At 62.4% G+C, this 54,232-nt stretch carries 61 protein-coding genes and 2 pseudogenes; 36 read left to right on the top strand and 27 right to left on the bottom strand.

Annotated elements, in window-relative coordinates; genetic code table 11:
- Nucleotides 1-56 precede the first annotated feature (56 nt).
- Nucleotides 57-269, top strand: a pseudogene (locus GV818_RS19525) (IS3 family transposase); the annotation flags it as partial.
- Nucleotides 270-481: 212 nt separating this feature from the next.
- Here GV818_RS19525 and GV818_RS19520 read toward each other — a convergent pair.
- Together GV818_RS19520 and GV818_RS19515 are read right to left on the bottom strand one after the other, a co-directional pair.
- On the bottom strand, nt 482-910 hold the full coding sequence (locus GV818_RS19520; RefSeq protein ID WP_161777271.1) for a DUF2628 domain-containing protein: 429 nt from the start codon (nt 908-910) through the stop codon (nt 482-484).
- Nucleotides 911-1,163: 253 nt separating this feature from the next.
- Nucleotides 1,164-1,511 carry an ATP-binding protein gene (locus GV818_RS19515; RefSeq protein WP_161759120.1) on the bottom strand — a complete coding sequence of 116 codons (348 nt, stop codon included), beginning with the start codon at nt 1,509-1,511 and terminating at the stop codon, nt 1,164-1,166.
- Between the two features lie 178 nt (nt 1,512-1,689).
- On the opposite strand from GV818_RS19515, the gene GV818_RS19510 reads away from it, so the two are divergent.
- The gene (locus GV818_RS19510; protein ID WP_161759119.1) at nt 1,690-2,631 is read left to right on the top strand and encodes a class I SAM-dependent methyltransferase; all 942 of its coding nucleotides are present in this window, start codon (nt 1,690-1,692) and stop codon (nt 2,629-2,631) included.
- Between the two features lie 139 nt (nt 2,632-2,770).
- Here the strand turns inward: GV818_RS19510 and GV818_RS19505 are convergent, their stop codons facing one another.
- Both GV818_RS19505 and GV818_RS19500 read right to left on the bottom strand, forming a co-directional pair.
- Nucleotides 2,771-3,229, bottom strand: a complete 459-nt coding sequence (locus tag GV818_RS19505) for a GNAT family N-acetyltransferase (RefSeq protein ID WP_161759118.1) — start codon at nt 3,227-3,229, stop codon at nt 2,771-2,773.
- A 296-nt stretch (nt 3,230-3,525) separates the two neighbouring features.
- Nucleotides 3,526-5,373: a patatin gene (locus GV818_RS19500; protein WP_161777270.1), complete on the bottom strand. Its 1,848-nt coding sequence runs from the start codon at nt 5,371-5,373 to the stop codon at nt 3,526-3,528.
- 275 nt (nt 5,374-5,648) lie between these two features.
- Here GV818_RS19500 and GV818_RS19495 point away from each other — a divergent pair, with 275 nt between their 5' ends.
- Nucleotides 5,649-6,380, top strand: coding sequence for a pYEATS domain-containing protein (locus GV818_RS19495; RefSeq protein ID WP_161759116.1), 732 nt, complete (start codon nt 5,649-5,651; stop codon nt 6,378-6,380).
- A gap of 24 nt (nt 6,381-6,404) precedes the next feature.
- On the opposite strand, the gene GV818_RS19490 is transcribed toward GV818_RS19495, so the two are convergent.
- The 4 genes from GV818_RS19490 to GV818_RS19475 form a co-directional block, all read right to left on the bottom strand.
- Nucleotides 6,405-7,529, bottom strand: coding sequence for an agmatine deiminase family protein (locus GV818_RS19490; protein ID WP_161777269.1), 1,125 nt, complete (start codon nt 7,527-7,529; stop codon nt 6,405-6,407).
- A gap of 97 nt (nt 7,530-7,626) precedes the next feature.
- A complete protein-coding gene (locus GV818_RS19485; RefSeq protein WP_161759114.1) occupies nt 7,627-8,730 on the bottom strand; it encodes an extracellular solute-binding protein in 1,104 nt (367 codons plus the stop codon).
- A 1-nt stretch (nt 8,731) separates the two neighbouring features.
- Nucleotides 8,732-9,640 (bottom strand): N-carbamoylputrescine amidase, encoded by a 909-nt coding sequence (gene aguB / locus GV818_RS19480; RefSeq protein ID WP_161777268.1) that lies wholly within the window; start codon nt 9,638-9,640, stop codon nt 8,732-8,734.
- A 3-nt stretch (nt 9,641-9,643) separates the two neighbouring features.
- On the bottom strand, nt 9,644-10,696 hold the full coding sequence (locus GV818_RS19475; protein WP_161777267.1) for an agmatine deiminase family protein: 1,053 nt from the start codon (nt 10,694-10,696) through the stop codon (nt 9,644-9,646).
- A gap of 137 nt (nt 10,697-10,833) precedes the next feature.
- Here GV818_RS19475 and GV818_RS19470 point away from each other — a divergent pair, with 137 nt between their 5' ends.
- Nucleotides 10,834-11,703: a LysR family transcriptional regulator gene (locus tag GV818_RS19470; RefSeq protein ID WP_161777266.1), complete on the top strand. Its 870-nt coding sequence runs from the start codon at nt 10,834-10,836 to the stop codon at nt 11,701-11,703.
- 126 nt (nt 11,704-11,829) lie between these two features.
- Nucleotides 11,830-12,450 (top strand): LysE family translocator, encoded by a 621-nt coding sequence (locus GV818_RS19465; RefSeq protein ID WP_161777265.1) that lies wholly within the window; start codon nt 11,830-11,832, stop codon nt 12,448-12,450.
- Between the two features lie 17 nt (nt 12,451-12,467).
- Here GV818_RS19465 and GV818_RS19460 read toward each other — a convergent pair whose 3' ends face one another.
- Entirely contained in the window at nt 12,468-13,349 is an 882-nt protein-coding gene (locus tag GV818_RS19460) for a LysR family transcriptional regulator (protein WP_161759109.1), read from the bottom strand.
- Between the two features lie 122 nt (nt 13,350-13,471).
- On the opposite strand from GV818_RS19460, the gene GV818_RS19455 reads away from it, so the two are divergent.
- The 6 genes from GV818_RS19455 to GV818_RS19430 all read left to right on the top strand — a co-directional run bounded on the left by GV818_RS19455 (nt 13,472) and on the right by GV818_RS19430 (nt 18,681).
- Nucleotides 13,472-13,999 carry a GNAT family N-acetyltransferase gene (locus tag GV818_RS19455; protein WP_161777264.1) on the top strand — a complete coding sequence of 176 codons (528 nt, stop codon included), beginning with the start codon at nt 13,472-13,474 and terminating at the stop codon, nt 13,997-13,999.
- A 106-nt stretch (nt 14,000-14,105) separates the two neighbouring features.
- Nucleotides 14,106-14,816: a FadR/GntR family transcriptional regulator gene (locus GV818_RS19450; protein ID WP_161759107.1), complete on the top strand. Its 711-nt coding sequence runs from the start codon at nt 14,106-14,108 to the stop codon at nt 14,814-14,816.
- Nucleotides 14,817-14,948: 132 nt separating this feature from the next.
- Complete coding sequence (gene lhgO, locus GV818_RS19445; RefSeq protein WP_161759106.1) at nt 14,949-16,142, top strand: L-2-hydroxyglutarate oxidase; 1,194 nt, start codon at nt 14,949-14,951, stop codon at nt 16,140-16,142.
- 155 nt (nt 16,143-16,297) lie between these two features.
- Nucleotides 16,298-17,626, top strand: a complete 1,329-nt coding sequence (locus tag GV818_RS19440) for an MFS transporter (RefSeq protein WP_161777263.1) — start codon at nt 16,298-16,300, stop codon at nt 17,624-17,626.
- Nucleotides 17,627-17,712: 86 nt separating this feature from the next.
- Entirely contained in the window at nt 17,713-18,510 is a 798-nt protein-coding gene (locus tag GV818_RS19435) for a nucleotidyltransferase domain-containing protein (protein WP_161777262.1), read from the top strand.
- A gap of 3 nt (nt 18,511-18,513) precedes the next feature.
- Nucleotides 18,514-18,681: a hypothetical protein gene (locus GV818_RS19430; RefSeq protein ID WP_161777261.1), complete on the top strand. Its 168-nt coding sequence runs from the start codon at nt 18,514-18,516 to the stop codon at nt 18,679-18,681.
- Nucleotides 18,682-18,691: 10 nt separating this feature from the next.
- Here GV818_RS19430 and GV818_RS19425 read toward each other — a convergent pair whose 3' ends face one another.
- From GV818_RS19425 to mqo, 3 genes are all read right to left on the bottom strand, one after another.
- A complete protein-coding gene (locus GV818_RS19425) occupies nt 18,692-19,474 on the bottom strand; it encodes a DeoR/GlpR family DNA-binding transcription regulator (RefSeq protein WP_161777260.1) in 783 nt (260 codons plus the stop codon).
- Between the two features lie 68 nt (nt 19,475-19,542).
- A complete protein-coding gene (locus GV818_RS19420) occupies nt 19,543-20,265 on the bottom strand; it encodes a GNAT family N-acetyltransferase (RefSeq protein WP_161777259.1) in 723 nt (240 codons plus the stop codon).
- 265 nt (nt 20,266-20,530) lie between these two features.
- Entirely contained in the window at nt 20,531-22,171 is a 1,641-nt protein-coding gene (gene mqo, locus GV818_RS19415) for a malate dehydrogenase (quinone) (protein ID WP_161759100.1), read from the bottom strand.
- Between the two features lie 773 nt (nt 22,172-22,944).
- Between mqo and GV818_RS19410 the strand changes: the two genes are divergently transcribed.
- Genes GV818_RS19410 through GV818_RS19400 form a run of 3 tightly spaced genes read left to right on the top strand, consistent with a single transcriptional unit; the run spans nt 22,945 to nt 24,888 of the window.
- Entirely contained in the window at nt 22,945-23,706 is a 762-nt protein-coding gene (locus GV818_RS19410) for a hypothetical protein (RefSeq protein WP_161777258.1), read from the top strand.
- Nucleotides 23,703-24,341, top strand: a complete 639-nt coding sequence (locus GV818_RS19405) for a hypothetical protein (RefSeq protein WP_161777257.1) — start codon at nt 23,703-23,705, stop codon at nt 24,339-24,341. The genes GV818_RS19410 and GV818_RS19405 overlap by 4 nt, the downstream gene beginning before the upstream one ends.
- A 52-nt stretch (nt 24,342-24,393) precedes the next feature.
- Nucleotides 24,394-24,888, top strand: a complete 495-nt coding sequence (locus tag GV818_RS19400) for a PaaI family thioesterase (RefSeq protein WP_161777256.1) — start codon at nt 24,394-24,396, stop codon at nt 24,886-24,888.
- A gap of 21 nt (nt 24,889-24,909) precedes the next feature.
- Here the strand turns inward: GV818_RS19400 and GV818_RS19395 are convergent, their stop codons facing one another.
- Nucleotides 24,910-25,365, bottom strand: a complete 456-nt coding sequence (locus GV818_RS19395; RefSeq protein WP_178125003.1) for a tautomerase family protein — start codon at nt 25,363-25,365, stop codon at nt 24,910-24,912.
- 98 nt (nt 25,366-25,463) lie between these two features.
- Here GV818_RS19395 and GV818_RS19390 point away from each other — a divergent pair, with 98 nt between their 5' ends.
- The 3 genes from GV818_RS19390 (at nt 25,464) to GV818_RS19380 (ending at nt 28,145) form a co-directional block, all read left to right on the top strand.
- Nucleotides 25,464-26,423 carry a GlxA family transcriptional regulator gene (locus GV818_RS19390; RefSeq protein ID WP_161759097.1) on the top strand — a complete coding sequence of 320 codons (960 nt, stop codon included), beginning with the start codon at nt 25,464-25,466 and terminating at the stop codon, nt 26,421-26,423.
- 81 nt (nt 26,424-26,504) lie between these two features.
- Nucleotides 26,505-27,200: a DUF1963 domain-containing protein gene (locus GV818_RS19385; protein WP_161759096.1), complete on the top strand. Its 696-nt coding sequence runs from the start codon at nt 26,505-26,507 to the stop codon at nt 27,198-27,200.
- Between the two features lie 93 nt (nt 27,201-27,293).
- Entirely contained in the window at nt 27,294-28,145 is an 852-nt protein-coding gene (locus GV818_RS19380) for a CAP domain-containing protein (protein WP_161777254.1), read from the top strand.
- Nucleotides 28,146-28,397: 252 nt separating this feature from the next.
- Here the strand turns inward: GV818_RS19380 and GV818_RS19375 are convergent, their stop codons facing one another.
- On the bottom strand, nt 28,398-29,072 hold the full coding sequence (locus tag GV818_RS19375) for an ATPase (protein WP_161759094.1): 675 nt from the start codon (nt 29,070-29,072) through the stop codon (nt 28,398-28,400).
- A 256-nt stretch (nt 29,073-29,328) separates the two neighbouring features.
- On the opposite strand from GV818_RS19375, the gene GV818_RS19370 reads away from it, so the two are divergent.
- Nucleotides 29,329-29,970 carry a LysE family translocator gene (locus GV818_RS19370; RefSeq protein WP_161759093.1) on the top strand — a complete coding sequence of 214 codons (642 nt, stop codon included), beginning with the start codon at nt 29,329-29,331 and terminating at the stop codon, nt 29,968-29,970.
- Between the two features lie 13 nt (nt 29,971-29,983).
- On the top strand, nt 29,984-30,469 hold the full coding sequence (locus GV818_RS19365; protein ID WP_161777253.1) for a hypothetical protein: 486 nt from the start codon (nt 29,984-29,986) through the stop codon (nt 30,467-30,469).
- Nucleotides 30,470-30,498: 29 nt separating this feature from the next.
- Here GV818_RS19365 and GV818_RS19360 read toward each other — a convergent pair whose 3' ends face one another.
- Nucleotides 30,499-30,678: a DUF1289 domain-containing protein gene (locus GV818_RS19360; RefSeq protein ID WP_161759091.1), complete on the bottom strand. Its 180-nt coding sequence runs from the start codon at nt 30,676-30,678 to the stop codon at nt 30,499-30,501.
- Between the two features lie 3 nt (nt 30,679-30,681).
- Nucleotides 30,682-31,053 carry a hypothetical protein gene (locus tag GV818_RS19355; RefSeq protein ID WP_161777252.1) on the bottom strand — a complete coding sequence of 124 codons (372 nt, stop codon included), beginning with the start codon at nt 31,051-31,053 and terminating at the stop codon, nt 30,682-30,684.
- Between the two features lie 118 nt (nt 31,054-31,171).
- On the opposite strand from GV818_RS19355, the gene GV818_RS19350 reads away from it, so the two are divergent.
- Nucleotides 31,172-33,055, top strand: coding sequence for an amidohydrolase (locus GV818_RS19350; RefSeq protein WP_161777251.1), 1,884 nt, complete (start codon nt 31,172-31,174; stop codon nt 33,053-33,055).
- Nucleotides 33,056-33,117: 62 nt separating this feature from the next.
- On the opposite strand, the gene GV818_RS19345 is transcribed toward GV818_RS19350, so the two are convergent.
- A complete protein-coding gene (locus tag GV818_RS19345) occupies nt 33,118-34,683 on the bottom strand; it encodes a L,D-transpeptidase family protein (protein WP_161777250.1) in 1,566 nt (521 codons plus the stop codon).
- Nucleotides 34,684-34,836: 153 nt separating this feature from the next.
- Here GV818_RS19345 and GV818_RS19340 point away from each other — a divergent pair, with 153 nt between their 5' ends.
- From GV818_RS19340 to GV818_RS35055, 5 genes and pseudogenes are all read left to right on the top strand, one after another.
- Nucleotides 34,837-35,562, top strand: coding sequence for a murein L,D-transpeptidase catalytic domain family protein (locus tag GV818_RS19340; protein ID WP_161759087.1), 726 nt, complete (start codon nt 34,837-34,839; stop codon nt 35,560-35,562).
- 114 nt (nt 35,563-35,676) lie between these two features.
- Entirely contained in the window at nt 35,677-36,198 is a 522-nt protein-coding gene (locus GV818_RS19335; protein WP_161759086.1) for an alpha-ketoglutarate-dependent dioxygenase AlkB family protein, read from the top strand.
- Between the two features lie 87 nt (nt 36,199-36,285).
- Entirely contained in the window at nt 36,286-37,167 is an 882-nt protein-coding gene (locus GV818_RS19330; protein ID WP_161777249.1) for an alpha/beta fold hydrolase, read from the top strand.
- A gap of 246 nt (nt 37,168-37,413) precedes the next feature.
- A pseudogene (locus tag GV818_RS35060) lies at nt 37,414-38,187 on the top strand (MCP four helix bundle domain-containing protein); the annotation flags it as partial.
- Complete coding sequence (locus GV818_RS35055; RefSeq protein WP_372242106.1) at nt 38,179-39,042, top strand: methyl-accepting chemotaxis protein; 864 nt, start codon at nt 38,179-38,181, stop codon at nt 39,040-39,042. The pseudogene GV818_RS35060 and the gene GV818_RS35055, both read left to right, overlap by 9 nt.
- Nucleotides 39,043-39,079: 37 nt before the next feature.
- Here GV818_RS35055 and GV818_RS19320 read toward each other — a convergent pair whose 3' ends face one another.
- Nucleotides 39,080-40,414 (bottom strand): PLP-dependent aminotransferase family protein, encoded by a 1,335-nt coding sequence (locus GV818_RS19320; RefSeq protein ID WP_161777319.1) that lies wholly within the window; start codon nt 40,412-40,414, stop codon nt 39,080-39,082.
- Nucleotides 40,415-40,535: 121 nt separating this feature from the next.
- Here GV818_RS19320 and GV818_RS19315 point away from each other — a divergent pair, with 121 nt between their 5' ends.
- Nucleotides 40,536-41,432, top strand: a complete 897-nt coding sequence (locus tag GV818_RS19315) for a DMT family transporter (RefSeq protein WP_161777248.1) — start codon at nt 40,536-40,538, stop codon at nt 41,430-41,432.
- Between the two features lie 295 nt (nt 41,433-41,727).
- Here GV818_RS19315 and GV818_RS19310 read toward each other — a convergent pair whose 3' ends face one another.
- The 3 genes from GV818_RS19310 to GV818_RS19300 all read right to left on the bottom strand — a co-directional run bounded on the left by GV818_RS19310 (nt 41,728) and on the right by GV818_RS19300 (nt 42,847).
- Nucleotides 41,728-41,895 carry a hypothetical protein gene (locus GV818_RS19310; protein WP_161777247.1) on the bottom strand — a complete coding sequence of 56 codons (168 nt, stop codon included), beginning with the start codon at nt 41,893-41,895 and terminating at the stop codon, nt 41,728-41,730.
- 13 nt (nt 41,896-41,908) lie between these two features.
- Complete coding sequence (locus tag GV818_RS19305) at nt 41,909-42,238, bottom strand: hypothetical protein (RefSeq protein ID WP_161759080.1); 330 nt, start codon at nt 42,236-42,238, stop codon at nt 41,909-41,911.
- Nucleotides 42,239-42,313: 75 nt separating this feature from the next.
- Nucleotides 42,314-42,847: a GNAT family N-acetyltransferase gene (locus GV818_RS19300; protein ID WP_161777246.1), complete on the bottom strand. Its 534-nt coding sequence runs from the start codon at nt 42,845-42,847 to the stop codon at nt 42,314-42,316.
- A gap of 246 nt (nt 42,848-43,093) precedes the next feature.
- Between GV818_RS19300 and yfcF the strand changes: the two genes are divergently transcribed.
- Nucleotides 43,094-43,726: a glutathione transferase gene (gene yfcF, locus GV818_RS19295; RefSeq protein ID WP_161777245.1), complete on the top strand. Its 633-nt coding sequence runs from the start codon at nt 43,094-43,096 to the stop codon at nt 43,724-43,726.
- A 5-nt stretch (nt 43,727-43,731) separates the two neighbouring features.
- Here the strand turns inward: yfcF and GV818_RS19290 are convergent, their stop codons facing one another.
- Entirely contained in the window at nt 43,732-44,259 is a 528-nt protein-coding gene (locus tag GV818_RS19290) for a DUF1993 domain-containing protein (RefSeq protein WP_161777244.1), read from the bottom strand.
- Between the two features lie 196 nt (nt 44,260-44,455).
- On the opposite strand from GV818_RS19290, the gene GV818_RS19285 reads away from it, so the two are divergent.
- From GV818_RS19285 to GV818_RS19275, 3 genes are all read left to right on the top strand, one after another.
- Complete coding sequence (locus GV818_RS19285) at nt 44,456-44,893, top strand: hypothetical protein (RefSeq protein ID WP_161759174.1); 438 nt, start codon at nt 44,456-44,458, stop codon at nt 44,891-44,893.
- 64 nt (nt 44,894-44,957) lie between these two features.
- The gene (locus GV818_RS19280; protein WP_161759173.1) at nt 44,958-45,359 is read left to right on the top strand and encodes a GFA family protein; all 402 of its coding nucleotides are present in this window, start codon (nt 44,958-44,960) and stop codon (nt 45,357-45,359) included.
- Between the two features lie 75 nt (nt 45,360-45,434).
- Nucleotides 45,435-45,773: a hypothetical protein gene (locus GV818_RS19275; protein ID WP_161777243.1), complete on the top strand. Its 339-nt coding sequence runs from the start codon at nt 45,435-45,437 to the stop codon at nt 45,771-45,773.
- 73 nt (nt 45,774-45,846) lie between these two features.
- Here GV818_RS19275 and GV818_RS19270 read toward each other — a convergent pair whose 3' ends face one another.
- Both GV818_RS19270 and GV818_RS19265 read right to left on the bottom strand, forming a co-directional pair.
- The gene (locus GV818_RS19270; RefSeq protein WP_256667608.1) at nt 45,847-46,293 is read right to left on the bottom strand and encodes an NUDIX hydrolase; all 447 of its coding nucleotides are present in this window, start codon (nt 46,291-46,293) and stop codon (nt 45,847-45,849) included.
- Between the two features lie 283 nt (nt 46,294-46,576).
- Nucleotides 46,577-47,377, bottom strand: a complete 801-nt coding sequence (locus tag GV818_RS19265; protein ID WP_161777241.1) for a hypothetical protein — start codon at nt 47,375-47,377, stop codon at nt 46,577-46,579.
- A 122-nt stretch (nt 47,378-47,499) separates the two neighbouring features.
- On the opposite strand from GV818_RS19265, the gene GV818_RS19260 reads away from it, so the two are divergent.
- From GV818_RS19260 to GV818_RS19250, 3 genes are read left to right on the top strand one after another with little or no spacing between them, the layout of a single operon-like run.
- A complete protein-coding gene (locus tag GV818_RS19260; protein ID WP_161777240.1) occupies nt 47,500-48,090 on the top strand; it encodes a hypothetical protein in 591 nt (196 codons plus the stop codon).
- Between the two features lie 40 nt (nt 48,091-48,130).
- Nucleotides 48,131-48,451 (top strand): cyclic-phosphate processing receiver domain-containing protein, encoded by a 321-nt coding sequence (locus tag GV818_RS19255; protein ID WP_161777239.1) that lies wholly within the window; start codon nt 48,131-48,133, stop codon nt 48,449-48,451.
- A 14-nt stretch (nt 48,452-48,465) separates the two neighbouring features.
- The gene (locus tag GV818_RS19250) at nt 48,466-48,903 is read left to right on the top strand and encodes a hypothetical protein (RefSeq protein WP_161777238.1); all 438 of its coding nucleotides are present in this window, start codon (nt 48,466-48,468) and stop codon (nt 48,901-48,903) included.
- Between the two features lie 114 nt (nt 48,904-49,017).
- Here the strand turns inward: GV818_RS19250 and GV818_RS19245 are convergent, their stop codons facing one another.
- Nucleotides 49,018-49,569, bottom strand: a complete 552-nt coding sequence (locus tag GV818_RS19245) for a GNAT family N-acetyltransferase (protein ID WP_161777237.1) — start codon at nt 49,567-49,569, stop codon at nt 49,018-49,020.
- Between the two features lie 18 nt (nt 49,570-49,587).
- The gene (locus GV818_RS19240; RefSeq protein WP_161759069.1) at nt 49,588-50,427 is read right to left on the bottom strand and encodes an EcsC family protein; all 840 of its coding nucleotides are present in this window, start codon (nt 50,425-50,427) and stop codon (nt 49,588-49,590) included.
- A 272-nt stretch (nt 50,428-50,699) separates the two neighbouring features.
- Between GV818_RS19240 and GV818_RS19235 the strand changes: the two genes are divergently transcribed.
- Nucleotides 50,700-50,903, top strand: coding sequence for a co-regulatory protein PtrA N-terminal domain-containing protein (locus tag GV818_RS19235; RefSeq protein WP_161759068.1), 204 nt, complete (start codon nt 50,700-50,702; stop codon nt 50,901-50,903).
- A 254-nt stretch (nt 50,904-51,157) separates the two neighbouring features.
- On the opposite strand, the gene GV818_RS19230 is transcribed toward GV818_RS19235, so the two are convergent.
- Nucleotides 51,158-51,865 carry a response regulator transcription factor gene (locus GV818_RS19230; protein WP_161759067.1) on the bottom strand — a complete coding sequence of 236 codons (708 nt, stop codon included), beginning with the start codon at nt 51,863-51,865 and terminating at the stop codon, nt 51,158-51,160.
- 145 nt (nt 51,866-52,010) lie between these two features.
- Here GV818_RS19230 and GV818_RS19225 point away from each other — a divergent pair, with 145 nt between their 5' ends.
- Entirely contained in the window at nt 52,011-52,703 is a 693-nt protein-coding gene (locus GV818_RS19225; protein ID WP_161777236.1) for a response regulator transcription factor, read from the top strand.
- Nucleotides 52,681-54,048 (top strand): sensor histidine kinase, encoded by a 1,368-nt coding sequence (locus GV818_RS19220; RefSeq protein ID WP_178125000.1) that lies wholly within the window; start codon nt 52,681-52,683, stop codon nt 54,046-54,048. The genes GV818_RS19225 and GV818_RS19220 overlap by 23 nt, the downstream gene beginning before the upstream one ends.
- Nucleotides 54,049-54,232: the final 184 nt, after the last annotated feature.

Here is a 54,232-nt window from a genome sequence, read left to right as displayed (position 1 = left end):
CATCAGTTGTGTTCGAGCCAGCCAAAGGTTCGGCAGAGCAAATAGAATGCTCAGTTGAGCATCGGCATAGTCGGATCCGCTTTGTCACGCCAGCTGAGCGTCATGGAAAGCTGGATGATCAAATCCTGGCGCGATGACATGAGCTGTACGAACCTGCTCGAGAGAAGAGCCCGGAACGCTGGCCAGGCCAGACGCGAAACTGGCAGCCAATAGGAATGGTGCTGCTGAACCCGGACCGGGAACAGCAGATCGAGAAGAAAGCCGTATAGTAGAACGGTTGACGCGACCTTGAAAAACGTCGATTTATCAACGACGCATGCAAATCGAAGAAGGCTTCCTTGGGGTAGATTTGTGGGGTATGCCCGGGCATCGTTTTCACCGAAATCAGATTTTTTCGCCGTTTTTTTGTATTCGCCATTCAGAAACAACGAGCCCGCATCCTCATGATGAGGCGCGGGCTCTTGACTGGCCAAGTCTGTAATCAGAAACGCATGCCTTGGAACGGATTCCAGCTTTGTTCACCTTTCACTTCTTTCAGGTAGTACGAGTAGTTGGTCATGAGCGCATAAGTCATGGAGACAGCGATGTTCAGACCTGCGTTCAACGGTTTGGGAAAGTCCATGCCAATGATCGCAAAAATCACACTCAACACGACATTGATCGCAAGTATGATACCCAGTATGGCAAGGTTTTTCTTCCAGAGGCCCAGAACGAACAGGTAAATCGGGCCGAAGAAAAATGCAATCACGTTGGCGTTAATGCGCATTTTATTCTTGAAGCCAGGCAGCGTCTTAATTGCCGCTTTGTATCGTGGATCGCTCGGCGAACCATAAGTATCAAAGAAGTAAAAGCGCTCCTGCCACTTGGCGCTGTATTTACCGGTGCTTTGCACTTGTTCATTTGCGTTCACTCTTGCGACTCCTGATATTCCATAATGTAGTTCCTATTCTTCCGTTACTTCCTGTGCTTCTGTTTTTTCTTATTTTTAAACAAGCTGATTATACTGATTTGTTGAGGAGGGGGGGGGGGATTAAAGTTGATTTTCTGAAACGTTTGATCTGCCCGCTTTATTGCGGATCCCACGGCGCTTGGATACCCAGCCCACGATCATTTGGACATTCGTTCCACGTCCACTTGGAGCGCAGCGACGCAGGTTCACATCGTTAGTCTGAAGCACCCGCCATCGTCAATTTCGTCGAGCGCCTGCGCACCGATTCACCCTTGAGTTCGATGCGGTAAGTGTTGTGCACCAGCCGATCAAGGATCGCATCGCCCAAGGTCGGGTCGCCGATCAGCGCATGCCATTTAGCCACGGGCATCTGGCTGGTCACCAGCGTCGAGCGCTGTCCGTAGCGGTCGTCCAGAAGTTCAAGCATGTCTCGTCGTTGCGCAGTGGTAAACGGTGCCCAGCCCCAGGCGTCCTCGCGGTCGACCATCAGACCCAGACGTTCATCGACGCTGAGATCGTTGATATCGGGCATCGTGTGCTGCTCGCCAAGGGTCTTGATCATGCCCAAGATGCCGGCTGCCCGTTCATGTTTTCCCAGCAGACGACGGAAATTTCGGCACAACGCACGCCCATCAATCGACTCACGATTCGGGCCGCTGCCCCGATCCCGAGAGTCATGGCGGATCACTGCGCAATCAATTGTGTTTAAAATGCCGCCCCGAATATTGCCGGTCCCGCTGATGACGCCTCTAGCCCTCGCCACCCTCAACCAACATTTACTCGACGCCCTGGACGCCGCGCCCACTGAAACCCGGCGTCTGTTCCATGGCCGCGGTCGTTGCTGGCCGGGGCTGGAGCAACTGACCGCGGACTGGCTGCAGGGCGTGCTGCTGGTATCGCTGTTCAAGGAGCCCGAACCCGAGCAGCTCGCGGCCCTCAAGCAATTGCTGCTGGAGCTGGGAGACACCGCGCAGTGGACCGCCAGCGGCGCCAGCTGCCTGATGCTGCAGCACCGCTACCTGCCCGACAGTCACGGCGAGTGGCTGCTGGGAACGCCGGTGGAGTCTTGCACCATCACCGAGGAGGGCCTGCTCTACCAGGTAGACCTGGGCAGCAAGCAGAACAACGGGTTGTTTCTCGACATGCGCTATGGGCGCAACTGGGTGCGGGACAATGCCCAGGGCAAGAACGTGCTGAACCTGTTTGCCTACACCTGCGGTTTCTCGGTAGCGGCGCTTGCCGGCGGCGCCGAGCGGGTGGTCAACCTCGACATGTCCCGGGCGGCCTTGAGCCGTGGCCGCGACAACCACCGGCTCAACGGCCACGACACCGGTCGGGTGAGTTTCCTCGGTCACGACCTGTTCAAGTCCTGGAGCAAGGTCAAGCAAGGCGGTCCCTACGACTTGGTGATCATCGATCCGCCGTCGTTCCAGAAAGGCAGCTTTGTGCTGAGCAAGGACTATGCGCGGGTGCTGCGGCGCCTGCCGGAGTTGCTGACGCCCAATGGTTGCGTCCTGGCCTGTATGAACGATCCGGCGTTTGCGCTGGAGTTTCTGGTGGAAGGAGTGGCCGAGGTGGCGCCGGGTTTGCGCTTTGAGCAGCGGCTGGAGAATCCGCCGGAGTTTCCTGATGCAGATGTGCAGTGTGGCTTGAAGGCTTTGGTGTTTCGGCAGGGGGAGTAGATTGCTCGAGGGTGCATATCCGTTGCTGCAGCCATGACCACAGCAACGTATATGCACCCGGAACAAAACCATCAGGGGCCATCACCTCAGCAACGAATATCCCCCCTCCAAAAAAACACCGCCGCCAAGACCCTCTCCCCTACACCCCCATCCGATACTCAATAAACCCCGACTTCTGCGCCACCCAATCATAGAGTTTCTGCGCCCGCTCATTAGTCTCATGAGTATGCCAATACAACCGCCCACACCCCTGTTGCCGAGCAAACCCCTGCACCCACTCGATCAACAACTTACCCGCCCCACTGCCCCGGATCGCCGGGGCGACGTACAAATCCTCGAGGTAACAGAAGTCGCTGGAAGCCCAGGTCGAACGGTGCAATACCGCATTGACGAAGCCGATCAACTGATCGCCCTGCACCGCCACCGCCGAATACACCGGCTCCTGCGGATCGAAAAAGCGCTGGAAGGTCGAGAGACTGACCTGCTCATCCAGACTCACTTGATAGAAGTCCTGGTAAGCCAGCCACAGCTGCAACCACTGCTCATGGTCGCTGGGTTGAATCCTGCGGACCGTTACCGGTTGTTGACGATCATTCATTGCGCGCTCCTCCTGAAAGCCCGGGACAAGTGCTGTCCCCCTAGGCATTGAAGAGCGCCAGCTTAGGGCCTTGGCGGACTGCCTTATCAGTCCAATCCTCTCAATATGGGCAGACCACTTACACTGCGCAAAGTCAGCGATTGCTTGCTTCACCCCAGGCAGCCTGAGCCTAAACACAAGGCCTGTGATCGATCACACAGCGGGTGCCAGCCCCCTGCCCATCCTTGACCGAGCGCGGCGTACAGCTCAGCCGCTGAAGCTGCAACCCGCCGGGCTCCATCACCATCAGGCAAGCGCTAGCCAAACCAATTGCGCTGTTTACCTTGGTCGGTGGCGTCAGGCCGCTTGGGCATCAAGCCGCCATTGGCCAGCCCATCCAGCAAGGCGTTGGTGACTTTTTTATAAATCTTGCCTTTGAACACAACGACAGCGGTTTTGCTCAATAGCCTGTAAGACCAGCTCAATTCCGAGTGGGCGATGCTGTAGCTGAAAATCCTGTTCATCCGCGCTTTCATTGCACTTTCAATGCTGGACATGCGGAACATGTCATAGGGCCAATCACCCAGCGCTTCGGTCCGCCCATCGGTCAAACCGCCACTGAGGTCCTTCGGCAAAAGACTGTCTACCAATGGAATGATCGGCAACTCCAGACCTCGGGCACCCTTGCGTATCCACTTCGCGCCAGCCACCTTCTGCGTCTCGTCCAAGGGGTCGAACATGCTATTGGCAACCGGCAGGGTAAAGACATCCGAGAGAAATTTCTGCGCATTGCGCCGGCCCAGCAAGTAGTCATGCTGGCGAAAATCCTGAGTCAAGAACCCCGAGAAACCTCCCAGGGCACCGCAGGCCAGAGAAGGCTTGGTCGGATCGATATCACCACGGGACGGTGCAATCAGAAAACGGCTGAAGACATTCTCGTCTGCGGCCAGGGCCAGGTCCTCGGGCTTGAAGCGTGCCTGGTACTTCCATGCCTGCAGCAAGTCCCCGATCACCGAGGTCAACACCGGAGACTGTCCGGCAATCTTGTCAGTGCCTTGCTCCTCAGTGTCCGGAAACGGATCGATCATCAGCAACGCCCTGCGTGCTAGCACCCCATCACGGGTGTTACGCCCGATCAGCCCCGCCAGTTCCTGATGCGCCAGATCAACCGGCTCATTGTTCATGGTGCCGCCGTCGACAATGAAGCTGTTGAACAGCGGCTCAGGCATGCGCTTGGTGTTGGGCTGAAGTCGCACCGCCCTGATCGGATCAGTATGGGTGGCTGGCAGGATGACAAAACGATAGTTGTAATCCGACGAGGGCCGGGTCATGGGCCGTGGGGCAAGGCCCACCGGGAAGGCTCCGCTGGACACCGCGGTCAGCCCCAGGAGACTCCACTGCGCAGCCGATTGAGGGCTCCAGTCCAGGGCCAGGTCATCCGCACGAAGGGTCTGCGCACCGGCCCCGAGGCTGTAGCTGACGGTGAAGCTGCGGTAGTCACGGTGCATGGACATGCCCAGCCCCGTACCCGGCTGGGAGCTGAATGGCAGGAAATAAGGCACCCCGCGCAAGTTGGCCAGAGCAAAGATGAACCGGGTCGGATTGCTCAGGTATTGCCGATGCACCACGCCATCGCCCTTGAACGCCAGGCAATCGTTGGTGATTTCCATCAGCGAAGTACTGTCCAGCAAAGACTGCAACACGCTGTCGGGCGCGTCCAGATCACGGGTGGTGAGCAATTTGTCCATGGAGATGTCTTGCACCCAGGCCCTGAAGAACGGATTTTCCCGACCGCTGTTGTAAGCCTGGGTGCGTTGCGCCAGATTCTGCTGCGAATGGCACTGGGTACCCAGTTCGGCGCTGCCCACATGCTTGAAGTCATAGCGCCCTGCCACCGCCATGATCGCCGCACTCATGCTGCCGGCCGAAGCGGCAGCCACTACCTTGATGATCACTTTGTGCTGGGGGATGTGCTGCTCCTCGGCCGTGCCTCGGGCCTTGAGCTTGGCCGCCTCCCAGGCGTCCAGGGCCTCGAATAGGTAATCCAGCACACCGGCTTCGTAGGCTCCGGCGGAAATTGCCCCGGCCATGACCAGGCCGATCTCGAAGGTATCGCCATCCGGCAGTTCGGTTTCCTCAACGTACTTCCCCTCCAACGTGGCCATGAGACCCTCCCTGAGTGGTGTCGCCCCTTGCGCTGCCAGGATGGCTCGCGTCACAGGGCCAGGCGACCGGCCTGGACTGCACGATGCCGGCCCTAGGGGCCGGCCTGGCGATGACCTGGCTGAGTGAATCCGCACGTGTGAATCAACCTGGCCAGCCCCTGGATCAGGGTAGCCAGCCGGCGTGCGTTTGCTCGATTTTTTGTTCGTGGCGAGCGCGCCGAGGTCATGCCCCCTGTGCTTAACTTGGACAAATTCGCTTGCATCGGAAGCTCGCCATGAAGCACTCCCTGGATCCCTTGCCCGGCAGCGGATTGCTGCATACCGCCGCCGGCATGCACAAGAACCCACTCGGGCTGATTGCCTTGTTCATCGTCATGGTCTACGCCATTGGCGGGATCGTGCTGTGGACAGCCAAGGACCCGTTCTACAACAACCCAAGCCACCCGGTGGTGCTGTTCCTGGCGCTGTTTCCGGTTGCGGTATTGCTGGTGTTCTTCGTCCTGGTCGCCAAATACCACACTCACCTCTATGGCCCCGGCGACTACAGCAACCAGGAGCACTTCGTCCTGACTGGCGCGCCCAAGGAATGGAAAGGCTCAACCACCGGTATCGCGGTCAACGGCAAGCCCGTGGCCCTGGACGATATGCCGCTGCTGGACCGCTTGAACGCCAGCTACGCGCAGATGCTCGAATGCGGCTTTGTCTTGCTGCACCAGAGCGAAGTCCTGCATCCCAGGACGGCGCCAGGCAACGGTCTGTATAAAGTCCGGGTGTGGATCGAGGCACTGGACAGCACCAGCCCTCTGGAGGAAATCGAATCAGTGACCTACCGCCTGTGGAACGACTTTCCACAGACGGTGATCGCCACCTCGAATCAACCGTCCTCCTTTGACCTGTGGCTGAAGATCTATGGCGAATTCCCGATCATGGCGCTGATCAAGAAGCGCAACGGCGACACCTTCGAGCTGACCCGCCACCTCGACTTGCCGGGGCGGCCAACGGATTGAAAGGCGCGCCCAACCCTTGATCGCTCACACCTGCGGCTGGTGATGGGTAACGCAGTGAATGCCTCCACCACCGGCGGCGATGGCGTCGATGTCCAACTGGATCACCTTGCGCTCGGGATACAGCTCACTGAGCAAGGCCAGGGCCTTGGTATCAGCGCTTGAATCGCCGAACTGCGGGGAAATCACCGCGCCATTGATCACGAAGTAGTTGATGTAGCCGGCAGCAAAATCGTCGTTGCCGCGGCTGAAACGGCTCTTGCGCGGGTTCAGCGGCGGCGACACCGTATGCACCTGCAATTTGCGGCCGTCGGCATCGGTGGCATTGCGCAATATCTCCAGGTGCTTGAGGGTCACCGCGTGGTCATAGGAGTCCGGGTCGTTGTCGAGGTTGGCCAACACCACCCCGGGCTTGACGAAGCGTGCATAGAAGTCGACGTGGGCATCGGTGATGTCCTTGCCCTTGATCCCCGGCAACCAGATGATCTTGCGCAGGCCCAGGCGGGCCTTGAGCTCCTCTTCGACCTCGGCCTTGCTCCAGTCGGGGTTGCGGTTGCGGTTGATCCAGGAGCTTTCGGTCATGATCCCGGTGCCGTGGCCATCCACCTCGATGCCGCCCCCCTCGCCCACCAGTTCGCTGCGCTGATACACCGCATCGGCGGCATCGGCGACTTGCCGCGCCAGCTGTGCGTCCTTGGCGTGACGCTGCTTGTTGCCCCAGCCGTTGAAGTTGAAATCCACCGCGCCCAGGCCACCTTGCTCATTGATGACGAAGTTGGCGCCGATGTCGCGCATCCAGATGTCGTCCAGCTCGGTGATCACGTAGGTGATATTGCGGCGGCCACAGAGCTCTTGCGCGAGGTCGTGCTCGTGTTCGCGGCAGAACACTATCAACGGTTCATAGGTGGCAATGGCTCGGGCAATGCGGCCAAGGGCCTCTTGCACATCGCCGGTGAAATCTTCCCAGATGGCTTCCTGGGCGCCAAAGGACATGTAGGCCTGGCGGTGGCGATCGCCTTCATCGGGCATGTACCAGCCCTCCTGTTCCTCGGCTTGGGCCTGGCGGGCGTTGAAACCCAGGCCCAGGGACGCCATGGCGCCGAAACCGGCCACCAGTGAGGCCTGCTTGATAAATTCACGTCGGGTCGACATCGATCGTTCTCTCATGGGGGCTGTACAGACGGTAGTACAGATTGATCACGCTCAACCCGCCAGCAGCATACGGTGGCTGAAGGGTTGGTGCGCACGGCTATTTGACCGGCGCGGTCTTGAATTTGGTCCAGGTGCGCATGCGTGCACGCATGTCGGCCTGGGGGATGTCCTTGCCGGGAATCAGCCGCTCGTAGGTCGCCGCGTCCAGGTAGATATCCGGGTTGTTGCGCATCTGCGGGTCGACACTCGGCCGCGCCTTGGCGTTGGCCGTGGGGTAACCGGTGAAGTTGCTGATGGCCGCCATGTTCTCCGGGCGCAGGACGAAATTGATGAAGGCATAGGCGTATTCCGGGTGCCGGGCATCCTTGGGGATCGCCATGTTGTCCATCCACACCGTGGTGCCCTCGCGAGGGATGCGGTATTGGAAATCGACCTTTTTCCCCGCGGCATCGGCGGCCCGCTGAGCCTGGGTCATGTCACCGCTGTAGCCCAGGGACAGGCACAGGTTGCCATTCACCAGGTCGGTCACCGGCTGCGACTGGAACTTGCGAATGTAGGGCCGCAGCTTGAGCAGCAATTCACTGGCCGCCGCCAGGTCCTCGGGCTTGGCGCTGCGCGGTTCGCGCCCGAGGTAGTTGAGCACCACCGCCAATACCTCGTCGGGGGAGTCGATGATCGAAATACCGCAGTCGGCGAACTTGGCCGCCAGCTCCGGCTTGAACAGCAGGTCCAGGCTATTGACCGGGGCGTTGGGCAGGCGCTGGGCGATCTGCTCGGCGTTGTAGGTCAGGCCGATGGTGCCCCAGGTGTAAGGCACGGTGGCCTTGCTGGCGTAGGGATAGTGGCTGCGCAGCTGTTGCAGGCCAGGCTCGATATCCGCCAGGGCGGCGATCTTCGTCGGGTCCAGGGCTTGCAGGCTGCCGGCGCGCATCAACCGCTCGGCCACGGTGTCACCGGGGAAGATCAGGTCATAACCACTGCCGCCGGTCATCAGCTTGGCTTCCAGCACCTCACTGCCGTCCATGACGTCGTAGATCACCTTGATCCCGGTTTGCGCGGTGAACCTGGCCAGGGTGTCCTCGGCGAAATAGTCCGCCCAGTTGTACAGGCGCAGGGTCTGCTCTTCGGCCTGGGCCGACGGCAGTGCGCCGCCGAGCAGCAGACCAAGGGAGGCGAGCAACAGCTTGTGGGTGGTGTGCATGTCAAACCCCTTGAGTGGTCCAGCGTGGGTCCAGGTGACGACCGTCCAGGCTCAGCAACGCGCCGTACATGTCCGGGCGCCGGTCGCGGTAGATGCCCCAGGTCAGGCGCTCTTCACGCATGCTCGGCAGATCCAGGGCCTGCAACAGCACGCCTGGGGTCTCGCGGTCGGCCTCGGCCAGCAAGCGGCCCTTGTGGTTGCAGATGAAGGACGAACCGTAAAAGCTCATCTGCAATGCCGGGTCGGTGGTTGCCACTTCGCGGCCGATACGGTTGGCGGCCACCACCGGCAGCAGGTTGGCCGCGGCGTGGCCGCGCATGGTCATCTGCCAGTGATCGCGGGAATCCAGGTCGGCAGCACCGGGCTCGGAACCGATGGCGGTGGGGAACAACAGCACCTCGGCGCCCTGCAGCGCCAGGCAACGGGCGGTCTCGGGAAACCACTGGTCCCAGCAGATACCGATGCCGAGGCGGCCAAAGGCCGTGTCCCAGACGCGGAAACCGGTGTCGCCTGGGCTGAAATACTCCTTCTCCTGGTAGCCAATCGCATTGGGAATATGGGTCTTGCGGTACACCCCCAGCAGGCGGCCATCGGCGTCGGCCACGCTCAAAGAGTTGAAGTAGGCATTGCCGGCCCGCTCGTACCAGCTCAGCGGCAATACCACTCCCAGCTCCCCGGCCAGGGCGGCAAAGCGCTTGAGTACCCGGCTGTGGGCGTACTCCTCGGCCAGGGCCAAGTGTTTGTGGTGCTGCTCGATGCAGAAATACGGCGTGGCGAACAGCTCCTGCAAGAGGATCACCTGGGCACCCTGGGCCGCAGCCTCGCGCACCAGTTGCTCGGCTTGATCAAGGTTGTGTTCAAGGTTCCAGGTGCAAGACATCTGGGTGGTGGCGACCGTCAGCATGCTCATGGTTCAGCCCCTCACCGGCCAGGCCGGCTGCTGCTGGGTGATGCAATGCACCCCGCCACCGCCATGCGCCAGGTGATTGATCTGCACCGGCACCACTTCGCGCCCCGGGAAGGCCAGGGCCAACACTTCGGCCGCTTGCTGGTCGGCGGCAATGCCATAGGCCGGCATGATGATCGCGCCATTGGCGATGTAGAAGTTGGTGTAGGAGGCGCAGAACACCTCGGCCTCGGTGTCCACCGCCTCGCTGGCCTCGAACAGTTCGAGCATCTCGAAACTGCGGCCCTGGGCATCCCGCGCCAGCTCCAGGGCGCGGCGGTTGTCGCGCACCACTTCGGCATACACCGAGCTCTGGTCGCGGGTCGCGTCCACCAGCAGCACGCCAGGACGGGCGAAGGCGCAGACGCCATCCACATGGCCGTCGGTCATGTCGCCGGTGACGTAGTCCGGGTCGCCGGGCAGCCAGATGGTCTTTTTCACCCCCAGCAGGCGGCTGAAGATCTCTTCGATCTCGGCCTTGCCCAGGCCCGGGTTGCGGTTGGGATTGAGCAGCACCGACTCGGTGGTGATCAGGGTGCCCTCGCCGTCCACATGGATCGCTCCGCCCTCGTTGGCCAGGGAGGTGCCGAAGCATTCCAGGCCGAGCTGGTTGAGCAGGCGCCGGGCCAGGCTTTCATCCTGCTCATGGGCCGACTTGCCGCCCCAGGCATTGAAGCGCCAACTGACACCCGCCAGCCCTTGCTGCGGGTGGCAGACAAAACTCGGGCCGGAGTCGCGACACCAACTGTCGTTGACCGGCTGCACAACCAACTCGATGTTGGCTCCGCACAGGGCCCGGGCACCTTCCAGGGCAACAGGGTCGACCACCATTTTCACCGGTTCGAAGCGCGCAATGGCATTGGCGACCCGGGCGAAATCCTCTTGCACCTGGGCCAGGGTCACGCCCCAACCGGACTCCCACAGCGCCTGGTTGTGCGGCCAGACCATCCAGGTCGCCGCATGCACCGCCCATTCCGCAGGCATGTGCCAGCCGTTGTTTTGCTTGTCATTGCACAGCATGGAAATCGCACCTCTCAGTTAAGGTTTTGTTATCAGCCAACAAACACCAATGAAGAACAGTGCCCATGCTATGGCTTTGAAAAAGACTCAACAAACGATAGATTTAGCGCAATTCTGATTAGCCGAGCTTATCAATCATGTTAAAACACTGGCCTCCCCTGAACGCCCTGCGAGGCTTTGAAGCGGCCGCGCGCCTGGGCAGTTTCCACAAGGCGGCCGAAGAGCTGCACCTGACCCAATCGGCCATCAGCCAGCAGATCCGCAGCCTGGAAACCTTCCTCGAACAGCCGCTGTTCTACCGCAGCGGCCGCAGCGTCAGCCTGACCGATGCCGGGCATGACCTGCGCAGCACCACCCAGTCGTTGCTGCAGCAACTGGCGGTGGGCATCCGTCGCCTGGAGCAGTACCGCAAGCCCAACCAACTGGTGGTCAACACCACCCCGGCGTTCGCCCGGCACTGGTTGCTACCGCGGCTGGGGGAGTTCCACCGCCTGCACCCGGAAGTCGACCTGTGGCTGTTCACCTCCTTCGACCCGCCGGACATGAGCACCCAGACCATCGACCTGACCCTGCGCGACGACCTCAGCGCCCAGGCCGAATGCAGTTACCTGGAGCTCTACAGCGACCGCCTGTACCCGGCCTGCCACCCCTCGCTGCTGGACCAGCCCCGGGAGCTGCGGACCACCTTGCATGGCGAGCGGGAAATGGACTGGAGCCACTGGGTGGTGGAAGGCGGCGCGGACATCGGCCAGCACAGCAATGGCCTGAATTTCTCCGACCCCGGGCTGCTGCTGGACGCCGCCTGCGCTGGCCATGGGATAGCCCTGGTGAGCCAGTTGCTGGCGCAACAAGCCCGAACTCAAGGTTTGCTGGAACCCTTGTGCGAACAGCAGGTGCGCGGCCCGACCTGGGCCTGGCTGATTCACCGCGACAGCGAAAACAGCCCACTGACCCGCAGTTTCAGCCAGTGGTTGCAGCGGGTACTGCACGACTCGCAAGCGCATTGAGACACGCCCCCGGCCTGCGGCCTGCCCAGTGCAAAACCGCTTTCCATTCCTGGCGGTAACCCCGGCCACGGCGGCGCCTTAAGCTGGCGCCGGTGCAATTCGCACCGCCTTCAAGGAGCCCCGCCTGTGCTACCGGTCCACGACATCAACTGGCCCCTGTGGCTGTCCACCATGCTGCCCATGGCCCTCAGCGCTGGGCCCGGCAACCTGATGGTGGCCAGCTCCGGCGCCCAGAGCGGCGTGCGTCGTTCTCTGCGCTTTATCCTCGGGCTCGACCTGACCTATTTCCTGCTGGCCTTGCTGGTGGGGCTGGGGCTGTATCACAGCCTGGCGAACCAGCCGCAACTGCTGTGGGGGCTGCGAGTCGCCGGCAGCCTGTACATTTTCTGGCTGGGCCTGCGCCTGTTGCTGCGGCCCCTGCGCAAGCCTGGCGAGCGGGCCGTGACCCTGCAGTTTCGTGACGGCGTGGTGCTGCAACTGGGCAATGTGCAGGGCCTGGTCATGTTGCTGGTGATGTTCTCCACCTTCAGCCCGGGGACGGACGTGGGCAGCACCGCAGTGCTGACGCTCAGCGCCGCACTGATCGCGGTGAATCTGTTCGGTCATCTGCTCTGGGCCTGCCTGGGCTCCAGCCTGCAGGTCCTGCTGCGGGCCCGCCCCAGGCTGCTGGTGGCGCAGAATGCCCTGTTCGGGCTGATGCTGATGGCGGTGGCAATCTGGATCTTCCTGCGCAACGGCAGCGCCTAGCCGCTGACGCCCTACCCTCACGCTTGGTGCAGCGCCTGGCGCTGCAGCAAGTCACAGAGAAATTCCACCACCCGATCGACCCGCTCCTGGCCCTGGGTCGCCAGGTTGCGCAGCAGCCAGATGTCGGCACGGTGCGCCGGGGTCTCTGGCAACACTCGGCACAGCCCCAGGGGCTCAGCGATATAGGCCGGCAACGCGGCAATCCCCAGGTCCGCCTGCACCGCCTTGAGTTGCGCCTCCAGGTTGCTGGTACGCATCCACAACGGCTGGCCAGCGCTGAGCCGATCCAGCCAGCGCGCCAGGGGCAGATGGGCCAGGGCCTCGTTCCAGCCGATCAGCGCATGCTCGCGCAACTGCGCAGGCTCGCTGGGGCAGCCATGGATGGCGGCATACCCTGGGGAACAGAACAGTGCCTGGGTCAGCTCGCCGACCCGGCGCAGGGTGAAGTTGCCGGCCTCGGGCCGGTGCAGGCGTAGCAGCAGGTCACTGTGGCTCTGGGTGAGCTTGACCGAACGCGCGCTATTGACGAAATCGAAGCTGATCTGCGGGTGCCGCGAACGAAACTGCGCCAGGGCCGGAATGATCAAGTGGCTGCCCATCAGCTCCGGGCAGTCGATGCGCACCACCCCCGCCATGCGTGCGCCGGGCTGGGACATTTGGCGCGCCATCAGGGTGAAGCGCTCCTCGGCTTCCAGGGCCATGGGCAGCAAGGCGTGGCCCGCCTCGGTGAGGAAATACCCCTGGGTGGTCTTCAAGAACAGCAAGGTGTTCAAGGCCTCTTCCAGCACCAGGATCTTGCGCGAGACCGTCGACGCGGAAACCTTCAGCGCCTGTCCTGCATCGGTGATGTTGTTGGCGTTGGCAACCGCAATGAAAAACCGCAGATCATCCCAGTTCACGTTTACCTGCCCTATCCCTGAAAACCCAAGCCTGGAATCTTATGCGAAATCCGTACTGCGGCGGTCAGGGTTTTCTCTTGTAAAGTGAGCGCACTGAACCCAGCCAGGACAAGGAACGCCTCATGCTGCACCTGCACACCGATCGCTTGCACATGCAACCGTTGACCCGCAACGACTGGCAGCTGTTTCTAACGCTGCACAACGAACCCGAAGCCCTGCGCTACGTCTGTGACCCGTTGTCCCGGGCGCAGATCGAGGAGCGCTTCGCCTCGCGCCTGCCGCACTGGCACACCGGCGCCGAACACTGGCTGTGCCTGGTCATCCGTGATCGGCACAGTGGCGAAGAACTGGGTTTCACCGGCCTGCGGATGATCGCGCCGCACGCCGCGCAAGCCGAGGTCGGCTACCTGTTGCGCTCCCGGCACCAGGGCAAGGGCGTCGCCACTGAGTCGCTCAAGGCATTGATCGAGCATGCACGGGAAGGCCTCGGCCTGAAGTCACTCCAGGCCACCGTGACCGACGGCAACCACGGGTCCCAGCATGTGCTGGAGAAGTGCGGTTTTGTCCTGGAGCGCCGCGTTGAGCAGGCTTTCCGGCTCAACGGCGAGGACTTCGACGACCTGATTTTCCACCGCGACCTGACGGCTTGAAGCCTTGACCGTGGAGACCTCCAGCCGCCCTTCCCTTGTTGGTTTTTCTTGACAGCGGAAAATCCCAACGACTATTGTCTGACAACCTGATTACCTGAGTTTCCCCATGCTTGAGCTCCAACGTCCCGACTCTCTCGTGGTGCGCGTGGTCAATGCCATCCGCACCGAGATCGACTCTGGCCGCCTGGCTCCCGAGTCACGCCTGCCCACTGAACAGCAGCTCGCCGAGCAGTTGAACGTCAGCCGCTCGGTGATTCGTGAAGCCATTGCCCAGCTCAAGGCCGACGGCGTGCTGATCGCCCGCCGTGGCCTGGGGTCGTACATTTCCAAGACCCCGGCCGGCACCGTCTTCCGCTTTCCGCAAACCCAAGGGCGTCTGGCGGACCTGGCGCAGATGTTCGAAATGCGCCTGTGGATCGAGACCCAGGCCGCGTCGATCGCCGCCCAGCGCCGCGACGCTGCTGACCTGCAGCGCATGCAACGAGCCCTGCAGGAAATGCACGACAAACGCAGCGACCTGGAAACCGCCGCCCTGGCCGATGTGGAGTTCCACCGGGCCATCGCCGAAGCCAGCAAGAATGACTATTTCGTGGCTTTCCATGATTTCCTCGGCAGCCAGCTGGCCAGTGCCCGCAAGACCGCCTGGGAAAACTCGGCGCTGCCCCAGGTAGGCGGTTCGGCGGATGCCATCCAGGAACACCAGGCGCTGTACCAGGCCATCGCCGATGGCAACCGGCAAGCGGCCGCAGCCTGCGCCGATGCTCACTTGCGCGCATCGGCCAAGCGCCTGGGCCTGGAACTGCCGACGACCGATTAACCACTGCTAGAAAATTCACGCCCCACGCTGCACGTTTGAGAGCCGGCGCAAGCCTGCAGAGTTTTGTCGGATTAGTTAGTCTGACAACCTGATAACCAGACCTGAAACATGTGATCCAAGGTACCCAGAACAATGATCTATGACTTTTGCATCATCGGCGGCGGCATCGTCGGACTGGCCACCGCGATGGAGATCCTCAAGCGCCAGCCCGGCGCGTCGCTGGTCATCCTGGAAAAGGAAACCGTGCTGGCCAAACACCAGACCGGGCACAACAGCGGGGTGATCCATGCCGGGATCTACTACGCGCCAGGCAGCCTCAAGGCCGACTTGTGCAAGCGCGGCGCCGAGGCCACCAAGCAGTTCTGCAGTGAGCACGGGATCAAGTTCGAGGTCTGCGGCAAGGTCCTGGTGGCCTCCAACGCCCTGGAAATCCAACGCATGGAGGCCCTGTACCAGCGCTCGCAACAGAACGGCCTGAAGGTCGAGCGCCTGGACGCCGAGCAACTGCGCCAGCGCGAACCGAACATCGTCGGCCTTGGCGGGCTGTTCCTCGACGCCACCGGCATCGTCGACTACCGCGAAGTCTGCGACACCATGGCTCGGGTGATCCGCCGCGACGGTGGCGAAATCTGCCTCAGCCAGACCGTGACCGCGATCCAGGAAAGCGCCGACAGCGTCACCGTCAGCACCCACGGCGGTAGCTGGCGGGCGAAGAAGCTGGTGGCCTGCGCCGGCCTGCAATCGGACCGCCTGGCGACCCTGGCCGGGATCAGCATCGACCACCAGATCATCCCCTTCCGTGGCGAGTACTTCCGTCTGCCAGCGTCGAAGAACGACATCGTCAATCACCTGATCTACCCGATTCCCGACCCCGAGCTGCCGTTTCTCGGGGTACACCTGACCCGCATGATCGACGGCAGCGTCACCGTCGGCCCGAACGCGGTGCTGGGCCTGGGCCGCGAGAACTACCAGAAGTTCTCGATCAACTGGCGCGACGTGGCGCAGTACGCCAGCTTCCCCGGGTTCTGGAAAACCATCTGGCAGAACCTCGGCTCCGGCACCACCGAGATGAAGAACTCGCTGTTCAAGTCCGGCTACCTGGAGCAGTGCCGCAAGTACTGCCCGTCCCTGGAAGTCGACGACCTGCTGCCCTACGAAGCGGGGATCCGCGCCCAGGCGGTGATGCGCGACGGTAGCCTGGTGCACGACTTCCTGTTCGCCGAAACCCCACGCATGTTGCACGTTTGCAACGCGCCCTCACCCGCCGCCACCTCGGCCATTCCAATTGGTTCGATGATTGCCGACCGGATCTTCCAGGCGGATTGAAACACCCCGCGCCATGCCGCTCTTGCCCTGTGCCCAAGCACAGCCAGCAGGGCTGCGTGCCGCCGCAACACCCCCGGCAACGCCTTTTTTCGGCGCGCTGGACATGGCTCGCGTCAACTCGACAATAAATACAATGATCCAAGAGGATGTACAGAATGACCGCAGTTGAAACCGGCAGTACTGCAGCGGAAACCCCACAACAAACCAAGAAGCGCCTGCGCAAGGTCGCGGCGGCGACCATCTTCGGCTCGATGCTGGAGTGGTACGACTTCTACCTCTACGCCACCATGGCGGCCATCGTCTTCTCGAAGATCTTCTTCGATAACAGCGACCCGAAAACCGCCACCCTGATGGCCTTCTCCACCTTCGCCATCGGTTTTATCGCGCGCCCCTTCGGCGGCATCCTGTTCGGTTACCTGGGGGACAAGTTCGGCCGCAAGCAGGTCCTGGTGCTGACCTTCTGCCTGATGGGCGTGTGCACTGCGCTGATCGGCCTGATTCCCAGCTACGCCTCGATCGGCATCTGGGCGCCGATCCTGCTGGTGGTGATCCGCATCATCCAGGGCCTGGGGGCCGGCGCGGAACTGTCCGGCGCCGCAGTCACCTCCTACGAACACGCCAGCGAAGGCAAGCGCGGTAGCCAGGGTGCCTGGCCGGCACTGGGGTTGAACCTGGGCCTGCTGCTGTCGTCGCTGACCATCTACCTGCTGACCATCAACGGCAACGAGTTCCTGCTGGCCGGCGGCTGGCGCATTCCGTTCGTGTGCAGCATCGTCCTGGTGGCCGTCGGCCTGTGGGTGCGCAACAGCATTCCGGAAACCCCGGAGTTCAATGAGCTGAAAAAAGACGCGCCGAAAGCCCAGGTCTCACCGCTCAAGGCACTGCTGAAGAATGACCTCAAGGGCCTCGGCGTAGTGTTCTTCGTGGCCATCGGCTACAACGCCTTGAGCTACATCTTCAAGACCTTCTCCCTGGCGTACCTGACCCAGTACAAGGGCGTCGACGTGCATGTGACATCGCTGTCAGTGACCATCGCCAGCCTGATCGCCATTGTCGCCGTGCCGTTCTTCGGCTGGCTCTGCGACAAGTGGAGCAGCAAGACCGTGCTGGTGCTCGGCGGGGTGTTCTCGCTGCTGTTCGCCTACCCGTTCCTGGCCCTGCTCAACACCGGCGAAAGCTTGATGATCTACATCGCCATCGGCGTCGGCACCGGCATCCTGGCGCCAATGATGTTCGCCCCTCAGGGTTCGTTCCTCAGCCGCCAGTTCCCCACCGCGACCCGCTCCTCGGGCTTCGGCACCGGGCGCGAGATCGGCACCGCCATCGCCGGCGGCCTGGCGCCGCTGGGCGCCCTGTCCCTGGTGACCGCCTCGGCCACCCACTCCACCGATGGCGTGGTGATCATCCTCGCCGTCGCCGCGGTGCTGGTGGTGGTGTTTGCCCTGTGCGACCAGGGACGCAAGCACTCGGCGTTCAAGAACTGAGGTTGGCTGCTCCCTTCCCAGGCCGCTGCAGCGGCCTGGGGAGACTCTGCTAAGGTGGCCGCTGAACTCGTATTACGGGCCACCCCATGCCATCCAACAACCCATTCGGCGTCGATGCCGACGGCTTGATCACCCTTCCCGCTGAACCACCCTTGCAGCCCGAATACCGCGCCCTGCTCGACGAGCTGCGTGCCGCCCTCACCGCTCCCGCCAGCCCACCGCTGCACAGCCTCTACCTGTACGGCAGCGTCGCCCGTGGCACGGCCACACTCGGGGCCTCCGACCTCGACCTGTGCCTGGTCCTGCAAGATCCCGCCGATACCGCCCAGCTCCTGCATTTGGAAAATCTGCGCCAGACGCTGCAAGCGCGGCACCCTTTAGTGTCGAAGATCGATTTCGATATCGGCCACCTTGAACAGGTGCTGGCAGCCCAGAATCTCGACAGCTGGGGCTACTGGCTCAAGCACCATTGCCGCTGCCTGTGGGGCGAAGACCTGCGCCTGCGCTTTGCGCCCTTCAGGCCCAGCCGGAGGATTGCCCTGGCAGTGAACGGCGATTTTTTCGCGGTGCTGAACGACTATGCCGCCGACATCGAGCGCGAACGGCAGCCCGCGCAAATCCTCCGTCTGCAACGGCAGGCCTCGCGCAAACTCATTCGCGCCAGCAACCTGCTGCGCGCAGAACATGAGCCGAGCTGGCCCCACAGCCTGGATGAGCATGTGCGGCTGTTGCTGCAGCGCAACCCCGAAATGACAGGTCCCATCGACGAGCTGCGCCAGACCGCTGAAGCGACGACTCCCGCCGATGCCGGTTTCAGCGACCGCTTGCGGCAGATGGCGCAATGGATGAACCAGGAACTGACCCCGCCGTCACCCAGGAATTGACCCATGCAATTGCACCGTCCCCGGCAACTGCGGCACCAGGGTTTGGACCCCGATCAGCCCCGCGAGGCGCTGCCCCATGATCTGCAGGCCGCCCTGGAACTGGTGTCGCTGCCGGACAACGATTTCTGCTGGTGCCGCTGGGCCGACCAGGCCCAGACACTGCTCTGGTAAGGCCGCCGGATCAGACCTGCAGCACCTCGATTCCCAACTGTCGATAACCTTCGATATCTGCACCCGGCACCTCCTGCTCGGTCACCAGCCGGTGCAGGCGGTTGCACGGCATCACGACAAAGGGCTCCATGGCCCCCAGCTTGTCGGCAGTGGTCACGGCGATGACCTCGCTGGCGCTGTCGAACATCGCCTGCTTGATCGGCACCTCGTCGAAATGCAGGGAGCTGATGCCGATCTCCGGGTGGATCGCGCAGACCCCGGTGAACAGCAGGTCGGCCTTGATGCCCTGAATCATCCGCAGCGCTTCATGGCCGCTGGCGGACAGGGTTGCCGGGTTGAGCTGGCCACCGGCAAGTATCACCTTGACCTTGGGGTATTCGGCCAGGGCCACGGCAATCATCGGCGAGGCGGTGACCGCGGTCAGGCTGATGCCCGCCGGCAGGGACTGGGCGATATGCAGGGTGGTGGAGCCGGAATCGAACAACACCGTCTGACCCTCCCGCACCCACTGCACGGCGAACTGCGCCATGCGCACTTTCGCCTCGCTGGTTTCACCGACCCGGGTGAAGTAGTCCTTGCCGCTGTCCTTGGGCCGCGGCAGCGCGCCGCCATGGACCCGCTGCACCAGGCCAGCGGCGTCCAGCTCCGCCAGGTCGCGGCGGATGGTGTCTTCGGAGACCGCGAAATGCCGGCTCAGCTCGGTGGCCATGACCTTGCCGTCGCGTTCCAGCAGCAGCAGGATTTTCTGTCGGCGCAGGGATGGCAGCTCAGCTGCCGAGTGCAGGTCTTGCATGTTATTGCCCGCTTTTGCGTGTTTTCGCGAGATTAGCCAAGCCGCCAAGCAAAAACAACCGCTCCTGGCTAGGCGATCAGATGGGGCGCTGGCGAGCTGTACAGCGCGGCCTCACCCAAGCGTTCACGGACTAACGCCTGGGCCTGGCGGGTCATCTGGTCCAAGTGCCGGTCACGCTTTTTCTCTGCTTCGAGCATCGCCTTGCGACCATGCTGGGCCAGCAGGTAGGTATGGATTTGCCGCACTTCCACCGAGGCGTAGATCGGTGCCACATCCAGCACCGCCAACAGGCCATCGCTGCCATGGTCGCGGGTGTTCATCAGCACTTGCGGGCCACGCGCGCCCAGCAGCTGGAAACCCAGCGCTTCGAAGCAGCCGACCTTGGCCACGCTGCACGCCAGCTCGGCATGGGGATAACGCGCCAGCACCGCGTCCAGCATCTGCCGGGCAAGCCCCTGCCGGCGCTGGTTCTGCAGCACCGCCATATAGGCCACGGCGCACGCCTGGGGGTCGTCCTTGAGTGGCAGGTACAGCACAAAACCCAGCACCTGCTCCGGGTCCTGACTGTCGCTGGCGACCACCAGCTCCACCGGAATCCCCCGGGAACCGTCCATGGCCTGCAGGTACAGGAGCACCTCAAAACCAACGCCGTACTGGTACAGGTTGTACAGCGGATTGCTCGGGGCAATGGCCACCGCGCTGACGTCGGTGATGTAATCCACCACCATCTGCTGGATCTGGCTCTGGATGGCTTCGGGCGGCGGGGCTTGGAACAGGGTGATGCTGGACATCGAGGCGGTGACTCCGAGGGTTGAGGCGTGCCCGAAGGCTGCGGGCGCCGCCATGATAACCCGTCACGGGAGGCGCAGGCGCATGACAAGCGCGCCGAGCTGAACGCGGGCACTGTCGAAAAACGGGGGATGCATCTTCAGGGAGGCGCTGGCAAGGCCAGCCAGTAGCGACCGCAGCAAAGCTGCCGCCGCTACCCAAGCGAGGGGCGGATGCGCGAGGGCATCCGCGGCTGCCCCACCCGACGAACGCGGGTGGGGCCGAGGCTTACAGCGCCATGTCGGCCGCTGGATTGCTCTCTGACTTGGCCTTGCTGGCGGCCGGAGCCTGAGGCGCGTTGCCATTGACCGCCGGAGGCGTGGTCAGTTGCAGCACTTCGGCGGTGTACGCCCACTCTTTGGCTACGCGCTCAGGGCTGCCATTGAGCTGGGTGCCGTAGCTCGGCACGATTTGGTGCAGTTTTGCCTGCCAGGCCGGGGTTGCTACCTGGTCCTTGAAGACCTTCTCCAGCACGCTGAGCATGATCGGTGCAGCCGTCGAGGCACCTGGGGAGGCGCCCAGCAGGCCGGCGATGCTGCCGTCCTGGGAAGCGACGATCTCGGTGCCCAGTTTCAGCACGCCGCCCTTCTCTTCGTCACGCTTGATGATCTGCACGCGCTGACCGGCCTGCCACAGGCGCCAGTCTTCTTGCTTGGCGTTGGGGAAGTATTCCTTCAGGGCGTTGAAGCGGTCGTCATCCGACAGCATCAGTTGGCCAGCCAGGTATTCCACCAGCGGGTACTGCTCGATGCCGACTTTGGTCATCGGCCAGATGTTGTGGGTGGTGGTGCTGGTCAGCAGGTCCAGGTACGAACCTTCCTTGAGGAACTTGGTGGAGAAGGTGGCGAATGGGCCAAACAGGATGACCCGCTTGCCGTCCAGCACACGGGTGTCCAGGTGCGGTACGGACATCGGTGGCGCGCCTACCGAAGCCTTGCCATAGGCCTTGGCCAGGTGCTGCTCGGCAACGCTGGCGTTGTCGGTGACCAGGAACGAACCACCCACCGGGAAGCCGGCGTATTCGTTGGCTTCAGGAATGCCCGACTTCTGCAGCAGGTGCAGGGCACCGCCGCCAGCGCCGATGAACACGAACTTGGCGTCGGTCTCGGTTTTCGAACCGTCTTTGAGGTTCTTGTAGGTCACGTGCCACGAACCGTCTTTATTGCGCTCGATGTCCTGTACTTCGCTGGACAGCTTCAGGGCAAAGTTCGGCTGGGCCTGCAGGTGGGCGACGAACTGGCGGGTGATCTCGCCGAAGTTGACGTCGGTGCCGATCGGGCTCCAGGTCGCAGCAATCTTCTGCGCCGGATCACGACCTTCCATCATCAATGGAACCCACTTCTTGATCTGCTCGGCGTCTTCGGAGTACTGCATGCCGCTGAACAGCGGGCTGGCTTGCAGGGCTTCGTAGCGCGCCTTGAGGAACTTGATGTTGTCATCGCCCCAGACAAAGCTCATGTGCGGGGTGGAGTTGATGAACGAACGCGGGTTGTTCAGCACGCCGTTCTTGACCTGCCAGGACCAGAACTGCCGGGAGATCTGGAACGCTTCGTTGATCTCGATGGCCTTGGCGATCTCGATCTTGCCGTCCTTGCCTTCCGGGGTGTAGTTCAACTCGGCCAGGGCGGAGTGACCGGTACCGGCGTTGTTCCAGCCGTTGGAGCTTTCTTCTGCGACGCCATCCAGGCGCTCGACCATCTCCATCGACCAATCCGGTTGCAGCTCATTGAGCCAGACCGCCAGGGTCGAACTCATGATGCCGCCGCCAATCAGCAGTACATCCACTTTTTTCGGCTCAGCCGCGTGCGCGGTCGTAAGGCCTATGGACATCGCCAGCCCGATCAGGGCCGTGTTCATCTTCTTAAACATTGTTTAGTACCTACGATAGAACGCCATCCGCCGCCCCATCCTCGATCCTGCGCTGGCGCATTCAAAAGAACTGGAGGGTGGGCACACAAGGCCGACGAGACTGGCTCGACCTCAGTTTTATATCGCTCCGGCGCTGACTTCTTATCGTTTTTAGCTTCAGCTACTTGAGTGACAGTGTTGCTCAGGGCACGTCACGGGACGCAACCAACAGGCAGTTTCGCCCCACTCTTGCTCCTGCCCGCCAGTATCGAATCGACGAGCAACGCTGGCGCCCGCATTCGCGGGGCCAGCTGGAAAACAAGGGGTCGGGTTCAACCAAAGACGGTAAACGAACACTGCCTGACATTACACTCGGCGGGTTTGCCCAGACACTCCCGCACGCTTGCAAAGGACCCGATCAGGCCACTTGAAGCAAAGCATAAGGAGGGTATTTCTGCACAAACGATGAACCGATTCAGCGCAAGAATATCATTACGGCATCAGCCTGTCTTGGCCGGAGCCACTGGCCGGGCCGCCCGCAAAACCGCGAATCCCTACGACACTCGCCGCAGGCAATGCGTCACAACGACGCTGGCTTATGCCGTGCACAGAGGGCCGATCATCTCCCCAGCGAAATACTGGGCAAGGCAGGTTTACCACAACAACCCGATTGCACAGGGTGTCGCAGGGGCTTGCCAACCGGTACCAAGCGGCCAAAAGCAGCGTTATGTTCTAGCCAGCACCAAATCAAAACGCCATCATGACGATTGATCAAATCCAAAGAAGCCAATGGAATGCTGCACGCCTTTCGTCACGGAAAAAGCCGCCTGTTCAAACGCTACCTCGGACACCGAGATGAAGGTGAAGCCAGGGTCTGCGAAGAAGATGAAATCACCGCCTTGATCATGGGGCCGCTGGATTATCTACCTGCCGAAGCCATCGGCGTGTTCTGGAAAGCCGTGGTCGAACAAGACGGACAGCGCCAAGCGCTAGCCTTCCCTGCCGGCCCTGCCAGCCGTGCGCACATGCATTTCTGGCCACGTCGCGGCGTCGAGCCGGACCTGTTTGTCGAACTGCACTGGCCTGACGGGGAGCGGCGCCTGCTGCTGGTGGAGTTCAAATGGAATGCACGCTTGAGCGGTGACGATCAGTTGCATCGACAATGGCAGGAGTTCCTCCTGCCCAGCGAACGTGATGATGCCTATCACCTGTTTATCGCCCCGGAAATCAGCGCTGGCTTGAATGCCTTGAGCGAACGGGACATCTGGAACGGCCGGCTGCTACTGCGGCCGTGGACGTCGATTCTCGGTGTGTTGCGCGACCTGGAGGGTCCCGGAGCAGTGCTTCTGCAGCGCTGGTCCAGTCAGGTCAGCCGCTTTCTCGAGCAACTAGGGGTCAAACGGTTCCAGGGCTTCACCCGGCTTAATGCGCCGCCTCCCATCAAGACACCGACGCTCTTCTGGACCCCGGTAAACAGCTTCGCCGAACTAAAACCGCCTGCCGTTCCGCCTTACATCCAGCACTCTTCTTCCTTCATATGGAGTTCCATGCCATGACTACGATGTCCGATATCGGCAAGGCGATTAGAGAAAACATCATATTCGTGTCCAAGCTCGGCGCCGAGTGCGACCGCCTGGCTCAACTGATCCGGGAAGAACTTAGCCGCCTGCTGCTGTCTTCGGAAGTCGCCCGACGCTACCGGGCAGGCGGCGAGTGGCTTCAGGTCAATGCAGAGGACGACCATGGCTGGGTGTTCACCGACATTTCCAGTTCATTGCCCTTGATCATCAAACCCAAACGCTCCATTGGTGACTACCTGATCGTGCAGATCAGCCTTACCGGTATGGGAGTCGATGCCTGCGATAACCACGAACCCCTGATACACATAGGCCGGTTCAACGCCCCCATCGACTTCGACACCATCCACATGACGTTTCCACTGGATGTCGAGGACCGTGACGGGCCTGACCTGGAAAACCAGCGTCTGCTCCGCTGGGAAGATGGTTACTGGTGCTACAGCCTGCGCCTGACCGATATCAATAACCCCGCCGATGTTCAGCGCTGCATCATCAAACCCATGGCCGCGTTGCTGCTGGAGAACAGCGCGGTGAAGCTGCTGTCAGAGGCCGGGGCAGTCAAGTACGCAAAAGTACCGAAAGAACCCGGTCAGTTCCGGGCATTGCCCCGCTGACAGACACCCTGAGCAGCATCACGCTCTGAACCCAAGAACAATAAGGACCCCCATGCTCCCTACTTCCCTGCAAGACACCACCGCCCCCGAAGGCGTCTGTTTCGGCTGCGGCAGCAGCAACCACCATGGCCTGCATATCAAGAGCCACTGGCACGCAGACGGCGTGCACGTGATCGCCGAGCACCTGCCGGAGGCCAAGTACTGCGGCTGGCCGGACTTGGTGTACGGCGGCCTGATCGCGATGCTGGTGGACTGCCACTCCAACTGGACCGCCATGGCCTACCACTACCGCAACGAGCAGCGTGAGCCAGGCAGCCTGCCGCGCATCGACTGCGTGACCGGCAACCTGGGGATCAAGTTCATCAAGCCGACGCCCATGGGCGTACCCCTGACCCTGCGGGCCAAGGTCGAGGGCGAAGTGGGGCGCAAGAGCCGGGTGATCTGCGAGGTGTATGCCGGCGAGGTGCTGACCGCTGTCGGTGATTCGGTGTTTGTCCGAGTCGATACCGGGCAGTTGGCCGCCGCGGCTCACGGCCGCGACGCCTGAACCTGGAACCTGCGCCGCGCTCTACAGGGCATCTGCCTGGGACAGATGTCCATAACCCGCGGCCCGGGTAAAGTCTGCCAAGTGCCAGAGGGCGCCGTTGGCTCCCCATGTGCCATCGGGCACCTCCTCCAGCAGGATCGAGGTCATCAACGGCCGTGAGTCCGTCCCTGCACGGCAACGATCCAGAGCCTGGTGCAGGGCTTGGACATAGTCCCGACGCCGGGCAGCATCGAGCACCCCGACCGGCACCTTGACCTGGACCATGCATGGCGTAAGCCGAGCGCTGGCATCGACGCCACCGCAGGTCCAGTAACCCGGTGCCAACTCCTCCAGCAACACCCAGCACAATGCGCGCTGGCGTGGGTCGGCGCCTATCTGTTCGACTGCCAGCGCGACCTCGGTTACCTCGTGCATCACCTGCTCACGCTGTCGGGCATCGAAGATACCTTGGGGAACCTTGATCAGGATGTTGGGCATGGATCTCACCACTCAAGCAGAAAATGAACCGCTATTGAGCCTGTTGCCGATCCCGGCCAACAGCGACCGATTTGACATCTTTCAGGCATAATCAGCCAATGAACGATTTCACTGTCCTGCTGCTTCCCGGCGCCTTTGCCTCCAGCGTCGCCCTGACCCTGGACATACTCTCCACCGCTGCCCTGCTGGCACCACGCCTGGGGCTGGGCGCTCCGCGGTGGCGGGTATGCGCCCTGCAGGGGGGCCAGGTATCCCTGGGCCAAGGTCTGCTGCTGGAGGTCGAGGCCCTGGGCGACGGCGCCGCCGACCGCTCCTGCTGGATCCTGCCTGGGCTGGGCATCGATGTTCCCGAGGCCATCGAGCAGCGCCTGCAGCAAGCGGATATAGCGCCACTGCTCAGTGTTTTGCGCAGACATGTGCAAGAAGGAGGAGAAGTCGCGGCCTCCTGTTCGGCGGTGTTCCTGCTGCACGCCGCCGACTTGATCCGAGGACGCCGGGTCACCACTTCCTGGTGGTTGGCGCCACTGCTGCAAGAGCGCGCCCGCGACAGCCACGTGGATCCGGATCAGATGCTGATCGTCGATACCCCCCTGACCACCGCGGGTGCCGCCCTGGGCCAGTCCGACCTGTTGCTGCACCTGCTGCGCAGCCGCTTCTCGCCAGCCCTGGCGGATGCGGTCGGACAGGTGCTGCTGATCGATCGGCGGCAACTGCAAGCACCTTATGCGGTGCCGGCGATGATGGCCCAGGGCAACGTCCTGATCGGCCGCATCATCGCCCATATCGAAACCTGCCTGCCCAGGCTGCCCAGTGTCGGCGAACTGGCAGCCCAGTTCGGCATGTCCGAACGCACCTTGGCCCGCCAGGTGCGCAAGGCCACCGGCCACAGCAGCCTGCGCTTGATCCACAGCGTGCAACTGAACCGAGCCCGGGGCCTGCTGCAAAACAGCAAGTACTCGGTGGAAAACATAGCCGAACAGGTGGGTTACCAGGACGCCACCGCGCTGCGCCGGCTGATGCGCAAAATGCTCAATGCCACCCCGCGCCAATTGCGTTGACTCCTGACGAACCGCAGATGCCTGCGACTTTTGCTACATTGCCCGCTTTGTCTTTCCCCACATAGGAAATCGTCCCTGACCATGGATATTCAGGAGCTCCAGCAACGCCTGGCCAAACCTGCGGTAAAGTTCAACGCCGGCGGCTTTCGCCCCAGCCACAGCGATGAAGAAAGCTGGCTGGGCCGGGTTTTTCTGTTTCGCGAAGATGAGGAGCTGCCACGCAACGCCGCCGGTGAAACCCTGCTGCCCTTCGCCCAGTTCCATCTGCCCAGCCTGCCGTTTCACAGCCCGCTGCTGCATGGGGTGCGCATCCTCACAGTGTTCGTCGCCAACCCCTTCCCCAACCCACTGGAACCCATGGGCGAGCGCTGGCTGATCCGCGAATACCGCAACGACGAGGTGCTGGTGCGCAAGGAGCTGACAGCCCCGGGCGCGTTCCTCAAGCCCTTCCCCTTGAAGGCCGAAATCGTGGCCGCGGACTACCCGTTATGGGATCGCGGTGGCGTGCCCGAGGACCTGGAACAGGCAATCGTCGAGCTGGAACGCGCCGGCACCATCGAGTGCTACTACGACCTGGTGGAGCACTGCTACGAACACAAGCTGGGGGGCTACCCGTCCTTCTGCCAGTCGGGGATCGATCCGGGGGAAGGCTTCGAATTCGTCATGCAGATTTCTTCCGACGCCAAGATCAACCTGAATGTGGTTCATAGCGGCAGCCTGATGTTCTGGAAGCACCCGGCCAGCGGCGAGTGGGCACTGTATTTCGACTTTTATTGAAGCGTGCGCGCTTAACGTCAATTTCATCCCGCAGCGGATGAAAAGCCCTGGCGCTGGGTGCATCATGGCGCAGTCAATTTCTGGGAGAGCTTCATGCGCTTGCGCTTATTGCTATTGCCTGCTGTTGCGTTGTCACTGGGCCTGTCGGGTTCGGCCAGCGCGGCGGCGGATGATCAGTCGCAGCTGATCGAGTCGATCAACGCCTATCGCAGCCAGCCACAACGCTGCGCCAACCAGGCCTCGCCGGAACTGCCGCCACTGAACAGCGAGCCACGCCTGGTGCTGCCGGTGGACAACGTCGGTGACCTGCAGCAAGCCCTGGTGCGGGCCGCCTACCCGATGGTCAATGTGCAAGCCATCAGCCTCTCCGGCCCCCGGGATGCCCAGGCCGCCATGCAGGCGATACGCGAGAGTTTCTGCCAAGTGGTGCTGGACCCGCAGTTCGTCGATATCGGCATCAATCGTCAGGCCAACCAGTGGCGCATCGTCCTCGCCCGCCCACTGCTGTCCGCACGCCTGGGGGATTGGCAAGCCGAAGGCCAGCAACTGCTGGTGCAGATCAACAGTGCCCGCAGCCAGCCGCGGCAATGCGGCGGCCAAAGCTTTACCGCCACTGCGCCACTGACCTGGAACGCCACCCTGGGCAGCGCCGCGCAAGAGCACAGCCGGGCCATGGCCAACCAGAACTACTTCGATCACAAGGACCATGACGGCCGCACTCCGGCTGACCGCGCCGAGCTTGCAGGTTATGCCGGCCAGCAAGTGGGTGAGAACATCGCCGCCGGCCAGGACACCGTGCGCAAGGTGGTGGACGGCTGGCTGGCCAGCCCCGGGCATTGCGCCAACCTGATGAACCCGACCTATAGCGAACTGGGCGCAGCCTATGCGGTGGACCCGAAAAGCGACGCGGGCATCTACTGGACGGCGATGTTCGGCGCGCCATGAACCCGTGTATTGAAGACTCAGGCCCGGGCCTTGTCTCGCCTCCTCTTTCCATGAACCGCCCAACTGCGCCGTGGCCCGGGTGAATATGTGTACGGCTATGCCAAGCAAGACCTGCAGGCCAAACCCTTTCTCCTGGGCTGGCACCTAGAGGTACTGGCCTCCACCTAGGGCCCGCAACAGCGCTTCAGCAAATTGCGCCAGGACAAAAAAGCCCCGAACATTCGGGGCTTTTTTGCGCAAGCGGTACCTGGGTCATTTATTGGTCGCAACCTGCCCCGCCTGCCCCTGGGTCACCAGGGCCTTGAGCGATACGTCGAACTGTTTCAGGGCGTCGACCTGCAGCTCGGTCTGCTGGTTGATCTGTGCGGCGATCTCCGGCGCGGCCTTGCCACGGACCCAGACCGAAGGCAATTCCTTGGCCTGGAGACCTTCGGCCTGACCGATATATTGCAGGTTGGCGTCGTAGAACTTGGCAATGAAGCGCGCCTCGACCTTGCTGTTGCTCTTGGTCACCAACTGGTTATAGGTATCGAGCATCACCACCACATCGGGATGGGCCTGGACCACCGCGTCGAGGCTGTCGTAGACGGTCACCGAAGTGAAATGTTGCTGCAACGAAGCCATCAGCCAGTTGATTGCCAGTTTCGGATCGGAACTGCTGATGAAGGCCTGGCTGATGCGTGGATCGAGGCCGGCATGCTTGGCGCCGTTGAGCGCCACGGAGTGGTAACGCTCCAGGTACTCGAGGGTATTGACGGTGTTTTCGCTGTACAGCACTCCCACCGATTGTGCGTGCTGCAAATCGACAGTGCTGTCGGCCATGGGCAGGAAGTGGCAGGACGCATCATCCGCGGCGGACACCATTGCAGAGGCACCGGCTCCCGCGATCAAGACAACGACAAAGGTCAGTAACGTCGAGATTCTCATCGGGTGCATCCTTCTGCAGCAGGTACGGTGTAAGTGCCATCTTCCTCCTTTATCAGAAAAACGGAACCTGCACTTTTTGATGATAACTATCGATTGCAACAATGGTTGACAATGGATCTGAGTACGCCTGCGCGCCACCGGTGCAGCGACTGTTGCAAACGGCAAGCGGCAGACCAGAAGCGATCATTTTTTGGCTTACAGCGCGTCACGGCCGCTATAGAATCATCCCCCCTCTTTCTCCCAACGAGTCCGAAACATGGATGCTCACTCGATACTGACCTACACCCTGGTAGCCGCGATCGCCATCGCCAGCCCTGGCCCGGCGACCTTGATGGCGCTGCATAACAGCGTGGCCTACGGCGCCAAGTCCACCTTGTGGTCGTCCCTGGGCAATATCAGCGGCCTGTTCTGCATGTCCGCTGCGGCGATGCTCGGCCTGGGGGCGTTGATCGCCAGTTCCGAATGGATCTTCAACGCGGTGAAAATTGCCGGTGCCGGCTACCTGTTCTACCTCGGGGCCAAGCAGTTGTTCAGCAAGAGCCAACTGCTCAGTGATGCCAGCCTGAACAACGGCCAGGTCAGCAACCCGCCGCGCCTCAAGCTGTTCAAGTCGGCGTTCCTGACCGCAGCCACCAATCCCAAGGCGACGATCTTCTTCACCGCGCTGTTTCCCCAGTTCATCGACCAGCACGCGGCGCTGTTGCCACAGTTCTTTATCCTGACCCTGATCTTCATGGCTCTGTCGCTGATCTCCCTCAGCGTCTACGCCCTGCTCGCTTCCCGGGCCAAAGGCGTGCTGACCCGCCCGGCACTGTCCAAGTGGGTCAATCGTGTGGTGGGCTCCACCTTCATCTTCTTCGGCAGCACCATCCTGGCGATGCGCCGGCAAACGGCTTAGGCAAGCACGCGCTATGCACATCGATCTGCTGAACGAGTCGCTACTGGGGCACTGGCAAACCCGTGCCGGAGTGATGCAATGCGAACTGCAGTTCGGCAGCCGCCTGATCTACGTCCAGCACCCCTGCAACGAAGCGCCACAACCCAGGCTGGCGACCGCACAGAAACAGGTGCAGGCCACCTGGGATGACATCCCCCAGGCTCTGGCTTTCGCCGAGCAGCAGTGTGAGCCGGGCATCCGCAAGTTGTGGCAGCTGTACCAGCAGCGGGTCTTGCAGTGCCCGCCGCTGGAGGTCTATTCGATTCATTTCGAGATCGACAGTGCGCATCCGTCCTACAGCATTTCGCAAAACCCTGACTTCGACTGGCACCAGGTCGTGATGGTCCAGGACCACCTGGGTCTGGAGCATTCCCTTGAACTGGCGCAGTTCGAGCCCAGGGATGACTTCTGGCTCAGTGTGCGACGCCTGGGTGCCGGGCAGTTTCAGAACGACGCCTGAACCGCCGGCGACAAGTCGGCAACGCGACCTCAGCCCTTCTTCTGCAAGCTCTTGAGCCGTGCGCTGGCGCGCTGCACCGCGGCCATCTTCTCCGGGCGCTTCATGCGTTTCCATTTGCGGATATCGTCCTTGGTGCGCCCACAACTCACGCACAGCTCACCACTGAGCTGGCACAGGGCGATACAGGGATTGTCGATTTCCTTGGCCATAGATCAACCCCGCCCCGGGCGCAGGCGCGCCAGACGCTGGGCCCAGTCGCCGCCATTGATTCTGCGGCACTGCTCTTCGCTGTCGAAGAACACATGGGCCGCCAGTGGATCAAGCTGGATATCAGCCTCGCCCAGGGCCTGGGCAGTCAGTTCGATCATTCGCGCGCCCTCACCGGCCGCCAGGGCCCGGTTCTTGTCGGCCTGGCTGACGAAGACCCAGACCACCGCCAGGCTGGCAGGAAAAGCCGCGTAGTCAACGGCATGGCTCAACCAGGAAAAACCGACAATTTCGGCCTTGGCGGTTTCGCAGGCTTCGGTCAGGGTCTCGGCTAGCAGGCGCTCCATGGCCGCCTGCTGGCGTTTGTTCAGTTGCATGGACGGCCCCTTGGGTGATGGCGGACGAAAAAGCCGCCTAAGATACCGCAAAGGCCTCGCTTGCTCTGCAGGTTTGCGTCTAGGCTTGCTCCTCCAATCTGTTCAAGGAAGAAAGGTCATGAGGCGACCCACGCTCGCACTGCTCCTGACAGCGATGCAGATTGCCGGTGGCAGTGCCCTGGCGGCCAACTCCGTACCGGTGGCCGACGCCATCTGGTTCAACGGTCCGATCATCACCATCGATGAGCGCCAACCCGACGCTCAGGCGGTGGCGGTGAAGGATGGCAAGATCCTCGCCGTCGGCGACAAGCAGCAGGTGCTCAAGAACCAGGGCCCGGCCACGCGCATGCTCGACCTCAAGGGCTCCACCCTGCTGCCAGGTTTCATCGACCCCCATGGCCACGTGTCGATGGTCGGTTTCCAGGCCGCCAGCGCCAACCTGCTGCCACCGCCGGACGGTGCCAACAACAGTATTCCCAAGCTCCAGGAGACCCTGCGCAACTTTGAACAGCAGTCGCCTATCCCCGCACAGTTCGGCGTGCTGTTCGGCTTTGGCTATGACGATTCCCAGCTCCAGGAACAGCGCCACCCGACCAAGTTCGACCTCGATGCCGTGAGCCAGGACGTGCCCATCGCCATCGTCCACCAGTCTTCGCACCTGGGGGTACTCAACGGCAAGGCCCTGGAGCTGGCAGGCATCAACGCGTCGACCCCCAACCCGGAGGGCGGGGTGATCCGCCGGATCGAGGGCAGCCAGGAACCCAACGGGGTACTGGAGGAAAATGCGTTCTTCACTGCCCTGGTGAAGATCTTCCCCAAGCTGACCGCAGACCAGGCAGTGGACATGCTCAGCGCCGGGCAGAAGCTGTACATCAGTTACGGCTACACCACCCTGCAGGATGGTCGCTCCTCGCCGGATCAGGTACGGACCGCCATCAAGGCCGCCGGCGACGGCAAACTCCTGGCGGACATTGTTTCCTACCCCGATATTCTCACCAAGGGCACCAAGGAGTTGCTGGTCGCGCCCTGGTATCACCCGACCAATCAACCCGTGGTCTATAACCAGCACTTGCGCATCGGTGGGGTCAAGCTGACCCTTGACGGCTCCCCGCAAGGCAAGACCGCCTGGCTCAGCCAGCCCTACTTCAAGCCGCCCCAGGGCCAGGACGCCAGCTATGCCGGCTACGGCGTGGTCAAGGATGAGGACGTGCTGGCCATCTACAAGGAAGCCCTGGCCAACCGCTGGCAGATCCTCACCCACACCAACGGCGACCGGGCGATCGACCAGTTGCTGACGTCCATGAAAGCGGCGGAAAAAGCCTACCCCGGGGTCGACGTGCGCCCGGTGATGATCCACGGCCAGACCCTGCGCAAGGATCAGGTGGCCCAGCTCAAGCAACTGAAAATCTTCCCCTCGCTGTTCCCCATGCACACCTATTACTGGGGCGACTGGCACCGGGAATCGGTGCTGGGCCCACAGCGCGCGGAGAACATTTCTCCCACCCAGTGGGTGCTCAAGGAAGGCCTGAAATTCACCACCCACCACGATGCACCAGTGGCCCTGCCAGACTCGATGCGCGTGCTGGCGGCCACGGTCAACCGCACCACTCGCAGCGGTTACGTACTGGGGCCGGAGCAGCGTGTGACACCACTGCAAGCACTGAAAGCCATGACTTTGTGGTCGGCCTACCAGCACTTCGAGGAAGACCGCAAAGGCTCGATCACCCCGGGCAAGCTGGCGGACTTCGTGGTGCTGTCGGCCAACCCGCTGACCGTGGCGCCCGCGACCCTGAACGATATCCAGGTGCTCAAGACCGTCAAGGAAGGCCAGGTGATCTACGAGCGTCCGGCCAAGGTGGCACAGCTGCCGCCGTCGTTCGGCATGCATGGCGATCCGTCCTTGCCGACGCCCCCGGGCATCCAGGCGGTGGCTCAGGGCGACGGTGACCTGGGGCCGGCACTGGATGTGATCTACGACAAGCTGGCGCCCGCGCAGCCTTGACGCAGGAATGACCGGGACCAAAAAAGGCGACGCTAAGCGTCGCCTTTTTCATCCTCGGCCGTTCAGATCTTGCTGCCCAGTGCCGTCGACAACACCTCGTCATGCCCATAGATATCCGGGGCATACAGCAGCTGCCCATGGTTGTCGGCCTGCACCGTCCAGTAGCTGAGCAGGATCGGCACCGGCTTGACCAGGCGGAACTCGTGGGTCAGGCCAGTGGACAGCAACTCATTGGTTCGCAGGCGCTCCGCCGGGCTCAGCAGCCAGTCGCGCAGTTGCAACGCCTGTTCGACCCGCACGCAGCCGGAACTGAAGGCCCGCGGCCCTTTGCTGAATAGCGCCTGGCTCGGCGTGTCGTGCAGGTACACGGAGAACGGATTGGGAAAACGGATGGCAATCCGACCCAGCGGGTTGCGCGGGCCGGCGCCCTGGCGCAGGAGAATGTTGCCGGGGCGGTCCCAGTCGATGTCCTCGGGGGCCAGGGGCTGGCCGTTGGCGTCCAGCACCTGCAGGTTCTGGCGACTGAGGAAGTTTTGGTCACGGCGAATTTCCGGCAGCTTGTCCTCTTTCAAGATGGTCGGCGGCACGGTCCAGGTCGGGTTCAGGGTCAGCCGCGTGACCTGGGATTTCAACAGCGGCGTCTGGCGTTCTGCGCGTCCGACCTGGGTACGGGTCTGCCAGACCACCGCATCATGTTGATAGAAGGTCAACTGCGCCGCGGCCACGTTGACCAGTACCAGGTTCGGCTCAAAATCCTGGGCCAGCCAGCGCAGGCGTTCGAGGTTGATGCGCAATTGCTCGCGACGCTGGGCCGGGGTGATGTTCAGCTCCTTCAAGGTGCCCGCACCGACCACGCCATCGGCTTGCAGCGAATGGCTGAGCTGGAAGCTCTTCACCGCACTCACCAGGTCGTCGTGGTAGGCGTTATCCGGGTTGGCCGAGGTGTTCTGCAAGTAGCCGCCGAGGTACAGGCGCTGGGCCAGTTCCGGAACGCGCTTGTCCTGCATCTCCGGGCGCAGCAGCTGTCCGCTGGCCACAGCCTGCCAATGGGGCAAGGGTTGCTGGCGCTGTTTGGCATAGGCCTGGCGCAGGTTGCGGTACTGCTCGAGGTGCGGGCGCGCCTGCTCGAAAGCTGCGGCGAGGTTTTCAATACCCGGCACGGCAATCGCCAGCAGCGTGACCTGACGATCATCTGGCAGCGGCTGGGCTCGCCACACAGGCTCGAAACGGGTCTGCGACAGACGCCCATAGTGCAGGTCCTGCAGGGCTCGCAGGTACTGGTGGGTGATATCGATATCGCTGCACAGACCATCGCTTGCCGCCACCGGCAGGCGGTACTGCCCCGGCTCCAGCCCGTCATCGAGCATTTGCGTCAACTGCGCCTGCAGGGCGGCCAGCCGCCCCTCGACGGACCATACCGGCTGCTCGCCATGGCGCTGGTAGAAGCCCTGCAACAACTGTTGCGTGGGTGAGTCCAGGCGCGGCGCCAACGCCGGACAAGTCGCCGCCAGTTGGGTCAACGCCAACTGCATCGGGCTCGCCGCCACCGCTGGCAAGTCCGCGGCCAGCGCGACCAATGGCGCTGCGAGCAAGCACAGGCTCAAGTAACATGCGGGTTTTTTGAACAACTGCTTTACTCCAATCCGTGGCCGTCAGCTTGAGGGCCAATCGTTACGGCAGATACGGAAGATAATCAGGCCTGGGTATTAAACATATAGACCAGGCTGCCGGGGGAACGACAGGACGTCAGGAGCAAATTTGACCATGGGGACGCTCTATACATGTTGACCTTCTTGTGCCGATTCTGCCTGGCGGCCATCGCCTTGGGCGCCATTTGCAGTCCTTCTTTCGCCGCCAGCAAAGCTCACCCCACAACCAGCCCCGCGCTGTACGCCAGCCTCGCTCACGCCGCTCCGGAACTCAATCCCCAAGCACTGAAAAGTGCCCTGAACGCCATGCAATGCGCGGTCAACAGCGGTGCCCGACAAGCCCGGCACCTGGCGGTGATCGACTACTCCCAGCCCTCCACCGCCCGGCGCCTGTGGATCTTCGACCTGCGCAGCAAAAAACTGGTTCTGCGCGACCTGGTGGCCCATGGACAAAAGTCCGGGGAAAACTTCGCCACCCAATTCTCCAATCGCCAGGGCAGCTACCAATCCAGCCTGGGCCTGTTCCGCACCCAGGAAAGCTACGAAGGCAGCCACGGCTATTCCCTGCGCATGGACGGCCTGGAGCCCGGGATCAATGACCGCGCCCGCGACCGCGACATCGTGATTCATGCCGCCGACTACGTGAACCCGCTCTGGAGCCAGCGCCAGGGTCGCATCGGCCGCAGCCAGGGCTGCCCGGCCGTGCGTCCGCAAGTGGCGCGCCAGGTGATAGACAAGCTCAAGGATGGCCAGTTCATGTTTTCCTGGTATCCGGATAAGCGCTGGCTCAAATCGTCTGCCTACCTCAACTGCCAGCCGCGGCAAGTGGCGAGCATTCTCGGTGCCAATGGCGGCTGACCGATAGCGGCCCACAGGTTTGTTTGACGTGGCGCAGCGAGCCCAAGCCCAACCGGGTTAGACTCGCGGCACGCCCCTTTCAACCTGAAGCAGCCTACTTCGAGCAACAGCCGAATGACCCCACCACAAATAGACCTGTTCCCTGATTTCATCCAGGACCCGCACCAGCTGTTCAGCCACCTCAAGGACTCGGTGCTCTGGGACGAGCGCATGCGTGCGCGCAAGACGGCAAGTTTTGGCGCCCCCTACGACTACTCGCAAATCACCTACCCGGCCGTGCCAATGCCCGCGGCCCTGGAGCAACTGTGCTCGCCCATCGAGCAACGCCTGGGCTTTCGGCCCAATAACTGCCTGCTCAACTGCTATCCGGATGGCCACTCGTCCATGGGTTTCCACTCCGATGCCAACGAGCAACTGGAAGCCGGTACCGGGGTGGTGATCCTGTCCCTGGGTCATCCCCGGCTCATGGTCTTTCGCCACAAGCAAACCGGCGCGACGTTCGACTATCTCCTGGCCAGTGGCTCACTGCTGCATATGTCGGATGCCCTGCAAATGGAATGGCTGCACGCGATCCCCAAGGCGCCGGACGCCGGCGAGCGCATCAGCCTGTCGTTTCGCCTGCTCAAGGTGCAGTAATGCTCGACCCGGTCAGGATCGCCCCTTGACTCGGGTCCCGGCCTGTCGACAATGCCCACCTGTCACTACCGCTGCTCCCGAGGCCCCATGCAGTTGCTTCCCTGGTCCTACCCGTGCCCCGAAGGTTTCACCCTGCGCGGCCTGCGCTCGCCGCCCTCGGGCAAACCGCTGCTGCACTTTCTGCACGGCAACGGTTTCTGCTCGATGGCCTACCGCCCCATGCTGGCGCTGCTGGCCGAGTCGTTCGACCTGTGGCTCAGCGACGTCCAGGGCCACGGCGATACCGACCATGGCGGGCCCTTCCTGGGCTGGAACCGCACCGCAGAACTGGCGGCCGAAGCCTTCGAGGCCGGGCTCGGCGCCTATGGCGAAGTACCGCGCTACGCCGTCGGCCACAGCTTCGGCGCCGTGCTCACCTGCCTGATCGTGGCCGAGCGGCCGCAGCTATTTGGCAAGGCCGTGATGCTCGACCCGGTGATCTTTACCCCGTCGATGATCGGTTCGCTGAAACTGCTCTCGGCCCTGGGGCTGAACCGTCGTCACGCCCTGGCACGCAAGGCCGCCCTGCGCCGCCAGCACTGGCCGGACCGCGCCTCGGCCAAGGCCGCGCTGGCCAACCGGGGGATCTTCAAGGGCTGGAGCGACGAGGCCCTGAATGCCTATGTCGAGCATGGGCTCAAGGACGACGGGCAAGGCGTGGCACTGAAATGTGCACCCGAGCGCGAAGTGGACATCTTCAGCACCTTCCCGCGGCGCCTGTGGCGCTCGCTGCGCCAGATAGAAACCCCAAGCCTGGTGATCCACGGACGCGACAGCTACCCCTACGTGGCCCGTTCGGCCCAGCGCTGGGCCGCGCTCAATCAGCACCTGCGCACGCAGGTGATCGAGGGCCAGCACTGTTTCATGCAGGTCAACCCGGCGCAAAGCGCAGGCTCCATCAAGGACTTCCTGCACGACGTGGCTCGCTGAAACCTGTCATCCAGACACCCGCGACGGATGTCATTATGCTATCATTGTCGGGTTTTCAGTCAGGGGTCGTGCGCCCCTCCGACGCTGGATAACCCTCGATAAAGGCGCCGCCTAGATGCGCCTCCCGCCTGCCTTGTGTGCAAAAGACCGATGGCGCCATGGAGCCTGCTCCACAGCGCGCCGCACTGATGCAAACCGCGATCGCTATCGCCGGTTGGACTTTTTGCCGCCACAAGGAACACCGTCATGCTCTTGAGAACGATGAACATTTCCCGCCGCGCAGGGTTGAGTTTTGCCCTGATCGCCCTACTGGCACTGGGACTGGGGGGCTTCTCGTTGCTGGAAATGCAGCGCATGAACCAGCAGTCCCTTGAGGTCGACCAGAACTGGCAGCCGTCGATCGTGGCCGCCAACGCCGTGGCCCTGACCAGCACCCAGATCCGCACCATTACCCTGCGCATGCTGGTGGTACGCGATAGCAACGATGTCCAGGCGTTGCTATCGCGTGTCAGCCAGCTCGACGAACAGCTCAACCAGCAGCAAGCCACCTACGAAAAGCTCATCAGCGAGCCTGAAGAGCGCGCGGCCTACGAGCGTTATGTCAGTGCCAAGGCGCTGTACATCAAGGACCAGCATCAGGTGGTCGAGCAGGTACGCCAGGGCCACAAGGAAGCGGCGATCGACATCGTCGACGGCGGCCCGTTCCTGGCCAATGCCGATACCATGCTCAAGGAACTGCTGAGCATCATCGACATCAACACCCGCGGCGGGGTCGCTGCGGCGGCGCAAAGCAACCAGGTGTTCCAGGGCGCCATTGGCATGGTCCTGCTGATGATGCTGATCGTGGTGGCCTTGACCATCGCCCTGGCAGTCCTGCTGACCCGCAGCATCGTGCGCCCTCTGGGCCAAGCGGTGAGCGTGGCCGAAACCATCGCCAGCGGCGACCTGGGCCAGACCATCGCCGTCAGCGGCAAGGATGAACCGGCGCGCCTGTTGCAGGCCCTGCAAACCATGCAGGACAGCCTGCGCACCACCCTGCAGCGGATCGCCGACTCCTCCAATCAACTGGCCTCGGCCGCCGAGGAACTGCAAACGGTTACCGACCACTCCAGCCAGACCCTGCACCAGCAAAGCAATGAAGTGGAACAGGCAGCCACCGCCGTCAACGAGATGACCGCCGCCGTGGAAGAAGTGGCGCGCAACGCCGTCAGCACCTCGCAAGCCTCCCAGGAAACCGACCGTACCGCCCATCACGGCCGCGAGCAGGTACAACACACCGTCGACTCCATCGGCCAACTGGCCGCAGACGTGACCCAGACCTGCGAGCGGGTCGAGCACCTGGCGGTGGACGTGCGCAACATCGGCCAGGTCCTGGAAGTGATCCGCTCGATTGCCGAGCAGACCAACCTGCTGGCGCTGAATGCCGCCATCGAGGCGGCCCGGGCCGGGGATGCCGGACGTGGCTTTGCCGTGGTCGCCGACGAAGTGCGGGCCCTGGCCCATCGCACCCAGCAGTCGACCCAGGAAATCGAAAGCATGATCAACACCATCGAGGAAGGCACCGAAGGTGCGGTCAGCGCCATGCGCACCAGCAACGAACGGGCGCACCTGACCCTGGAAGCTGCCCGCGCCTCGGGGCTGGCCCTGGACCAGATCACCCAGGCCATCACCATGATCAATGAGCGCAACCTGGTGATCGCCAGCGCCAGTGAAGAACAGGCCCAAGTGGCCCGGGAAGTGGACCGCAACCTGATCAATATCCGCGACCTGTCGACCCAGACCTCGGCCGGGGCCAATCAGAGCAACGCCGCCAGCCAGGAACTGGCGCGGCTGGCAGTGGACCTGAACGGCCTGGTGACCCGCTTCAAGCTGTAGCCACAGCGGCTAGCTCTGCGCGGCCAGCGCTACCGCGTCAATAGGCGTAGTGGGCGATCACTTGCCGGACCTTGATCAAGGCCTCGCGCAAACCGTCCATGTCCACCGAGCCCAGCGCCAGGCGGATGGCGTGGGGCACCGGAGCGGCGCTGACAAACGGCTCGGCGGTGGACACCGCGACGTTCTCGCGCAGCAGCGCCATGGCCACCTGATCGGCGCGCACTTCCTCGGGCAACGGCAGCCAGAGGAAGTACGAGCTGGGGTGGCTGATCTGCTCCAATCCACCCAGTAACTCCCGGGCCAGTGCCTGGCGCTGGCTGGCGTCCTCGCGTTTCTGCTGTTCCAGGCGGGCCACGGTGCCGTCCTCGATCCAGGCGCAGGCCATGGCCGTCATCACCCCGGGAGTGTTCCAGGTGGTGCTGCGGATCGAGCGTTCGAGCAGCGGCACCCAGGCCAGCGGTGCGACCACATAACCGACCCGCAGGCCGGTGGCCACGCTCTTGGAGAATCCGGACACATAGACCGTGGCCTCCGGCGCCAATGCCGCCAGGGGCACCGGCGGATCCTCTGCGAGAAATGCGTAGGCCCCATCCTCGATGATCAGCAGCCGATGCGCCCGGGCGATCGCCACCAGCCGCTCACGCCAGGCCAGGTCCAGCACCCAGCCCATGGGGTTGTGCAGGGTCGGCATGGCGTACACCGCCCTCACCCGCCGATGCCGGCACAGACGCTCGAAGGCATCCAGATCCGGGCCCTGGTGGGTCAGCGGAATGGCCAGCAGCTCCACGCCATGAGCGTCGGCCACTACTTTGAATCCGGGGTAGGTCAAGGCATCGGTGGCCACCACGTCACCGGGCTTGAGCAGCGCCATCACCGTGGTCGCCAGCCCGTGCTGGGCGCCGCTGACCATCAGCACTTGCGCGCCTTCCACCGTCAGCCCGCGACAGGCCAGATGCCGGGCCACCAAGGCCCGTTCATGGGGGCGTCCGGCGTGCGGCTGGTAGCGCAGCAAGGCTTCCAGGTCCCCGGAAGACGCCAGTTGGCGCAGTGCACCACGCAATAATTGCGCCTGCCCGGGCAAGGCCGGGTAGTTGAAGTTCAGGTCCAGGGTGCCGGCCGCCGTGACTTGCTGGTCCACCCCCTGTCCAGGCGGCAAGGCGGTCTCCCGGACAAAGGTGCCACGCCCGGCTTCGCCGCTGACCAGGCCCATGGCTTCCAACTCGGCATACACCCGCGAAGCCGTCACCAGCGCCAGGCCGTGGTTGGCCGCCAGCTCGCGATGCGTCGGCAGACGGGTGCCGGGGGCCAGGACACCGGCACGGATGTCGGCGGCAAACGTGTCGACCAACTGTTTGTAGCGGGCGCGGGCCATAGGCGCTGTATCCATGACAATTTTTTGATTGTGCTGATTTTCAATCCTAGGATGCGCTCAACGCAAGGTTCGTCGCATTGGCCACGGACCGGCCCCGCCAACAGCAGTGAGCACCCCCTGAATGGAACAGACATCGAACCTGCAGTCCCCTGTGCTGGAAAACACCACCCGCGGCTGGCTCAACGGCTTTATCGGGGTGCTGATCTTCAGCGGCTCGCTACCGGCGACCCGGGTCGCGGTGCTGGAATTCGATCCACTGTTCCTCACCATGGCCCGGGCAACCATTGCCGGGGTCCTGGCCCTGTGCATTCTGCTGCTGTTCAAGGAGCGGCGTCCGAGCAAGCAGCAGTTGCTGCCTCTAGCCATCGTCGCCCTCGGCGTGGTCCTGGGCTTTCCGCTGCTGACCGCCCTGGCCCTGCAGTACGTGACCTCGGCCCACTCCATCGTATTTGTCGGCCTGCTGCCCCTGGCCACGGCAGCGTTCGGCGTGTTGCGCGGCGGTGAGCGTCCACGCCCGGAGTTCTGGCTGTTCTCGATACTGGGCAGCCTGCTGGTGGTGGGTTATGCGCTGTCCCAAGGCCTCACCGCGTCGCCCAAGGGCGACCTGCTGATGCTCCTGGCCATACTGGCCTGCGGCCTGGGTTATGCCGAAGGCGCCAAGCTGTCGCGGACCCTGGGTGGCTGGCAAGTGATCTCCTGGGCCCTGGTATTGTCATTGCCGATCATCGCCGCACTGGCCCTGCTCAGTGCCCCGCCGACCTTCAGCGGCATCAGCCTGCCGGCCTGGATCAGCCTCGGCTACGTCTCGCTGTTCAGCATGCTGATCGGCTTTGTCTTCTGGTATCGCGGGCTGGCCCAGGGCGGGATTGCTGCGGTCGGGCAATTGCAACTGCTGCAGCCATTTTTCGGCCTGGCCCTGGCGGCGGGCCTGCTGCATGAACAGGTCAGCCTGGGCCTGCTCGGGGTCACTGTGGCAGTGATCCTGTGCGTGGCCGGGGCGCGAAAGTTTGCCAAGTGAAGGTCAAGGCAGTGGCAGCGGTCATCAGGCCTGCCACTGAATACGGTGGGGAGGTGCAGCAAGAACCGTGAACGGTCCCGGGAACTAGGTTGGAGAGATAGTAGCAAGCGCACCGATTGCGACGGTCAAGGCTAAAAATCCAAACAAGAAAAACGCCATCTTAGTCATCAGGCCTCCTGAACATTAGGTTTGCGGTGCAGCGGACCAGGTCTCCAGCCGGGAGACCAAGTGGGCGCGCCATTTTCGAACCTTGGCTGTTCTGATTACATAGGCAGATAAGCAAGAAAAATACGGATCAGATGAAAAACCGGCGAGTGGTTCTCCCCTCTTCAGCATAGTACTGGACCCCGATCCGGATGCTCTGCGCCCCTTGCGCCCGGCGCAGGGTGTTGAATGTCGGCCCGGGAATAACAGATAGGCCGACAGATCCGGTCTGGCGCATGAAGTCCGCGTGAGAAGGCATGGGTTCTCCTGGATTACCGACGGGCCAACTTGTACCGAACGCAATCCTCGTAGAAGCTTTTGCGCAACACCTCGGGCTTGATCCGCGAGCCACTGTCGTAGGTCTGCTCAGTGATCCCCAAGGCCATCATGCGCATCCAGCCCTTGTTGAACTTGTAGGCCTGAATCTTCTGCCGCGCCGCATACAGCGACACCCCGGACAACTTCAGCTCCTGGGCCCGGGCAGCAGTCCCCGCACCCCAACTGCAGACATAGCGGTCATTGGCCAGCAACTCCCTGGCCTGGGCCGCTCCCACCCCACCCAGCAGGGCAAACGAAGTCAGCGTAATCAACACATGGCGCATTTATCGGACACCTAACCACCTGAAAATAAAGTGATTTTGCCGATGTTTCCGCCGGTGCGGGGCCAGCAAATTGCCTTATTGATCAAGGCAAAGTGCCTGCCACTGCTGGCCAGTCATCCGGTACAGGCGCACCGGCCGCTGATGAAACTGCATCACCTGGTACTCGCAGAACCCGGCTTTCTCCGCCACCCGCAGGGAAGCGCCATGGGCCGGTTCGATAATCACCACGACCGAGGCCAGGTGCCGCTGGCCGAACACCAAGCCCAGTACCCCTCGAACCGCTTGCGACGCCAGCCCCTGGTTCCAGAAACGCCTGGCCAGGCGATAGCCCAGGTTGGCCTCTTGCACCCCATCCAACTGCTCCGGCCCAACCCCACAGAATCCCACCAGCTCGCCACTGACCTTCTCCACCAGGGCCCAAGGGCCCATTCCATGCTCGGCGTAGCACGCCAGGCACCAGTCGATGAACTGGAGAGTGGCCTGTTGGTCACAGACTCCGCGCAAGGAGTGCTTCATCACTTGGGGGTCACTGAGGATTGCGCTCAATACAGGCAGATCATCACGGCTCAGGGGACGACCGATGAGACGTGGCGTCTCGAATAATTGCACCTCTGGGGCTCCTTCCCTGGCTGGCTCCCCAGGATACTGCCACAAACAGCGCCTCCAGGGCCGTGGCCAGACACCCCAGGCAACGGCTGCGAAACCGCCGACCTTGAGGCCTGACAACCCGTACTGCAGGCGGCCTGCCTGCGGCTCGGGCCTGTATTCCAAGCAGGAATACAGGCATGAAAATCATGCATTTTATTTATCCCGCTGGATCTCTTAGCGTGTCCTTCCCCTACTGGAGATGATGCCGTGACCGCTTCCTGCCCGCGCCTGTATGTCGACGCTCAATTCACCAGCCCCTACGCCCTGTCGGTCTTCGTGGTACTGAGGGAAAAGGCCATCGACTTTAAACTGCTGCCCCTGGACCTTGAAGCGTGCGAGAACCAGGCGCCCGAGTACACCCGACTGTCCCAGACCCAGCGCGTGCCGACCCTGGTGCTCGACGGTTTTGCCTTGTCCGAATCCTCGGCCATCAGTGAATACCTGGAAGACTTGTTCCCCGACATCCCGGTCTACCCGCGCACCCCACAACAACGGGCCAAGGCGCGCCAGGTCCAGGCCTGGTTGCGCAGCGACCTGCTGCCGATCCGCCAGGAACGCTCGACCCTGGTGGTGTTCTATGGCTGCCAGGGCCAGCCGCTGTCGCCGCAGGCCGAATCGGCGGCGCGCAAACTGATCGCGGCCGCCCAGGAGCTATTGGCGGATGGCCGCGAATACCTGTTCGGCCAGTGGTCGATCGCCGATGTCGACCTGGCGCTGATGCTCAACCGCCTGATCCTCAATGGCGATCCGCTGCCACCGGCCCTGGTGGAATATGCCGCGCGCCAATGGCAGCGACCGGCAGTCCAGGAGTGGCTGAAGTTGCCGCGACCGGCGCTGTAGTCAAATCAACTCTGCGGCTGGCGCAGGTAGGCAAACATATGCTGCGCGTACTCGGCCTTGCCCAGGGGCACGCCGTTATGCCGCAGGATGTTGTAGGCCGTCACCAGATGGAAATAGAACTGCGGCGTGGCCCAGTTCAGCGCGTACTCCTCGCCGCTCATATCGAAGGTGATGGCATTAGGCAACGCGATGGCCACGGCCCGCTGCCCGCTGCTCTCGATCACCTGGCGATCCGCAGCAGCAAGAAACGCCAGGGTGTGTTCGATCAGCGCCTTGGCCTCGGCCATGCTGGCCGGTGCTTGCAGTGCTGTCACCGGTAGCCCGCTCAGACGCTGGACCGCTTCCCGGGCCTGGGTACAGGTGAAACGCACCTGTGCCGCCAGGTCATACATGTCCGGTGCCAACCGTGCATCCAACAGGTTCTGCGGATCAAAACCCAGCTCCCGGGCCCGCTCCTCGCCTTTGCACAGCAGGGTGTTCAAGGCACGCAACATCTGAGCAAAGCAGGGTACGGTCATCGCGTAGATCGACATGGCTGTTCCTCGTGGGGTCATTGCCTGAGAGAGCCCGGAGGCGCTATTGCTCAGTGTATCCGCGTCAAGACCGACTGAATCCTAGCAGCTGAACACCCAGGTCCAGCCCCAGTGAGCCTGCAGAAAAGTACCCTTGCCCCCCATCCGGCTGGTATGGTGCGGCCCTGTGAAAATACACCGCCTGACCCTGAGGAAAATGACCTTGAGTAGTGACGCAAAAATGACCGGGGACCTGTTCGAGGTCGACAAACGCCTGGCACTCAAGCCCATCGTCGACTTCAACAGCTACCTGCGCGCGGCCTTCGCCGACGGCCCCTGCGCCTGTGGCCGTTGCGTCGCCAGCCAGGGTGACGAGAGCGGCTACCAATACCAGCACACCTTCAACTTCGCCGGCCGGGTGGTCAACCGCCGCTTCGCCTCCACCGCCGGCAGCGATGTCCTGCTGGCGCTGAAGAAAGCCTGGCTGTCCTTCACCAAGGCCGAGTTGCAAGCGAGCGGCAACCTGGAGCTGGAAACGGTCAAGGATTTTGTCGAGCCCGAGTTGCACAAACTGCTGGTGCCACTGTTCGTCGCCAGCGGCCTGACCAAGGAAGTGGATGGCCAGTTGCAGATTCAGGTGCAAGCGGCGGCGTAACTGCCCCATCGCGCTTCGGTGATTGCCCCGCCATGCGGGCCCTGTGAATTCGCAAACCATGACCATGCACAACCAACATCAAGGCAGTTGCCTGTGCGGCGCGGTGACTTACCGGGTGTCCGGCGAGCTGAAAGCCGTCACCCATTGCCACTGCCGCAAGTGCCAGAAGAGCCATGGCGCAGCCTTCGCCAGCTACGCCAGCGCGCCCCGCGCAACCGTCAGCATCAGCGACGATAGCGCGGCGCTCAAGGACTATGAATCCTCCCCGGGGGTGCTGCGCCAGTTCTGCTGCCAGTGTGGTTCCTCGCTGTTCTGGTGGGATGCACAGGGGGAGTTTTCCACCTGGATGTCCATCGCTATCGCGACCCTGGACACACCGTTTGCAGCCCCCAGGCAGAAACACCACTGCGTGGCGATGAAGGCCAGCTGGCATGAGATCAGCGATCACTATCCACAGCTAGAATGATCGCCACAGGCAAACCCGACGGCGGCGCCAGGCTTGCCAGCCGCCCGGCCCCAATCGCAATGGATGCTCCTGAAGATGACTCAACCCTTCAGCTACGTATGGCTGCTGCCACTGCTGGAAAGGCCCCATGAGTCAGTGACAGCCGACCTCGACAACGCCATCGCTGCACTGAATATTGCCCCGCCACTGCCCGAGCCCATCGCCTTGCGCGAGGTACTGCTGACCGCCCTGGGGTCCGACTCCGAATACTGGTCGCGATGTGCCGCCCGGTGGTTGGAACAAGGCTTTCCACTGGATGCCGACCTGTGCGAGAGCGTGCTGCTCTACGCCTCGCGTAAAATGTTCAGCCAACCCATCCGCCACACACTGGTCAGGCTCGTCAAACGCTGGCAACGGCTGAACGATCTGGTGTAATACCCCTCCTCTTGCACCTGATCCTCCCCCCCACAAGCCGCCTTACCCGCCACCCACCACGGCGCTGCCTCGGTCAGTCGAGCAAGCCTGCTTGCTTGAGCATCTCGCCCAGTCCTGCAGGCACCAAAGGCGTTTGCGCAGTGAAGCGGCTGCTGTCATGCCAACAGGCGATGAAGCGGGCGCCGTCGCTTTCCTGGGCATCCAGATGAGTGCGCTGATAGACACTCGGGTCTTCGAAGCGGGCGTCGTAGACCTGGACGATTTCATGACCGGGTTTACCGTCGTACACAAACAGGCTTTCCAAGGTACCGATCAAGCTCAGGTGGTTGATGGACAACCCCAACTCCTCCTGCACTTCCCGGACAATCGCCTGGGCACTGTGCTCCCCAAAGTCGATGCCTCCGCCAAGCGGACGGAACAGCATCTGTTGCTGATCCGGATCGTGGAATTGATTGACCAGAATCTTGCCGTTGTGGTGAAAGACGCAGAGCGCCAGGGCGCGGATACGTGATTCAGTCATGGGATGAAGTCCGTTTGCTGGATTGAGGCGCGGCATTAGAGCATGGTGCGAAGCCCATCAGCCAACGTCGAAATACTTCACCGGCACCGCCTCCATCGCCGTCCCGAGTTGCGGGGCCAGTTCGCCGCGGTTCAGCACTGGCCTCTTGCAGTGCAGAAAAGCGCGTCAGGGGTTGGCGCAGCAGCAGGCCATCGGCCCATTCCAGGCACAGCGTTGTCGCTAATAGGGTTGTCGCGCATCAGGCAAGTCCTTCCTGGCAATGTCTTGAACAAAGGTTCGCCATCTATGGCTTGACCGTCTGTGACGCCCTCCGTCGAGTCGGGGCCAGTTGTCTGAGGCCCGTGAGCAGTATCCCGGCCACCAGGCCTGGCAGTACGAAAGCCATGACACCATGAGTCAGCAGTGGCACCCAGAAATCCAGGCCCGCAGACAGCCCCTGCGGATTGAGCGGCGCGCCCGGAGCCCCCGAGAACAGCCAGAGCACCAGGCCACTGAACGCGCCACCGATGACATAGCGCCAGCGACTGGCAAGCAGAAACTCCACCAGCCATAGCAGCGGCCAGGACACCAACATGCTGACCCAGCCCCCCACCGTCGCGCCGAACAAAAAGGCCGCCAGGGTTTCCGAGCCCTTGGGAAGAATCCAGGCAACGATGCTGCCCAGGGTCACGCCACCGGCCAAAGGCACCGCCACCACCCGCCACCAGCCCTGGCGCGCAGCCCCATGGCGGGGCAGCGGAAGCCTCTCTACGGCATGGAGCATCAGGCTCGACAGCGCTCCCAAGGTCAGCCCTGCGGTCACCGACAACAGCAACAACTGGGTCGAGGACATGCGCAGCAACAGGCAGGCGACCAGGGCCTGGATCAGGCCGCTCAGAACATGCCGGCCCCTGAACCCCGGGCAACGCCGATCGCCCCACAACAACAAAGGAATGCCCAGCACCAGGGCGAACACCGTACCGAACAGAAAGCCCGAGAACAGCTGCGTGGCGTTCCAGCCATTGATCAGCCCCTTGGCCACCCCATAGACCAGGCCACCACACAACAGCACGGCGCATAAACGGAGTTCCGGGTTGGGTCTCATCGCGTCCCTCATGGATGGGTATCGTGCAGGACGTTCAAGAGTAACGGTTTGCCTGCCGATAACAGGCTCCATATCGCGCCGAACATTCGGCCACGACAACGGCTGCAAAAGGTCAGGAATCGATGCTCTCCGAACAACAAGCGTGCGCCATCGTGCTGGCGCGGCACGCCGGCATTCTACGGGACGGGATCGAGGAGCGCTTCGTTATCCAGTCCTGTGAATTGTCGGCGAACGGCGACTATTGGGTGGTGCGTTGCAACACCGAAGACTGCGTGGTGCATGGCATCACCACGCTATGTTATGTCGGGGTCAACGCCCATCTGGTGAACCTCGGGACCGGCGAAGTCGAGACGGTCCCCAGCCCTGTCAGTATCGAAGACCATCTGCAGGACTGCTACGATCGGAATATCGCAGCAGGCAGGCCCTATGTGCTGGCGCCAACCTTCGGCCGTGACAACCAGCCGGCCATGATCAACCTGCGCCAAAAACTGGCATGCTCCTATCCCGAAGTCATTGCCCTGCTGTCCGAGGAGCAACGCCATTGGCTCACCGGCACCCGCAGACAGTTGCAGGAAGCCCAGCAACTGCTCGCCAGCCAGGGCATTGCAACCGCCATTGAGCTGACACCGCAAGCACTAGGAGCCGTGGCCATCGGCGTCGAAGTCTGGCATGTGGATGCGGCCATCAAGGCGTTGCGCAATAGACTGCAATGACTGCACTGTCGCGACTCAATCAGGAAACGTTGCCACGACCATGAAAATCTACCTCGACGATGAACGCCAAACCCCTCAAGGCTGGGTGCGCACCTATTGGCCGGACGAAGTCATCGAGCTGCTGCAAGCCGGCGGCGTCGAAGAGGTCAGCCTCGACCATGACCTGGGAGATGATCAACGCGGCACCGGCTACGACGTGATCCTGTGGATCGAAGAAGCCGTGGCCCTGCACGATTTCTGTCCGCCAGTGATTCACGTGCATTCGGCCAATGCCTCCGCCGTGGAAAAGATGCGCGCGGGTGTGCAATCGATACGCCAGCTCGCACAAAAGCACAGACAAGACCACGAACTGAAGCGTTAGAGGCGCCGGAATCAATGAGCGGCATCCTGTATGGATTCATCCATTGCTTCAAGGCCACCCAAGACGCCGAAGCCCACAATCAAGCGGTGTTGCAAAGCTTGCCGCTGACCGGCGCACTGATCATCAGGCCGCTTTTCAGTGTGTTGCCCAATAGCCGAGGACATTGCTACTACGGTCACCTGATGCACTTTTCCAGTTTCATGAAAGACAGTTACGGCTTCGATGAATGTTGGCTGGAACAGTACGAGGCGTTGCTCGAGCGTTTGTTCTGGGACAGCTCCGAGGTGCTGCATACCTATTGCGGTGAACGTCGGACCTGGGGTTCGAAAGGCACCACAGAGCTCTCGCGGCCAACAGCAATGAACATCTGCACGAGGAGCCTGTACCCCTCGTACCATGATCTGCAACTGATTGTGGACGTGGATGCCGCGATCATCCCGCGCAAAACCTGAATCGCGAATCAACTCAAGAGCTGCGCCGTTTCGCCACGTTTTCAGCTCCGGTGTCCTGGACACGGTGCATGCCAGAAGCACAGCTGTTTGGCCCAGTAAGCAAGCCCCCAGACATCACCGAGCGACAACGTCCGCCCTCAGAAGCGAGCACTGAACCAAATCATGATGGCCCCCCAGCCAATACCCCGCCTCTCGTGCAAGCCCTTCCCGGACAAACCCTGCTCGCTCCAGCAATCTGAGGGACGCCAGATTCTGCGGATGCACCTGGGCCTCGATCCGGTTCAACGCCATCTGTTCGAAGCCCCAGCGGACAATGGCCTGCAGTGCCTCCGCCATCAGCCCCTGGCCTTGCGCCGAACGTGCCAGCTCGAAACCGATGGCGCAACTGCGCCACTGGCGGTTCCATTTGAACAGGCCGCAGGTGCCTAGCAGGCCCTGCCCGGCTTTGCTCTCGATGCCCCAGCGAACGCCGGGATTGGCCAGGGTCCGCCAACTGGCAAACAATGCCAGCAGCTGTTCTGCCTGGGCATATTCGGTCAGTGGCTCGGTGCCGAACCACTGCATGGTTTCGGCGTCGCGGTGAATCGCGAACAGCACGGGCACGTCAGCCTGGCTCAGTTCTCTGAGGATCAGGCGCGGGGTGTCGATAACGGGAAAATCACTCATGTGGATGGTTGCGGGTCCCTAGCCCGTGAGCTTGTTGCTGATGATGCGGGCATATTCGCTCTTGATCTGTTCATAGCCGTACTGCTCTTCCAACCGCTTCACGGTGAAGTGCCCCCGGGCCATGTCCTGGTAAAAATCGGTGAACAGCGCATTGATCGCGGCGCCGGTAAAGGCTCCGATCACCGGCACCGCCTGGGCGGCGAACTTGCTGGAAATGGTCACGCCATAACGCGCCGCGACTTTCTCGATCAATACCGCCAGCCACTTGCCCGCCATCCCCGGCGACAATTTGCTGGCCACTTTGCTGCCCTGCTTGGCGGCGATCGCCGCCAGCTCCTTGGACAGTTGCTGCATGGCCTGGGTGGTGAAGCTGCGGGTGATGTAGTAGCCGGTCTCGGTGGCATCATCGGCCTGGCTGTTGCCGCCCATGGCAAATACTTCGATGCACGCCTGCTTGGTGGCGAAGTCGTTCAAGTCGAAACCTTCACTGCGCGCCACATCGGCCACCGAGCGCATCATGATGGTGGTGGAAATCGGCAGCTCGACAAACAGCGCGGCAAATCCGAAGGCACCACCGACGGCGCCCGAGGTGGCGGCATAGACTTTGTGCAACAGCGTCGAGGCCTGCTTTTTCGGGTGGTTTTCCAGGCTCCACAGCGCCGCATCGGCAGACGTATGCAGCGCTGCCGCCACCGCACCGTTGATCTTCTTCGCCACTGAACCGGGCAAAGCCCTCACCGCGCTTTCAATCGGCGAGCCGAGCAAGCCGGACAGGCGCGCCGTCAGGGAGGGCGACTCCAGCAGAGCAACGGCGCGCTTGAGGTCTTTATAGTCCTGCGGGTTGTCTCTGATACTCACGACCTTCTCCTGACAATGAACCGTACACCCAGTGCAAGGTAATGAGTTTGCACAGCACGCTCAAGATATCCGCAACCCGCTGCACGCGCCTATGGCGACGATCCACCGGGGCTTGTCGAAACCAGCACCGGCCCGATCCCCAGCCAGCGCCGGCCTCTGGCACCTGTCAAAAAGTTCATTGGGCGGGGAACAAGGTGAAATGTCGCCCGCTCTAGGATTAGCCCAAGCCCGCAACTACTGCGATGGCTGAACCTGAAGACTGGAGACTGAGCATGAAAACCCTTAAAGCCCTTTTGATCCTGACCTTGATGAGCGCCTCTGTAGCGGCGATGGCAGAAGGCGGTGGCGACACGGTGATGGCGCGGATGGAAGCGGCCAGAGACGCGGCCATGACCACCCACCAACAGTCCGAACAGGTGACCGCGGTTGCCAGCAATCAGAAAGCGGCCGCCAGCGATGCCGCGCGCTCGAACTGAGCGCAGGCGCGACCTGACAGATCGCTTGGCAGCCAGCCACCTGTTCCTGCGCTTTGAGCGTCATGAACACGGTCTGGAGCACTGCTGCAAGGACGCACCCACAGAGCCGCTTGCTCGCAGTATTGCAGTAGGGGTTCACAACTTTGGAAAGGTTGCAGAGCTTGGGCCTGGGTTGCGGGGTGCCCCGACAATCCAGGTGCCGCCTGGCCTGGAATCAGTAACGCGGCGGTTGCCAGCGAGCCGGCGGCGCATTCCTAGTCACTGGCTGCGGCGTCTTCCGGCAGGCCCTGGTCATCAAGGCAATAACCTGCGCCCGGTATGGTCACGATCAGCGGCGCACCAAAGCCTTCTTCCAATTTGCGCCGCAAGCGATAGATGTGCTTGTCGATAACGTTGTCATTGGGGTCGAACTCGTAGTCCCAGGCACTTTCAAGCAACATCGAGCGCGTCACCACCTCGCCGCCATGGCGCATGAGTTTTTCCAGGATCAAGGCTTCACGGGGGGCCAGGGTAATAGTCCGCCCCTTGCGCGAGAGCGCGCGCGCGGCGCAATCCAGCGTGAGCTCGCCCACGCACAAGCTGCCCTGCGCGCCCGGTCGCGGATCACGGCTGCGCACCAGGGCATCCAGCCGCGCCAGCACCTCGATGAAGGCGTAGGGCTTGCCCAGGTAATCGTCGCAGCCGGCCTGCAGCCCCTCGACACGCTGCTGGGTCGAAGCCAGGGCGCTGAGCATCAGGATCGGCGTGGCCCGGTCCTGCCTGCGCAACTCGCGGACCAACGACAGGCCATCCATGCCGGACAGTGACCGGTCGACAATCAACACGTCATAGATACCCTCCAGCGCCATGGCCAGCCCATCGCGGCCATCCTCGGCGGTATCCACCACATGCCCGCTCTCACTCAAGCCCCTTAGCAGGTAAGAGGCGGTACGCACATCATCCTCAACGACCAAAATACGCACATTGACCTCACAGGCACTCAACTAAACTTTTTTTCATCTTGCCGCCAGCCCGGTGTACAAATTGACTCGGCACACTATGCCACCAACCAGGCGGCTTGACCTGCGCTAGCCACGCCTCTCCTATCCGGAACCCTGAACCACGCCTATGACTCACGTACTGGTTATCGAAGATGATCCTGTCACCTCCCGGGAGATCGAGGCGGCGCTGCACGACCATGGCTTCGATGTGACCCTGGTGGACAACGGCCGTGAGGGCTTGCTCAGCGCCATCAGCGAGACCTTCGACCTGATTGTCCTCGACCGGATGCTGCCCGGCGCCCTCGATGGCCTGGGCATGCTCACCGCCTTGCGCGCCGCCGGCAATACCACCCCGGTACTGATTCTAAGTGCGCTGAGCGCCCTGGACGAGCGGGTGCGGGGCCTGCGCGCCGGCGGTGACGACTACCTGACCAAGCCGTTCGAGTTCATCGAGTTGACCGCTCGCCTGGATGCCTTGAATCGTCGACGGACACCCGCAACAACCCACCAGCGCGACAGCCGCCTGCGAATCGGCAACCTGGAAATCGACCTGCTGCGACGCTCCGTGCGCCGGGGCGAGCGGCAAGTGGAGCTGCTGCCCCGGGAATATGCGCTGCTGGAATACCTGGCGCAGCATGCCGGGCAAGTGGTCACCCGCACCATGCTGTTTGAAGCCGTGTGGAACTACAGCTATGACGAGCGCACCAACGTGATCGACGTCCATATCGGTCGCCTGCGGCACAAGATCGATGCCGAGAACGACAGCCCAATGCTCCACACCATTCGGGGGTCGGGCTATGTCCTACGTGCGGCTGAGTGAGATCCCACGCACCATCAGCTTTCGAACGGCGCTGTTGTTCCTGGCGTTGTTTGGCTGCTCGTTCTTTGCCCTGTTCGGCTACATCTACTGGCAGACCACCGGCTACCTGCTGGCCGAAGTGGATACGGCGCTGCATCTCGAAGTCGACCGCCAGAACACTCAACCACCTGAACTGCGACGCCAGGAGATCCTCAAACATAACGAGCAGGACCCCCAAGGGCGACTCCCCTACAGCCTGTTCGATGCCGACGGCAAGCTCATCGTCGGCGCCATCGCGCAATTGCCGGCCTTGCGTCACTACGACCGGCCGGCAGAGTTCATGTGGGACAAGGCCAGCGGCCATGATCGGCCGATCCGCTTCCTCGCTCATCGGCTGGAAGACGGCAGCACCCTGCTGATCGGCCAGGACATTCATGATATTCGCGAGTTCGATGAACTGCTGGTCAACGCGCTGGTTTCCGGGGGGGCCTTGCTGTTGGTGGTCGGGCTACTGGGCGCCATCGTCCTGGGCATCTCCGCTCGCAGGCGCCTGGACATCCTGACCCGCTCGATCAAGAACATCGTCGAGGGCGATCTCAGCGAACGCCTGCCGACCCGAGGCAACCACGACGATATCGACCGCATCGCCGGTGTGGTGAACGGCATGCTGGATGCCCTGGAACGGTTGATGAGCGAAGTCAAAGGCGTCTGCGACGATATCGCTCATGACCTGCGAACCCCGTTGACTCGCTTGATCGCCGGGCTGGAGCGAGCGCAACGGCGCAACCTGACGGCGCCGGAGTATGACGCGGCGATTGCTAGCGCACTGGAGGATGCCAAGGGCTTGATGCAAACCTTCCGCGCGCTGCTGCGCATCTCGGAGATAGAAGGCAGCGCCCGGCGCAGTCACTTCACCCCCGTGGACCTCAACAAGATCTGCGCGGACGCCGTCGAGCTTTTCGAACCGCTGGCAGAAGAGCGCGGCATGACCCTGGCGTTCACCCCCAGCAACCGCGCCAGCCTCGTCATGGGCGACGCTCAATTGCTCTTCGATGCCACCTGCAACCTGCTCGATAACGCCATCAAGTTCTCACCCGATCAGAGCCAGGTCGAGGTCATGGTCCTGGCGGACGCGACTCACCGCACCATCAGTATCCGCGACCGGGGGCCCGGCATACCGGAGGCGGAACGTGAAGCGGTTTTCCGCCGACTCTATCGCTCCGAATCCAGCCGCCATACGCCCGGCAATGGCCTGGGGCTGAGCATGGTTTCCGCCGTGGCACGCCTGCATGACATGACCCTCCAGGTGCGCGATGCACAGCCCGGGTGCCGGCTGGACTTGATCGGCCACGCCTACAACGCCTGAAGCCGCGTATTCACCCAGGACATCGCCAGGCGCCATGCAGCACCGTGGAGCCTGGCTCACCCACGGGGTACTTGCACCGATATAACCGCCAGGCATCTGGCGGCCCGCGCGACCTGCGCCCGCCTCCCTCGCAACTGACCACTGCCCTGCCCTACCCCAACCCAACCCGTCCCGCCCCACCCAC

Source organism: Pseudomonas sp. Fl4BN1, from assembly GCF_009908285.1.
GTDB lineage: Bacteria > Pseudomonadota > Gammaproteobacteria > Pseudomonadales > Pseudomonadaceae > Aquipseudomonas.
The sequence above is the reverse complement of the archived record's forward strand: the minus strand, read 5'-3'. Positions and strand labels throughout refer to the sequence as shown.

Excerpts from the sequence above, each read along its gene's own strand:
- GV818_RS19515 (WP_161759120.1), bottom strand. The coding sequence starts at position 1,511 with ATGATCAAGACCCTTGGCGAGCAGCACACGATGCCCGATATCAACGAT.
- GV818_RS19510 (WP_161759119.1), top strand. The coding sequence starts at position 1,690 with ATGACGCCTCTAGCCCTCGCCACCCTCAACCAACATTTACTCGACGCC.
- GV818_RS19505 (WP_161759118.1), bottom strand. The coding sequence starts at position 3,229 with ATGAATGATCGTCAACAACCGGTAACGGTCCGCAGGATTCAACCCAGC.
- GV818_RS19500 (WP_161777270.1), bottom strand. The coding sequence starts at position 5,373 with ATGGCCACGTTGGAGGGGAAGTACGTTGAGGAAACCGAACTGCCGGAT.
- GV818_RS19495 (WP_161759116.1), top strand. The coding sequence starts at position 5,649 with ATGAAGCACTCCCTGGATCCCTTGCCCGGCAGCGGATTGCTGCATACC.
- GV818_RS19490 (WP_161777269.1), bottom strand. The coding sequence starts at position 7,529 with ATGTCGACCCGACGTGAATTTATCAAGCAGGCCTCACTGGTGGCCGGT.
- GV818_RS19485 (WP_161759114.1), bottom strand. The coding sequence starts at position 8,730 with ATGCACACCACCCACAAGCTGTTGCTCGCCTCCCTTGGTCTGCTGCTC.
- aguB (WP_161777268.1), bottom strand. The coding sequence starts at position 9,640 with ATGAGCATGCTGACGGTCGCCACCACCCAGATGTCTTGCACCTGGAAC.
- GV818_RS19475 (WP_161777267.1), bottom strand. The coding sequence starts at position 10,696 with ATGCTGTGCAATGACAAGCAAAACAACGGCTGGCACATGCCTGCGGAA.
- GV818_RS19470 (WP_161777266.1), top strand. The coding sequence starts at position 10,834 with ATGTTAAAACACTGGCCTCCCCTGAACGCCCTGCGAGGCTTTGAAGCG.
- GV818_RS19455 (WP_161777264.1), top strand. The coding sequence starts at position 13,472 with ATGCTGCACCTGCACACCGATCGCTTGCACATGCAACCGTTGACCCGC.
- GV818_RS19450 (WP_161759107.1), top strand. The coding sequence starts at position 14,106 with ATGCTTGAGCTCCAACGTCCCGACTCTCTCGTGGTGCGCGTGGTCAAT.
- lhgO (WP_161759106.1), top strand. The coding sequence starts at position 14,949 with ATGATCTATGACTTTTGCATCATCGGCGGCGGCATCGTCGGACTGGCC.
- GV818_RS19440 (WP_161777263.1), top strand. The coding sequence starts at position 16,298 with ATGACCGCAGTTGAAACCGGCAGTACTGCAGCGGAAACCCCACAACAA.
- GV818_RS19435 (WP_161777262.1), top strand. The coding sequence starts at position 17,713 with ATGCCATCCAACAACCCATTCGGCGTCGATGCCGACGGCTTGATCACC.
- GV818_RS19430 (WP_161777261.1), top strand. The coding sequence starts at position 18,514 with ATGCAATTGCACCGTCCCCGGCAACTGCGGCACCAGGGTTTGGACCCC.
- GV818_RS19425 (WP_161777260.1), bottom strand. The coding sequence starts at position 19,474 with ATGCAAGACCTGCACTCGGCAGCTGAGCTGCCATCCCTGCGCCGACAG.
- GV818_RS19420 (WP_161777259.1), bottom strand. The coding sequence starts at position 20,265 with ATGTCCAGCATCACCCTGTTCCAAGCCCCGCCGCCCGAAGCCATCCAG.
- mqo (WP_161759100.1), bottom strand. The coding sequence starts at position 22,171 with ATGTTTAAGAAGATGAACACGGCCCTGATCGGGCTGGCGATGTCCATA.
- GV818_RS19410 (WP_161777258.1), top strand. The coding sequence starts at position 22,945 with ATGCTGCACGCCTTTCGTCACGGAAAAAGCCGCCTGTTCAAACGCTAC.
- GV818_RS19405 (WP_161777257.1), top strand. The coding sequence starts at position 23,703 with ATGACTACGATGTCCGATATCGGCAAGGCGATTAGAGAAAACATCATA.
- GV818_RS19400 (WP_161777256.1), top strand. The coding sequence starts at position 24,394 with ATGCTCCCTACTTCCCTGCAAGACACCACCGCCCCCGAAGGCGTCTGT.
- GV818_RS19395 (WP_178125003.1), bottom strand. The coding sequence starts at position 25,365 with ATGCCCAACATCCTGATCAAGGTTCCCCAAGGTATCTTCGATGCCCGA.
- GV818_RS19390 (WP_161759097.1), top strand. The coding sequence starts at position 25,464 with ATGAACGATTTCACTGTCCTGCTGCTTCCCGGCGCCTTTGCCTCCAGC.
- GV818_RS19385 (WP_161759096.1), top strand. The coding sequence starts at position 26,505 with ATGGATATTCAGGAGCTCCAGCAACGCCTGGCCAAACCTGCGGTAAAG.
- GV818_RS19380 (WP_161777254.1), top strand. The coding sequence starts at position 27,294 with ATGCGCTTGCGCTTATTGCTATTGCCTGCTGTTGCGTTGTCACTGGGC.
- GV818_RS19375 (WP_161759094.1), bottom strand. The coding sequence starts at position 29,072 with ATGAGAATCTCGACGTTACTGACCTTTGTCGTTGTCTTGATCGCGGGA.
- GV818_RS19370 (WP_161759093.1), top strand. The coding sequence starts at position 29,329 with ATGGATGCTCACTCGATACTGACCTACACCCTGGTAGCCGCGATCGCC.
- GV818_RS19365 (WP_161777253.1), top strand. The coding sequence starts at position 29,984 with ATGCACATCGATCTGCTGAACGAGTCGCTACTGGGGCACTGGCAAACC.
- GV818_RS19360 (WP_161759091.1), bottom strand. The coding sequence starts at position 30,678 with ATGGCCAAGGAAATCGACAATCCCTGTATCGCCCTGTGCCAGCTCAGT.
- GV818_RS19355 (WP_161777252.1), bottom strand. The coding sequence starts at position 31,053 with ATGCAACTGAACAAACGCCAGCAGGCGGCCATGGAGCGCCTGCTAGCC.
- GV818_RS19350 (WP_161777251.1), top strand. The coding sequence starts at position 31,172 with ATGAGGCGACCCACGCTCGCACTGCTCCTGACAGCGATGCAGATTGCC.
- GV818_RS19340 (WP_161759087.1), top strand. The coding sequence starts at position 34,837 with ATGTTGACCTTCTTGTGCCGATTCTGCCTGGCGGCCATCGCCTTGGGC.
- GV818_RS19335 (WP_161759086.1), top strand. The coding sequence starts at position 35,677 with ATGACCCCACCACAAATAGACCTGTTCCCTGATTTCATCCAGGACCCG.
- GV818_RS19330 (WP_161777249.1), top strand. The coding sequence starts at position 36,286 with ATGCAGTTGCTTCCCTGGTCCTACCCGTGCCCCGAAGGTTTCACCCTG.
- GV818_RS35055 (WP_372242106.1), top strand. The coding sequence starts at position 38,179 with ATGCAGGACAGCCTGCGCACCACCCTGCAGCGGATCGCCGACTCCTCC.
- GV818_RS19320 (WP_161777319.1), bottom strand. The coding sequence starts at position 40,414 with ATGGCCCGCGCCCGCTACAAACAGTTGGTCGACACGTTTGCCGCCGAC.
- GV818_RS19315 (WP_161777248.1), top strand. The coding sequence starts at position 40,536 with ATGGAACAGACATCGAACCTGCAGTCCCCTGTGCTGGAAAACACCACC.
- GV818_RS19310 (WP_161777247.1), bottom strand. The coding sequence starts at position 41,895 with ATGCCTTCTCACGCGGACTTCATGCGCCAGACCGGATCTGTCGGCCTA.
- GV818_RS19305 (WP_161759080.1), bottom strand. The coding sequence starts at position 42,238 with ATGCGCCATGTGTTGATTACGCTGACTTCGTTTGCCCTGCTGGGTGGG.
- GV818_RS19290 (WP_161777244.1), bottom strand. The coding sequence starts at position 44,259 with ATGTCGATCTACGCGATGACCGTACCCTGCTTTGCTCAGATGTTGCGT.
- GV818_RS19285 (WP_161759174.1), top strand. The coding sequence starts at position 44,456 with ATGACCTTGAGTAGTGACGCAAAAATGACCGGGGACCTGTTCGAGGTC.
- GV818_RS19280 (WP_161759173.1), top strand. The coding sequence starts at position 44,958 with ATGCACAACCAACATCAAGGCAGTTGCCTGTGCGGCGCGGTGACTTAC.
- GV818_RS19275 (WP_161777243.1), top strand. The coding sequence starts at position 45,435 with ATGACTCAACCCTTCAGCTACGTATGGCTGCTGCCACTGCTGGAAAGG.
- GV818_RS19270 (WP_256667608.1), bottom strand. The coding sequence starts at position 46,293 with ATGACTGAATCACGTATCCGCGCCCTGGCGCTCTGCGTCTTTCACCAC.
- GV818_RS19265 (WP_161777241.1), bottom strand. The coding sequence starts at position 47,377 with ATGAGACCCAACCCGGAACTCCGTTTATGCGCCGTGCTGTTGTGTGGT.
- GV818_RS19260 (WP_161777240.1), top strand. The coding sequence starts at position 47,500 with ATGCTCTCCGAACAACAAGCGTGCGCCATCGTGCTGGCGCGGCACGCC.
- GV818_RS19255 (WP_161777239.1), top strand. The coding sequence starts at position 48,131 with ATGAAAATCTACCTCGACGATGAACGCCAAACCCCTCAAGGCTGGGTG.
- GV818_RS19250 (WP_161777238.1), top strand. The coding sequence starts at position 48,466 with ATGAGCGGCATCCTGTATGGATTCATCCATTGCTTCAAGGCCACCCAA.
- GV818_RS19245 (WP_161777237.1), bottom strand. The coding sequence starts at position 49,569 with ATGAGTGATTTTCCCGTTATCGACACCCCGCGCCTGATCCTCAGAGAA.
- GV818_RS19235 (WP_161759068.1), top strand. The coding sequence starts at position 50,700 with ATGAAAACCCTTAAAGCCCTTTTGATCCTGACCTTGATGAGCGCCTCT.
- GV818_RS19225 (WP_161777236.1), top strand. The coding sequence starts at position 52,011 with ATGACTCACGTACTGGTTATCGAAGATGATCCTGTCACCTCCCGGGAG.
- GV818_RS19220 (WP_178125000.1), top strand. The coding sequence starts at position 52,681 with ATGTCCTACGTGCGGCTGAGTGAGATCCCACGCACCATCAGCTTTCGA.